Origin of the sequence: Rhizobium sp. PEPV16, assembly GCF_008919455.1 — a bacterium.
Lineage (GTDB): Bacteria > Pseudomonadota > Alphaproteobacteria > Rhizobiales > Rhizobiaceae > Rhizobium > Rhizobium leguminosarum_Q.
The window spans coordinates 4403-61510 of record NZ_VSZV01000333.1; the positions used below are offsets into that span (position 1 = coordinate 4403).

Annotated in this window: 51 protein-coding genes, 3 tRNA genes and 1 riboswitch (1 of these 55 running past the window's edge); of the genes, 36 read left to right on the forward strand and 18 right to left on the reverse strand. The window is 61.3% G+C overall.

Translation table 11 applies throughout. The features are described from left to right. Positions 1-92: 92 nt before the first annotated feature. A riboswitch (FMN riboswitch) is annotated at positions 93-246 on the forward strand. Between the two features lie 92 nt (positions 247-338). Continuing rightward, on the forward strand, positions 339-1238 hold the full coding sequence (locus tag FY112_RS23680) for a DMT family transporter (protein ID WP_094086268.1): 900 nt from the start codon (positions 339-341) through the stop codon (positions 1236-1238). Positions 1239-1321: 83 nt separating this feature from the next. Then, positions 1322-3532, forward strand: a complete 2211-nt coding sequence (locus tag FY112_RS23685) for an esterase-like activity of phytase family protein (protein WP_181018271.1) — start codon at positions 1322-1324, stop codon at positions 3530-3532. Positions 3533-3621: 89 nt separating this feature from the next. On the opposite strand, the gene FY112_RS23690 is transcribed toward FY112_RS23685, so the two are convergent. Then, entirely contained in the window at positions 3622-4608 is a 987-nt protein-coding gene (locus FY112_RS23690; protein WP_131630118.1) for an aldo/keto reductase, read from the reverse strand. Positions 4609-4844: 236 nt separating this feature from the next. Here FY112_RS23690 and FY112_RS23695 point away from each other — a divergent pair, with 236 nt between their 5' ends. Beyond that, a complete protein-coding gene (locus tag FY112_RS23695; protein ID WP_029872851.1) occupies positions 4845-5246 on the forward strand; it encodes a cupin domain-containing protein in 402 nt (133 codons plus the stop codon). Positions 5247-5355: 109 nt separating this feature from the next. On the opposite strand, the gene FY112_RS23700 is transcribed toward FY112_RS23695, so the two are convergent. Then, positions 5356-5961 carry a class I SAM-dependent methyltransferase gene (locus FY112_RS23700; RefSeq protein WP_011651366.1) on the reverse strand — a complete coding sequence of 202 codons (606 nt, stop codon included), beginning with the start codon at positions 5959-5961 and terminating at the stop codon, positions 5356-5358. A 164-nt stretch (positions 5962-6125) separates the two neighbouring features. On the opposite strand from FY112_RS23700, the gene FY112_RS23705 reads away from it, so the two are divergent. Next, entirely contained in the window at positions 6126-6479 is a 354-nt protein-coding gene (locus tag FY112_RS23705) for a hypothetical protein (protein WP_027665360.1), read from the forward strand. 132 nt (positions 6480-6611) lie between these two features. Continuing rightward, the gene (locus tag FY112_RS23710) at positions 6612-7160 is read left to right on the forward strand and encodes a glutathione peroxidase (RefSeq protein WP_065279569.1); all 549 of its coding nucleotides are present in this window, start codon (positions 6612-6614) and stop codon (positions 7158-7160) included. Positions 7161-7210: 50 nt separating this feature from the next. On the opposite strand, the gene FY112_RS23715 is transcribed toward FY112_RS23710, so the two are convergent. Beyond that, a complete protein-coding gene (locus tag FY112_RS23715) occupies positions 7211-7609 on the reverse strand; it encodes a hypothetical protein (RefSeq protein ID WP_094086267.1) in 399 nt (132 codons plus the stop codon). Between the two features lie 100 nt (positions 7610-7709). After that, positions 7710-7785, reverse strand: a tRNA-Val gene (locus FY112_RS23720). Between the two features lie 404 nt (positions 7786-8189). Between FY112_RS23720 and FY112_RS23725 the strand changes: the two genes are divergently transcribed. The 26 genes from FY112_RS23725 (at position 8190) to FY112_RS23850 (ending at position 32541) form a co-directional block, all read left to right on the forward strand. After that, positions 8190-8266: transfer RNA gene (locus tag FY112_RS23725), tRNA-Asp, on the forward strand. 84 nt (positions 8267-8350) lie between these two features. Continuing rightward, a tRNA-Asp gene (locus FY112_RS23730) sits at positions 8351-8427 on the forward strand. 246 nt (positions 8428-8673) lie between these two features. Then, positions 8674-9039 carry an NADH-quinone oxidoreductase subunit A gene (locus FY112_RS23735; protein WP_010055493.1) on the forward strand — a complete coding sequence of 122 codons (366 nt, stop codon included), beginning with the start codon at positions 8674-8676 and terminating at the stop codon, positions 9037-9039. Then, positions 9030-9614: an NADH-quinone oxidoreductase subunit B gene (locus tag FY112_RS23740; protein ID WP_003547368.1), complete on the forward strand. Its 585-nt coding sequence runs from the start codon at positions 9030-9032 to the stop codon at positions 9612-9614. Before FY112_RS23735 ends, FY112_RS23740 begins: the two co-directional genes overlap by 10 nt. An 18-nt stretch (positions 9615-9632) precedes the next feature. Continuing rightward, positions 9633-10235, forward strand: a complete 603-nt coding sequence (locus FY112_RS23745; protein ID WP_094086266.1) for an NADH-quinone oxidoreductase subunit C — start codon at positions 9633-9635, stop codon at positions 10233-10235. A 40-nt stretch (positions 10236-10275) separates the two neighbouring features. Continuing rightward, a complete protein-coding gene (locus tag FY112_RS23750; RefSeq protein ID WP_151519404.1) occupies positions 10276-10659 on the forward strand; it encodes a four helix bundle protein in 384 nt (127 codons plus the stop codon). A gap of 61 nt (positions 10660-10720) precedes the next feature. Continuing rightward, positions 10721-11911 carry an NADH-quinone oxidoreductase subunit D gene (locus FY112_RS23755; RefSeq protein WP_018069465.1) on the forward strand — a complete coding sequence of 397 codons (1191 nt, stop codon included), beginning with the start codon at positions 10721-10723 and terminating at the stop codon, positions 11909-11911. Next, complete coding sequence (locus FY112_RS23760; RefSeq protein WP_151519405.1) at positions 11911-12183, forward strand: hypothetical protein; 273 nt, start codon at positions 11911-11913, stop codon at positions 12181-12183. Before FY112_RS23755 ends, FY112_RS23760 begins: the two co-directional genes overlap by 1 nt. 16 nt (positions 12184-12199) lie before the next feature. Further along, on the forward strand, positions 12200-13366 hold the full coding sequence (locus tag FY112_RS23765; protein ID WP_131622280.1) for an NADH-quinone oxidoreductase subunit E: 1167 nt from the start codon (positions 12200-12202) through the stop codon (positions 13364-13366). Between the two features lie 10 nt (positions 13367-13376). Continuing rightward, positions 13377-14681 carry an NADH-quinone oxidoreductase subunit NuoF gene (gene nuoF, locus FY112_RS23770; protein WP_003558451.1) on the forward strand — a complete coding sequence of 435 codons (1305 nt, stop codon included), beginning with the start codon at positions 13377-13379 and terminating at the stop codon, positions 14679-14681. Positions 14682-14683: 2 nt separating this feature from the next. Then, positions 14684-15400, forward strand: coding sequence for a 5' DNA nuclease (locus tag FY112_RS23775; RefSeq protein ID WP_131644739.1), 717 nt, complete (start codon positions 14684-14686; stop codon positions 15398-15400). Positions 15401-15618: 218 nt separating this feature from the next. Continuing rightward, positions 15619-17700: an NADH-quinone oxidoreductase subunit NuoG gene (gene nuoG, locus FY112_RS23780; protein WP_151519406.1), complete on the forward strand. Its 2082-nt coding sequence runs from the start codon at positions 15619-15621 to the stop codon at positions 17698-17700. Positions 17701-17712: 12 nt separating this feature from the next. Then, positions 17713-18756 carry an NADH-quinone oxidoreductase subunit NuoH gene (gene nuoH / locus FY112_RS23785; RefSeq protein WP_017959942.1) on the forward strand — a complete coding sequence of 348 codons (1044 nt, stop codon included), beginning with the start codon at positions 17713-17715 and terminating at the stop codon, positions 18754-18756. 40 nt (positions 18757-18796) lie between these two features. Next, positions 18797-19288: an NADH-quinone oxidoreductase subunit NuoI gene (gene nuoI, locus FY112_RS23790; protein WP_017959943.1), complete on the forward strand. Its 492-nt coding sequence runs from the start codon at positions 18797-18799 to the stop codon at positions 19286-19288. A gap of 144 nt (positions 19289-19432) precedes the next feature. Continuing rightward, positions 19433-20047: an NADH-quinone oxidoreductase subunit J gene (locus tag FY112_RS23795; RefSeq protein WP_027665370.1), complete on the forward strand. Its 615-nt coding sequence runs from the start codon at positions 19433-19435 to the stop codon at positions 20045-20047. Positions 20048-20070: 23 nt separating this feature from the next. Further along, entirely contained in the window at positions 20071-20379 is a 309-nt protein-coding gene (nuoK, locus tag FY112_RS23800) for an NADH-quinone oxidoreductase subunit NuoK (RefSeq protein ID WP_003547388.1), read from the forward strand. Between the two features lie 7 nt (positions 20380-20386). Then, positions 20387-22387 (forward strand): NADH-quinone oxidoreductase subunit L, encoded by a 2001-nt coding sequence (gene nuoL, locus FY112_RS23805; protein WP_151519407.1) that lies wholly within the window; start codon positions 20387-20389, stop codon positions 22385-22387. Continuing rightward, positions 22387-23898, forward strand: a complete 1512-nt coding sequence (locus FY112_RS23810; RefSeq protein ID WP_151519408.1) for an NADH-quinone oxidoreductase subunit M — start codon at positions 22387-22389, stop codon at positions 23896-23898. Before nuoL ends, FY112_RS23810 begins: the two co-directional genes overlap by 1 nt. 18 nt (positions 23899-23916) lie before the next feature. Then, positions 23917-25362, forward strand: coding sequence for an NADH-quinone oxidoreductase subunit NuoN (gene nuoN, locus FY112_RS23815; RefSeq protein ID WP_151519409.1), 1446 nt, complete (start codon positions 23917-23919; stop codon positions 25360-25362). Further along, positions 25362-26126, forward strand: coding sequence for a biotin--[acetyl-CoA-carboxylase] ligase (locus tag FY112_RS23820; protein WP_029872842.1), 765 nt, complete (start codon positions 25362-25364; stop codon positions 26124-26126). Before nuoN ends, FY112_RS23820 begins: the two co-directional genes overlap by 1 nt. A gap of 17 nt (positions 26127-26143) precedes the next feature. Continuing rightward, positions 26144-27814: a ribonuclease J gene (locus FY112_RS23825; RefSeq protein WP_151519410.1), complete on the forward strand. Its 1671-nt coding sequence runs from the start codon at positions 26144-26146 to the stop codon at positions 27812-27814. Positions 27815-27816: 2 nt separating this feature from the next. Beyond that, entirely contained in the window at positions 27817-28221 is a 405-nt protein-coding gene (gene mce, locus FY112_RS23830) for a methylmalonyl-CoA epimerase (protein WP_025394105.1), read from the forward strand. A gap of 113 nt (positions 28222-28334) precedes the next feature. After that, positions 28335-28610, forward strand: a complete 276-nt coding sequence (locus FY112_RS23835; protein WP_003547401.1) for a DUF1467 family protein — start codon at positions 28335-28337, stop codon at positions 28608-28610. A gap of 590 nt (positions 28611-29200) precedes the next feature. Continuing rightward, positions 29201-30523: a proline--tRNA ligase gene (proS, locus tag FY112_RS23840; protein ID WP_151519411.1), complete on the forward strand. Its 1323-nt coding sequence runs from the start codon at positions 29201-29203 to the stop codon at positions 30521-30523. 15 nt (positions 30524-30538) lie between these two features. After that, entirely contained in the window at positions 30539-31843 is a 1305-nt protein-coding gene (locus FY112_RS23845) for a lipoprotein-releasing ABC transporter permease subunit (protein ID WP_151519412.1), read from the forward strand. A gap of 14 nt (positions 31844-31857) precedes the next feature. After that, positions 31858-32541: an ABC transporter ATP-binding protein gene (locus FY112_RS23850; RefSeq protein ID WP_025394108.1), complete on the forward strand. Its 684-nt coding sequence runs from the start codon at positions 31858-31860 to the stop codon at positions 32539-32541. 86 nt (positions 32542-32627) lie between these two features. Here FY112_RS23850 and FY112_RS23855 read toward each other — a convergent pair whose 3' ends face one another. Further along, positions 32628-33092 carry a DUF5680 domain-containing protein gene (locus FY112_RS23855; protein WP_151519413.1) on the reverse strand — a complete coding sequence of 155 codons (465 nt, stop codon included), beginning with the start codon at positions 33090-33092 and terminating at the stop codon, positions 32628-32630. Between the two features lie 502 nt (positions 33093-33594). On the opposite strand from FY112_RS23855, the gene dnaE reads away from it, so the two are divergent. Continuing rightward, positions 33595-37092, forward strand: a complete 3498-nt coding sequence (gene dnaE / locus FY112_RS23860) for a DNA polymerase III subunit alpha (protein WP_151519414.1) — start codon at positions 33595-33597, stop codon at positions 37090-37092. Here the strand turns inward: dnaE and FY112_RS23865 are convergent, their stop codons facing one another. Both FY112_RS23865 and FY112_RS23870 read right to left on the reverse strand, forming a co-directional pair. Continuing rightward, positions 37093-38349: a L,D-transpeptidase family protein gene (locus FY112_RS23865; RefSeq protein WP_151519415.1), complete on the reverse strand. Its 1257-nt coding sequence runs from the start codon at positions 38347-38349 to the stop codon at positions 37093-37095. Between the two features lie 193 nt (positions 38350-38542). Next, the gene (locus FY112_RS23870; RefSeq protein ID WP_017959956.1) at positions 38543-39835 is read right to left on the reverse strand and encodes a DNA polymerase IV; all 1293 of its coding nucleotides are present in this window, start codon (positions 39833-39835) and stop codon (positions 38543-38545) included. A gap of 76 nt (positions 39836-39911) precedes the next feature. Between FY112_RS23870 and FY112_RS23875 the strand changes: the two genes are divergently transcribed. Continuing rightward, the gene (locus FY112_RS23875) at positions 39912-40499 is read left to right on the forward strand and encodes a GNAT family N-acetyltransferase (RefSeq protein ID WP_043294471.1); all 588 of its coding nucleotides are present in this window, start codon (positions 39912-39914) and stop codon (positions 40497-40499) included. Here FY112_RS23875 and FY112_RS23880 read toward each other — a convergent pair. Together FY112_RS23880 and FY112_RS23885 are read right to left on the reverse strand one after the other, a co-directional pair. Further along, on the reverse strand, positions 40474-41148 hold the full coding sequence (locus FY112_RS23880; RefSeq protein ID WP_017959958.1) for a hypothetical protein: 675 nt from the start codon (positions 41146-41148) through the stop codon (positions 40474-40476). The genes FY112_RS23875 and FY112_RS23880 overlap by 26 nt on opposite strands. Positions 41149-41150: 2 nt before the next feature. After that, entirely contained in the window at positions 41151-41459 is a 309-nt protein-coding gene (locus FY112_RS23885; protein WP_017959959.1) for a DUF3572 domain-containing protein, read from the reverse strand. 132 nt (positions 41460-41591) lie between these two features. Between FY112_RS23885 and FY112_RS23890 the strand changes: the two genes are divergently transcribed. Continuing rightward, positions 41592-41963 (forward strand): response regulator, encoded by a 372-nt coding sequence (locus tag FY112_RS23890; protein WP_003547430.1) that lies wholly within the window; start codon positions 41592-41594, stop codon positions 41961-41963. 18 nt (positions 41964-41981) lie between these two features. Continuing rightward, positions 41982-43355, forward strand: a complete 1374-nt coding sequence (locus tag FY112_RS23895; RefSeq protein WP_011651390.1) for a PleD family two-component system response regulator — start codon at positions 41982-41984, stop codon at positions 43353-43355. Positions 43356-44101: 746 nt separating this feature from the next. On the opposite strand, the gene rpmG is transcribed toward FY112_RS23895, so the two are convergent. The 9 genes from rpmG to FY112_RS23940 form a co-directional block, all read right to left on the reverse strand. Then, entirely contained in the window at positions 44102-44269 is a 168-nt protein-coding gene (gene rpmG, locus FY112_RS23900; protein WP_003547442.1) for a 50S ribosomal protein L33, read from the reverse strand. Positions 44270-44361: 92 nt separating this feature from the next. Then, on the reverse strand, positions 44362-45546 hold the full coding sequence (locus tag FY112_RS23905) for an MFS transporter (protein ID WP_017959960.1): 1185 nt from the start codon (positions 45544-45546) through the stop codon (positions 44362-44364). A 253-nt stretch (positions 45547-45799) separates the two neighbouring features. Next, positions 45800-46255, reverse strand: coding sequence for a DUF983 domain-containing protein (locus FY112_RS23910; RefSeq protein ID WP_151519416.1), 456 nt, complete (start codon positions 46253-46255; stop codon positions 45800-45802). A gap of 117 nt (positions 46256-46372) precedes the next feature. Next, positions 46373-48745: a ribonuclease R gene (gene rnr, locus FY112_RS23915; protein ID WP_151519417.1), complete on the reverse strand. Its 2373-nt coding sequence runs from the start codon at positions 48743-48745 to the stop codon at positions 46373-46375. Position 48746: 1 nt separating this feature from the next. Then, positions 48747-51398: a type I DNA topoisomerase gene (gene topA, locus FY112_RS23920; protein WP_151519418.1), complete on the reverse strand. Its 2652-nt coding sequence runs from the start codon at positions 51396-51398 to the stop codon at positions 48747-48749. Between the two features lie 249 nt (positions 51399-51647). Then, entirely contained in the window at positions 51648-52790 is a 1143-nt protein-coding gene (gene dprA, locus FY112_RS23925; RefSeq protein ID WP_151519419.1) for a DNA-processing protein DprA, read from the reverse strand. Further along, on the reverse strand, positions 52790-53410 hold the full coding sequence (gene plsY / locus FY112_RS23930) for a glycerol-3-phosphate 1-O-acyltransferase PlsY (protein WP_027665391.1): 621 nt from the start codon (positions 53408-53410) through the stop codon (positions 52790-52792). Before plsY ends, dprA begins: the two co-directional genes overlap by 1 nt. A gap of 78 nt (positions 53411-53488) precedes the next feature. Continuing rightward, on the reverse strand, positions 53489-54778 hold the full coding sequence (locus FY112_RS23935) for a dihydroorotase (protein WP_151519420.1): 1290 nt from the start codon (positions 54776-54778) through the stop codon (positions 53489-53491). Then, positions 54775-55731 carry an aspartate carbamoyltransferase catalytic subunit gene (locus FY112_RS23940; protein ID WP_151519421.1) on the reverse strand — a complete coding sequence of 319 codons (957 nt, stop codon included), beginning with the start codon at positions 55729-55731 and terminating at the stop codon, positions 54775-54777. Before FY112_RS23940 ends, FY112_RS23935 begins: the two co-directional genes overlap by 4 nt. 179 nt (positions 55732-55910) lie before the next feature. Here FY112_RS23940 and FY112_RS23945 point away from each other — a divergent pair, with 179 nt between their 5' ends. Next, positions 55911-57108, forward strand: the 5' portion of a protein-coding gene (locus tag FY112_RS23945) for an acyl-CoA dehydrogenase family protein (protein ID WP_017959968.1). Its footprint extends 461 nt past the window's final position; only the first 1198 of its 1659 coding nucleotides appear in the window; its start codon is at positions 55911-55913; its stop codon lies off the right edge, out of view.

Sequence of the window (57108 nt, forward strand, 5' to 3'; positions counted from 1 at the left end):
TTAGATTCGGATTCAGATTTTAGGCCGATCCGGCCTAAAATCATCAGGATCTAGAGCACTCTTGCCGCCGCGCGGGCTTTGATCTACGACGTTTCTGTTCTCAGGGCGGGGTGAAACTCCCTACCGGCGGTAAGGGTTTCGGCTCGAGCCCGCGAGCGCCTTTCCTCGTGCCAAGCGGGGGAGGGGTCAGCAGATCCGGTGCGATTCCGGAGCCGACGGTTAAAGTCCGGATGGAAGAGAATGAGCGTCGGCCGTGCGAAGGGCAGGGGTTGCCCTGCGCCGCTTGGTCGGAGTTCATGCGTCCTGATTTATGTTGGTCCCTTTTATGGATGAAAGACATGAATCAGACTTCCCTTGCAGTCGAGCCATCCCGCGCCCTTGTCGGCGCCCTCTGGATGGTGCTTGCCGGCATTGCCTTTTCGCTTCTAAACGTCGTCACCCAATGGCTGACGATGAAGCTAGGCTTTCCCTCGGCGTCGGCAGCGTTTTGGCAATATGGCTTCGCCTTCCTGTTTTCGCTGCCGCTCCTGAAGAGGCTCGGTCTCGCAGCAATGCGCACGCGCTATCCCTGGCGCCACCTCGCGCGCGTCGCGCTTGCCGCGCTCGGCGTCGAGGCCTGGGTCGCCGGCCTGTCCGTAGTGCCGATCTGGCAGGCGATCGCACTGGTGATGACCTCGCCCTTCTTCATCATTCTGGGTGCCCGCCTTTTTCTGGGTGAGCGCGTCGGCCCGGCCCGCTGGGCAGCTACGGCGGCCGGCTTCACCGGAGCGATGATCATTCTGCAGCCATGGTCTGATGGTTTTGGCTGGGCGGCTCTCTTGCCGGTGCTTTCGGCGCTGCTGTGGGGCGCCTCGTCGCTGATCACCAAGAGCCTGACGGGCATCGAACGGCCGGAGACGATCACCGTCTGGCTGCTCGTTCTGCTGACGCCGATAAATGGCGGGTTGGCGCTTGCGGCGGGCTTTGCAGTGCCGACAGGCGCAACCCTTGCCCTGTTCCTGCTGGCGGGGCTGCTGACTGCCGTAGCGCAGTATTTCCTGACGCTCGCCTATGCTGCAGCGGATGCCGCCTACGTCCAGCCGTTCGACGATCTGAAGCTGCCGTTGAACGTGCTGGCCGGTTGGCTGTTCTTTGGCTATGCGCCGGCGGGTTACCTCTGGGTGGGAGCGGCTCTCATCCTGTCTGCTTCGCTGTTCATCATGCGAAACGAGATGCGCAGGGAGCGCAAACCAGCCTGACATGATCTGACGCAAAATGCCGCATCTGTCATGCCTCTGTCATGCCGCTCCCGCAGAAAACTCCTGTTTCGAATGTTCGACACATGGGGGATTTCATGACCATTTCATCGCGCAAGGCAGCTCTTGCTGCCGTGCTTCTTACATCCGTTGCCTTTCCGGCCGCGGCCGAGCCGGTTTTCAACCGCATCGCGTCCTTCCCGGTCGCAGAGAACCTGCCTGTTGATAAGGACAAGCTTTCGGTGAGCTCCGCCGAAATCATCACCGCGACCGACGACGGCAACACGCTGATCTATAGTGACAGCCCGCTTGGCGCGATCGGCTTTATCGACATTACAGATGCCAAGGCCCCGAAGGCCGGCGGCGCGCTGATGATGGACGGCGAGCCGACTTCGGTCACCTCGAGCGCCGGCAAGGCGCTCGTTGCCGTCAACACCTCCGAAAGCAAGGCGAAGCCCTCGGGCCGTCTGGCGATCGTCGACGTGGCGAGCAAGAAGATCGAAAGCACGTGCGATCTCGACGGTCAGCCGGATTCGATCGCCCTCAACAAGGACAAAACGCTCGGCGCCATAGCGATCGAAAACGAGCGCGACGAAGACGTCAATGACGGCAAGATCCCGCAGATGCCGGCCGGCGACCTCGTCGTCTTCCAGGTCAAGAACGGCACCGTCGATTGCGGCACCATCAAGCACGTGGCGCTGACCGGGCTTACCGGCGTCGCCCCGGAGGATCCGGAGCCGGAATTCGTCGCCTTCAACAGCCTGAACGAGATTGCCCTGACGCTGCAGGAAAACAACGAGATCGTCATCATCGACGCCAACACGGCTGAAGTGAAGACGCATTTCTCCGCCGGCAGCGTCGATCTCACCGGTATTGACACCAAGCGTGACGGTGCCCTGAAATTCTCAGGCGAAGCCAAAGGCGTGCTGCGCGAGCCCGACGCCGTGAAGTGGCTGGACGACAACCGCCTCGTCGTCGCCAATGAAGGCGACTACCAGGGCGGCTCGCGCGGCTTCACCATCTTCGACAAGACGGGCAAGCTTCTCTACGAATCGGGCGCCTCCTTCGAACGCGCCGTCGCCCATATCGGCCACTATCCGGAAAGCCGCTCGGGATCGAAGGGCGTCGAGCCGGAAGGCCTCGAAGCCGCCAAGTTCGGCGACATCAAGTATTTCTTCCTGCTCGCAGAGCGCGCCTCGGTGGTCGGCGTCTATAAGGATACCGGCGCTGATCCCGAACTCGTCCAGCTGCTGCCATCAGGCATTTCGCCGGAAGGCGCGATCGCCATTCCCGCCCGCAATCTCTTTGCGACCGCCAACGAGGTCGATCTCGGCAAGGACGGCGGCACGCGCTCGCATGTGATGATCTACGAGCGCTCGGAAGGCGAGAAGGCCTATCCGCAGATCGTCTCCGCTGAAAAGGACGGCAACCCGATCGGCTTCGCAGCCCTTTCGGGTCTCGCCGCGGTTCCCGGCAAGCCGGGCATGCTCTATGCCGTCAGCGACAGTGTTCTCGGTTCGCAGCCGACCATCTATACGATCGACGCCAGCAAGAAGCCGGCCGTCATCACCGACGCCCTCGTCGTCAAGCGTGACGGCGCCCCGGCCCAGAAGCTCGACATCGAAGGCATCGCGGCTGCCGCCGACGGCTCCTTCTGGCTCGCCTCGGAAGGCTACAGCGAGCGTCTCGTCCCGCACGCACTCTACAACGTCAACGCCAAGGGCGACATCAAGGCCGAGATCGCCCTGCCGAAGGAGCTCGTCGCCAACGAAATCCGCTACGGCTTCGAAGGCGTGACCATTGTCGGCACCGGCGACGACACCACGCTCTGGATGGCGGTCCAGCGTGAGTGGAGCGACGACGAGAAGGGCTTCGTCAAGCTCGTCTCCTACAATCCGAAGAAGAAGGAATGGGGTGCCGTTCGCTATCCGCTCGACAAGACGGAAAGCGGCTGGGTCGGCCTGTCCGAGATCTCGGCACAGGGCGACAGTGTCTACATCATCGAGCGCGACAACCTCGTCGGCGATGCCGCCAGGCTGAAGAAGCTTTACAAGGTGGCGATATCGGAGCTGAAGCCCGCCAAGCTCGGCGGCGAGCTGCCGGTCGTCAAGAAGACCCAAGCCCATGACTTCCTCGGTGAGCTGAAGTCTGCCACCAACGGCTATGTGCTGGACAAGCTCGAAGGCTTCACTTTCGACGCGTCGGGCAAGCCCTACGCGGTCACCGACAATGACGGCGTCAGCGACTCCTCCGGCGAGACCCTGTTCTTCCCGGTCGACCTGACCGCCACGAACTGAGCTTCTGATAGTTACACGACAGAAAAATGGCCGGGCGACAACCCGGCCATTTTGCCTTTCGGCCATTTGCATTTTAGAATATCGATGGCCTACCAGCGCTGGTGCACATGCGGCGCGATCAGCCGCTCATAGATCTCGCGCGTTGCCGCCATGACATCGGCTGACAGCGGCGCAAGGTCGGCGGCAGCCGCGTTGGCCCTGGCCTGCTCGGCATTGCGGGCGCCGGGGATGACGACGGTGACAGCGTCGCTCATCAGAATCCAGCGGAGCGCGAAGGCAGCCATCGTCGTGCCCTCGGGCACCAGCTTGCGCACCTCTTCCACCGCCTGCAGGCCGACCTCGAAGGGAACGCCGGCAAAGGTCTCGCCGACATCGAAGGCCTCGCCGTTGCGGTTGAAATTGCGGTGGTCGTCGCTGGCAAAATGTGTGTCCCGGGTGATCTTGCCGGAGAGAAGACCGCTGGCGAGCGGCACACGGGCGATGATCGCCACATTCCTGCGGCGCGCTTCCTGGAAGAAGAGGTGGTCGGGGCGCTGGCGGAAGATGTTGTAGATGATCTGGATGCTGACGACGCCGGGATATTCGATCGCCTTCAGCCCGTCTTCGACCTTTTCGACGCTGACGCCGTAACCCTTGATCTTGCCGGCCTTCTGCAGCGCGTTCAGGCTCTCGAAGATCTCAGGCTGGTAAAGCGCGTCGCGCGGCGGGCAGTGGAGCTGCACGAGGTCGAGGCTGTCGACGGCAAGATTCGTCAGGCTGCGGTCGATAAAGCCTTCGAGATTAGCCTTTGTGTAGCCTTCGGCGACATGCGGGTTGAGGCGGCGCCCCGCCTTGGTGGCGACCATCGGGCGGGCGCCGCCGCGCGTCTTCAGCACGTCGGCGATGATCTTTTCCGAGCGGCCGTCGCCATAGACATCGGCCGTATCGATGAATGTCATGCCGGCATCGAGTGCGGCATTCAGCGCCGCGCGTCCGTCGGCCTCGCTGATATCGCCCCAGGAGCCGCCGATCTGCCAGGCGCCGAAGCCGACATTGGTGACGGTGAAGGGCATCCGGCCGAAAGCATGGTGTTTCATGAAAAATCCTCCCTACTGCATGTCGCCCGGACGTGTACGGGAACAACGGCATGCATAAAAACAAAGAGCCAAAGCGCGTCGCATGATTCAAGCAAGATGCGACGCGCTGATGAAAGACACTGGCACTATCAGCCGTGTGACTTTGCGGCAATTGTCGATCCGGCTTTGATTGGTCGCCCCGATGAAATATCGTTCTGCTACAAGGCTTCAACCGTATGGATGGAAAAGGAAAGATCATGGAGATCAAACCCGTCGGCTCTCGCCCCTCGACAAAGCCACCGGCCGACTATTTCACCGGCGCCGTTCGCCAGGATCCGCTGATGGAAACACCGGCGCCGGCACGGGCGAGGGCGGTCTCCGTCACCTTCGAACCCGGTGCCCGCACCGCCTGGCATACGCATCCGCTCGGCCAGACTCTGATCGTGACATCAGGCAAGGGCCTCGCTCAGAGTTGGGGTGGGGACATCCGCGAGATCCGTGCCGGCGATACCGTCTGGTTCGCGCCGGGCGAAAAACATTGGCACGGTGCTGCCCCGGATACGGCGATGACGCACATCGCCATTCATGAGGCGCTGGACGGCAATCACGTCGACTGGATGGAAAAGGTCAGCGACGAGCAATATTCCGGCCAAGCGTAAAGCATGTCACGCAAAAGTGTGCAGCGGTTTTGCGGTAAAGACATGCGCGAAACCAAAGACCTAAAGCGCGTGAAGCGAATCTGAAAGATCGCGCCGCGCTTTAGACTGATCAGAGCCGCTTCAGGCAATAGGAAAAATGCGCGTGTGATTCGACCGTCAGGAACTCGAATTGCCAGCCGTAATCCTTGCAGAATTTGGTAACCGCCTCGACGACGCCGTAGACGATCGGCTTGACCGTATTGCCGGTGCAGAAATCATGCCCGGCAATACGCCCCGTCCGCTTCACCTTTTTTTCGCAGAGCAGGAGTTCCTGCCAGGTGAGCTCGAAGGAATGATCGGTATCGATATAGGCCCAGTCGAGGAAATCGTCCTCGAATTCGGCAAGCTTCTCGAGCGATGTGCCCTGCATCAGGTGCAGCCGGCCGGCCTCGATCTCGGCCGCGAAATTCGTGTGGATCGAGTCGAGCCCGGAACTGTAGCGATCCATCGACCAGGGATCGATGAGATAGAGCTGTGCCGGTCGGTTCTTTTCCAGGATCTCCGCCGTATATTCGCCAAAGGCCGCTCCCACCTCGACGCCGATGCCGCCGTTCGGAATCCGGTAGAGCAGCTCGCCCCGATCCGGCAGCAGCCGGGCGTTTTCCATATGATGGGCGCTGAGCGGGGTGCGCGGCATGCTCGCCCGGAGCGCCTGCCTTTCTTCACGTGTCTTCATCTTGATCTCGGGATTGCGGGCGACTGACGGCCCTGATGCGGTTTGACGGGAAGGTAGGAGCAGCCGGCACCGATGACAACCGCATGACAGGAATTTGCTTCTTTCGAACAAACCGCTAAGTTCCATCTGTGAACTGACGAAAAAGCCTCGGGAGGAGCGATTTCATGAGACGCATGTGGCCTGAAGAATTCAACGCCATCATCAGCGGAGCTGAGGAGGTGGTGTTGGAAACACCAGCCGAGGCCGGCGAAGCGCCGCTGCAGCGCAAGGCGCTGAAGGCGCGAATCACCATGCAGGATTACGAGCGGATCTGGCCGCTCGCCGAGATGCGCTTCCGGCTTGGCGAAAGAGATGGCAAGGCCATTACGCTGATCACCACCAACCCCCACTATCATCCCTGGCATCCGAAGGACGGCGGTAGCGTCGATTCTGTGTCGGACAGTGGCCGCCATTACAAGACGGATTATCTCGTCGTGCACTTCCTGCTCGACGACGTGAAGGAAACGTCTCCCGCCTGAGGTGCTGAGGCCCGGTGCGGCCGGAAGCCGCACCGGCGTCCTGTGGAAGCCAAGTTGATCCCGACGCTGATGACAACAGCGGCGATATCGCTAAGCTTGGCGAAACATATCCTTACAAAATTGGAGGTTCCCGTGACGGGTAATGTACTGGATATCCCGGTCAAGACTGTGGATGGTCGTCAAATGACGCTCAACGAATACAAGGGCAGGGTGATTCTGATCGTTAACGTCGCCTCGAAATGCGGGCTAACCCCGCAGTATGACGGGCTGGAAAAGCTCTATGGGGAAAAGCGCGAGCGCGGCTTCGTCATCGCCGCCTTTCCCGCCAACGACTTCAAGGGCCAGGAGCCCGGCACCGACGCCGAGATCCTCGATTTCTGCACCAGCACCTACGACGTCACCTTCCCGATCTTCTCGAAGATCTCGGTCAAGGGCGAGGCCCAGCACCCGCTTTACCGGCAGCTGACCAAGTCGGGTGTCGCGACGACGGGTGACGGACCAATGCGCGAACGCCTGAAATCCCATGGCATGACAGGCGGCGATGAGGACGATATCCTCTGGAATTTCGAAAAATTCCTGATCGGCCGCGACGGCAAAGTCGTTGCCCGATTCGCGCCCGATGTGACGGCCGACGATTCGCGGCTGGTTTCGGCGGTGGAGAAGGAATTGGCGAAGGCATGAATTGGAGGGTATGCGCGCGGCAAGGCATGCCCATCACCCCAAACACATGGTCACATCTGCGTTAGAGAAAATGAGAAGGCGCATCGGGCGCCGCTCATAAATGAAACGCGGTTTTGGAAAAACGAAAACGTATATTCATCGCCGCTTTGACCGCTGTCTTTGAAAGATGCGGGGAATCGGCTGATTGTGCTTAAGACGCCGCGCTGGCTGGTTTTCTTGATTTCCAGGCTGCAGGCTGAATTGTCTGCATCGACCGAAAAATTAATCGGCAGATCTGACGGCATTCTCAGGAGATAGGTCCTGGCTTCACGCGCCGGGGTTTCCCCCGAGGTCGTCATCGTCTGGTCCCCGGCAGACAGGAAAACCTCGAGTGCCGGCTCTTTGGCAATGCACGGCGGCGCAGCCACGCCTGCGAGAAGCAGCGTAGAGATGAAGGCAACGGTTTTCATGAGGTGTCTCCTGACAAAACACCTTGCGCAGATACTGGCCGGATTAGCGAGCTAATTCGGAAGCCTAATCTGATGAACAAGCAGCAGGAATGTTTGGAAATGGTGGGCGATGACGGACTCGAACCGCCGACATCCTCGGTGTAAACGAGGCGCTCTACCAACTGAGCTAATCGCCCATCGCAAACGAAGCCGGATCGGCCTGTCGCGTTGGTGGCCGTGATCTATGCGGATCGCGGCAAAACCGCAAGAGTGTTTGTGAAGATTTTTTGATTTTTTTGGTGGTGGTCCCGTGTCTGGCAATGCCGCTCAGGCCCGGCGCGGGTGTAAAAAAGTGAGGGGCGGGCGGCGGGCATGTCCGTTTCGAAGGCACTGTGTCGGCACCTGAGCACCGCCGCGGAAGACGGAAGTGCCGGCTTTTGTTCGTCTGGCACCCGACCCACCGAAACAATTCGCGGACTGTCATGGTTTTGTCTCCAAACCTGCTTGACACTAAAAGGCGAACCCCGTAGTTAGCCGCTCATCGAAACGGGCAGCCGTTTTGGAGAGGGTGCGAAGGCATCCGGACTGCTTGAAATGAATTGCGGGTGTAGCTCAGTTGGTTAGAGTGCCGGCCTGTCACGCCGGAGGTCGCGGGTTCGAGCCCCGTCACTCGCGCCATTTCAAGTCTTGTAAAACGCAAATGCGATTTGTCGTTTGTCCGGTTCTCTTTATCCTCGCGGCCGCAAAATGGCCGATCAATGCGCGGGTGTAGCTCAGTCGGTTAGAGTGCCGGCCTGTCACGCCGGAGGTCGCGGGTTCGAGCCCCGTCACTCGCGCCATTTCTTCCGAAAGCTATGCAGTTTCCAGTGGTCAGGCATGCAGGTTCAAACGGCTTGCACGGATTTGTCGCGACATCGTTGCATCTGCTTGATAATGTCCGCGCGACACGCGTCGAATTGCCTCTGTAAAAGTCTTGCGCCGGGGCCTCGGCTGCGCTAACCACGGCTTGTTGCAACGCACGTTCGCTTGCCGGGCATTTGCCCAAATGCGCCGCCTGGCGTCACCGGCAAGCAGGGATGAACATGATGACTGAACTGCTCAGTTCTTATATTCCGATCGCTATCTTCATTGCTATTGCGCTCGTTATCGGCCTGGCGCTGCTCATTGCGCCGTTCGCCGTGGCTTTCAAAGCGCCCGATTCGGAAAAGCTCTCGGCTTACGAATGCGGCTTCAACGCTTTCGACGACGCCCGCATGAAGTTCGACATCCGCTTCTACCTCGTGTCGATCCTCTTCATCATCTTCGACCTCGAAGTCGCCTTCCTCTTCCCCTGGGCCGTCTCCTTCGGCGCCATTGGCTGGTTCGGCTTCTGGTCCATGATGGTCTTCCTTCTCGTGCTGACCATCGGCTTTATCTATGAATGGAAGAAGGGAGCCCTGGAATGGGAGTAGCCCCTGTGAGCAATCAGCCGCTCGTCGCACAGCAGCCGAAGGGGATCATCGATCCCTCGACCGGCAAGCCGATCGGCAGCAACGACCCATTTTTCGGTGAGATCAATAACGAGCTCGCCGACAAGGGTTTTCTCGTCACCTCGACCGATGAGCTGATCAACTGGGCCCGCACGGGCTCGCTGATGTGGATGACCTTCGGTCTTGCCTGCTGCGCCGTCGAAATGATGCAGCTGTCGATGCCGCGCTACGATGTCGAGCGCTTCGGTTTTGCACCGCGCGCTTCGCCGCGCCAGTCCGACGTGATGATCGTCGCCGGCACGCTGACCAACAAGATGGCGCCGGCGCTGCGCAAGGTCTATGACCAGATGCCCGAGCCGCGTTATGTCATCTCGATGGGCTCCTGCGCCAATGGTGGCGGCTATTATCACTATTCCTATTCGGTGGTGCGCGGCTGTGACCGCATCGTGCCGATCGACATCTACGTGCCGGGCTGTCCCCCCACGGCAGAGGCGCTGCTTTACGGCGTGCTTCTGCTGCAGAAGAAGATCCGGCGTACCGGCACGATCGAACGCTAAGGGTTAAGGACAAGGCATATGAGTGAAGCCCTGACTGAGCTTGCGTCCTACCTTGGCGAAGCGCGCGGCAACCTGATCGCCGCATCGCAGATGAAGTATGGCGAGCTGACGCTGACGACGACCGGCGAAAACCTGGTCGCGCTTCTGACTTTCCTGCGCGACGACTCCAAATGCGGTTTCGTCAACCTGATCGATATTTGCGGGGTCGACTGGCCGCAGCGCGAGCTGCGTTTCGACGTCGTCTACCACCTGCTGTCGCCGAAGAAGAACCTGCGCATCCGCATCAAGGTCGCAACGGATGAAGATACGCCGGTTCCGTCCGCCTGCCCGGTCTATCCCGGCGCCGACTGGTTCGAGCGCGAGACCTGGGACATGTACGGCGTGCTCTTCACCGGCCATCCGGATCTGCGCCGCATCCTGACCGACTACGGCTTCGAAGGCCATCCGCTGCGCAAGGATTTCCCGACCACTGGTTTCGTCGAGGTTCGCTACGACGACGCGGCAAAGCGCGTCGTTTACGAGCCGGTCGAGCTGAAGCAGGAATTCCGCAACTTCGACTTTATGTCGCCTTGGGAAGGCACGGAGTATGTGCTGCCTGGGGATGAAAAGGCGAAGCAGTGAGTAGTGAATAGTCGGTAGTGAGTAGCGGGCAGATATCCGGGTGACGAACGGGAAAATCACTTCCTACCGTGACTTGAAAGTCTGGCAATTTGCTATCGAGCTGTCTGTTGTTTGTTATGAGGTGACGAGAACCTTCCCGCGGGAAGAGATTTATGGGTTGACCAGCCAGATTAGACGATCTTCTGCTTCCGTGGCCGCGAATATCGCGAAGGGCTATGGAAGAGAAAATCGAGGCTCGTTCGCCCAATTTCTCAAGATCGCTCAGGGCTCGTTGAAAGAATTGGAGACGCATTTGATCATCGCCGGACGAATTGGCTTTCTTCAAGCCTCGGCCTTGGACGAATTGCTCGACCGATGCGACGAAATTGGAAAGATGCTGGGATCGCTTATTCGAAGCGTTCAGCACCGGAAAGCTGATGAATAGTGAACGGTCGAAACTAATCACTACTCACTAGCCACTACTCACTCTAAGCGAGTTGATCGCCATGACCGAACATAACGTCCGCAACTTCAACATCAACTTCGGACCACAGCATCCGGCGGCGCACGGCGTTCTTCGTCTTGTCCTGGAGCTTGACGGCGAAATTGTGGAGCGGGTCGATCCGCATATCGGCCTTTTGCATCGCGGCACCGAGAAGCTGATCGAGACCAAGACCTATCTTCAGGCCGTGCCCTATTTCGATCGCCTCGACTACGTCGCGCCGATGAACCAGGAGCATGCCTATGCGATGGCCGTCGAAAAGCTGCTCGGCATCGAGATCCCGATTCGTGGCCAGCTGATCCGCGTTCTCTATTCGGAAATCGGCCGCATCCTTTCGCACCTCCTGAACGTCACGACGCAGGCCATGGACGTTGGCGCGCTGACGCCGCCGCTCTGGGGCTTCGAAGAGCGTGAAAAGCTGATGGTGTTCTACGAGCGCGCCAGCGGCTCGCGCATGCATGCCGCTTATATCCGTCCGGGCGGCGTCCACCAGGATCTGCCCGAACAGCTCGTGCAGGATATCGGCGCCTGGTGCGATCCGTTCCTGAAGGCGCTCGACGACATCGACAACCTGTTGACCGGCAACCGCATCTTCAAGCAGCGCAACGTCGATATCGGCGTCGTCTCGCTGGAGGAATGCTGGGCCTGGGGCTTTTCCGGCGTCATGGTGCGTGGTTCGGGTGCGGCCTGGGATCTGCGTCGCGCCCAGCCCTATGAATGTTATTCCGATCTCGAATTCGACATCCCGATCGGCAAGAATGGCGACAACTACGACCGTTATCTGATCCGTATGATCGAGATGCGCGAATCGGTCCGTATCATGAAGCAATGCGTCAACCGTCTGCTCTCTGATGCCAAGACCGGTCCTTTCTCGTCGATCGACGGCAAGGTCGTGCCGCCGAAGCGCGGCGAGATGAAGCGCTCGATGGAAGCGCTGATCCACCACTTCAAACTCTATACCGAAGGCTACCATGTGCCGGCCGGCGAGGTTTACGCCGCCGTCGAGGCGCCGAAAGGCGAATTCGGCGTCTATCTCGTCTCCGACGGCACCAATAGGCCCTATCGCTGCAAGATCCGCGCCCCCGGTTATGCCCATCTGCAGGCGATGGACTTCATGTGCCGCGGCCATCAGCTTGCCGACGTCGCGGCCGTCCTCGGCTCGCTCGACATCGTCTTCGGCGAGGTGGACCGCTGATGCAGCTTCTGCCGCTGGCCGTCGCAATCCTTCTTTCGGCATCCGGGGTTTCGGCTCAGGAGTCCGATAGCCTCGGCACGCCGCTGGGCCACAAGGAAGAGACGCCGCCGGCGCAGCAATCGTCCATGGGCGAGCTTTTGTCCAAGGGCTATCAGATCAAGGCTGCCATTTCGAACGGCAGCAAATTCGTAGTGTTTATGCAAAAAGACCAGTCGGCCTATGCCTGCGAAATGCAGTCTTTGACCGCTTCGCGGTGTGGAACCCTAAACTGACAAGGCGTGAGAAAGAATGTCCGTTCGTCGATTAGCCGAAGATCAATTCCAGCCTGCCGCATTCGCCTTCAGCGATGAGAATGCGGTCTGGGCGGACAAGACGATCCAGAAATACCCCGCCGGCCGCCAGCAATCGGCGGTCATCCCGCTGTTGATGCGGGCGCAGGAGCAGGACGGCTGGGTCACGCGCGCGGCGATCGAAAAGATCGCCGACATGCTTGATATGGCCTATATCCGCGTGCTTGAGGTCGCGACCTTCTATACGCAGTTCCAGCTGCATCCGGTCGGCACCCGCGCCCATGTCCAGGTCTGCGGCACCACGCCCTGCATGCTGCGCGGCTCGGAAGCGCTGATGTCGGTCTGCAAGAGCAAGATCCATGCCCATGCCTTCGAGCGCAATGCCGAAGGCACGCTGTCCTGGGAAGAGGTCGAATGTCTCGGGGCCTGCGTCAATGCGCCGATGGTGATGATCGGCAAGGACACTTATGAGGACCTGACGCCCGCGCGTCTCGAAGAGATCATCGACGTCTTTGCCGCCGGCAATGGCGCCAGCATCAAGCCCGGCACCCAGATCGACCGGGTGTTTTCGGCGCCTGAAGGCGGCCTGACCTCGCTGACGACCGAAGAGCCGAAGGCAAGGACGCGCGCCAAGAAGGCCGATGCCGAAACCGTGTCGGCCCCAGTCGACCGCGCTCCGGTTCCGCCCTCCGAGGCCGCCCGCCCGAAGAGCACCGATGCAGAGACCAATGCTGCCCTGAAGACGCCGGCAACGGCGCCGAAGGCAGCTGCGAAAAACGCCAAGGCGGCCGAGCAGCAGCCGATATCAGGCACTGCGGCCGCCGAACCGGCGCCGAAAGCGGCCGTAAAGGCTGAGGCTGCTCCGGCGGCAAGGCCTGCCCTGACCGACAAGAACCGTCCGTCCGGCATCGAAAAGCCCGCCGCACCGGATGATCTGAAGATGATCTCGGGTGTCGGACCGAAAATCGAGGCGACGTTGAACGAAATCGGCATCTTCACCTTCGCGCAGGTCGCGTCCTGGAAGAAGGCCGAACGCGAATGGGTCGACGGCTATCTGAATTTCCGCGGTCGCATCGAGCGCGACGACTGGGTCAAGCAGGCCAAGGCGCTCGCCAAGGGCGGGGAAGCGGAATATATCAAGGTCTTCGGCAAGAAGCCGCGGTAAGAGGTGAAGCATGTTACAAGATAAAGACCGCATCTTTACCAACATCTACGGCCTCAAGGACAAGTCCCTGAAGGGCGCGATGAGCCGCGGCCACTGGGACGGCACCAAGCAGATCCTCGAAAAGGGCCGTGACTGGATCATCAACGAGATGAAGGCGTCAGGCCTTCGCGGCCGCGGCGGCGCAGGCTTCCCGACAGGCCTCAAATGGTCCTTCATGCCGAAGGAAAGCGACGGCCGACCGCATTACCTCGTCGTCAACGCCGACGAATCGGAGCCCGGCACCTGCAAGGACCGCGACATCATGCGCCACGATCCGCATACGCTGATCGAAGGCTGCGTCGTCGCGAGCTTCGCGATGGGTGCCAATGCGGCTTATATCTATGTGCGCGGCGAATATATTCGCGAGCGCGAGGCGCTGCAGGCGGCAATCGACGAATGCTATGATTACGGCCTGCTCGGCAAGAACAACAAGCTCGGCTGGGACATGGACATCTTCGTCCATCACGGCGCCGGCGCCTATATTTGCGGCGAGGAAACCGCGCTGCTTGAAAGCCTCGAAGGCAAGAAGGGCCAGCCGCGTCTGAAGCCGCCGTTCCCGGCCAATATGGGCCTCTACGGCTGCCCGACGACGGTCAATAACGTCGAATCGATCGCTGTTGCGCCGACGATCCTGCGCCGCGGCGCCGGCTGGTTCTCGGCCATCGGCCGTCCGAACAATGTCGGCACCAAGCTGTTCATGCTCTCCGGCCACGTCAATAAGCCGTGCACGGTCGAAGAAGAAATGGGCATCACCTTCCGCGAACTGGTCGACCGCCATGCCGGCGGCATCCGCGGCGGCTGGGACAACCTGCTTGCCGTCATTCCGGGCGGGGCATCCTGCCCGATCGTTCCGGCCAAGGACATCATCGATTGCCCGATGGATTTCGACGGCCTGCGCGGCGTCGGCTCTTCCTTCGGTACGGCGGCCGCGATCGTCATGGACAAGTCCACCGACGTCATCAAGGCGATCGCCCGTATCTCCGCCTTCTTCAAGCATGAGAGCTGCGGCCAGTGCACGCCCTGCCGCGAAGGCACGGGCTGGATGTGGCGCGTGATGGAGCGCATGGCCAAGGGCAATGCTCAGAAGCGCGAAATCGACATGCTGTTCCAGGTGACGAAGCAGATCGAAGGCCACACCATCTGCGCGCTCGGCGACGCCGCCGCATGGCCGGTGCAGGGTCTGATCCGTAACTTCCGTCCCGAGATCGAAAAGCGCATCGACCAGTATACGGCGAGCGCGCTTGATCACGGCGCGGTTCTGGAGGCGGCTGAATAATCATGGCGGACAATGCATCCAAGGGTAGGAAAAACGAAGAAGCCGCCGATTTCGCGGCGGGTTTCGGCCGTCTTGCTGCCGAGATGCTGGAAAATGCCCGGGCGATGCCGGTGCATCCGCTGATGGCGCATCCAGCTGCAGCCTTTGCCGCCGCAACGGCGATCGGCTTCGGTTTCTCGACCCAGATGGCAGGCGCCTTCTTCGGGGCCTTCCAGAGTGCCCTGGAAACCACCAGCAAGGTCGCTGCCGCCCTCGATGACACGCCGCCGGACGAACTGAAGCCCGATGTCGATATCCGGCCGGAGAATATTCGCCCGGTCGTGAAGGCGTTCACCAAGCCACCGGCCGCGCAGAAGGCAGGACCGAAACTGACGGTTGTCAAGCCGGTCGGCGAGCCGACGCCAGTAAGCCAAGCGAAGCCAGTCAGCCAGGCGAAGCCAGCCCGCCAAGCGAAGGCCAGCGAGCCAAAGCCGGCCGTGAAGGCAAAACCGGTTGCGCGGGGGAAGACCGACGACCTCAAGCTGATCGCCGGCATCGGCCCGAAGCTGGAGCAGGTACTGAACGCCAAGGGCATTCGCAGCTTCGCCGAGATCGCTGCCTGGACCGACGAGGAAATCGCCCGGCTCGACGCCGAGCTCGGCTTTAACGGCCGCATCGGCCGTGACGATTGGACCGGCCAGGCGAAAGTTCTGGCAGGACGGGGCCGTAGAAAGAAATGAACTGTCCGGCCGTGTCAATCGGCCGGAAAGATGGGCAGGTCGGCGGACGGGCGGGGGCCTCAGGATGCCGGTGCGGGTTCCGGATCTGGAACGCGCGACAGAGAATTTGGGCGACATCAGATGTCGGCAGGACGAAAGATCCGGCTTGGCAACGAGAGTGCTGCAAAAATAGGTTTGTTTGCCGTCATCAGGCAAACGGGAAACAGGACTGAGCGACGATGGCAAAACTGAAGATTGACGGCAACGAGATCGAAGTTCCGGATCATTACACGCTGTTGCAGGCGTGCGAGGATGCCGGTGCCGAGGTTCCGCGCTTCTGCTTCCATGAGCGCCTGTCGGTTGCCGGCAATTGCCGCATGTGCCTTGTCGAGGTGAAGGGCGGACCGCCGAAGCCGCAGGCTTCCTGCGCCATGAGCGTGCGCGATATCCGCGGCGGCCCGAACGGCGAACTGCCTGAGGTCTTCACCAACACCCCGATGGTCAAGAAGGCCCGCGAAGGCGTGATGGAATTCCTGCTGATCAACCATCCGCTCGATTGCCCGATCTGCGACCAGGGCGGCGAATGCGACCTGCAGGACCAGGCGATGGCCTTCGGCATCGACACCTCGCGCTATCAGGAAGACAAGCGCGCCGTCGAGGACAAGTATATCGGCCCGCTCGTCAAGACGGTGATGAACCGCTGCATCCACTGCACGCGCTGCGTCCGCTTCACCACCGAGGTCGCCGGAATTTCCGAACTCGGCCTGATCGGCCGCGGCGAGGATGCCGAGATCACCACCTATCTCGAGCAGGCGATGACCTCCGAGCTGCAGGGCAACGTCGTTGACCTTTGCCCGGTCGGCGCGCTGACCTCGAAGCCCTTCGCCTTCACCGCGCGCCCGTGGGAATTGAACAAGACTGAATCGATCGACGTCATGGATGCCGTCGGTTCGGCGATCCGCGTCGACACCCGCGGCCGTGAGGTCATGCGCATCCTGCCGCGCGTCAATGAGGCGATCAACGAGGAGTGGATCTCCGACAAGAGCCGCTTCATCTGGGACGGCCTGAAGACCCAGCGCCTCGACCGGCCCTATGTCCGCCGCGACGGCCGCCTGCAGCCCGCCACCTGGGCCGAAGCCTTCGGCGCCATCAAGGCCGCCGTCGGCGCCACCTCGGGCGACAAGATCGGCGCTGTCGCCGGCGACCTCGCTTCCGTCGAGGAAATGTATGCACTCTCCGAACTGGTGAAATCGCTGGGGTCGGTCAATCTCGACTGTCGCCAGGATGGGGCGGCACTCGATCCGTCGCTCGGCCGTGCAAGCTATCTCTTCAACCCGACCATATCGGGCATCGACCAGGCCGACGCGCTGTTGATCATCGGCGCCAATCCGCGCTTCGAAGCAGCCATCCTCAACGCCCGCATCCGCAAGCGCTGGCGCCGAGGCAAGTTCCCCATCGGCGTGATCGGCGAGCCGGGTGAACTGCGCTACAGCTATGATTACCTCGGCGGCGGTCCGGACACGCTGAAGGATCTGATCGACGGTACCCACGCCTTCGCGGATGTGCTGAAGAATGCCGCCAAGCCGATGATCATCATCGGCCAGGGCGCGCTCTCGCGCACCGACGGCGCCGGCGTTCTCGCCAGTGCTGCCAAACTCGCCGGCTCGGTCGGCGCGGTTGCCGAAGGCTGGAACGGTTTTGCCGTCCTCCATACCGCAGCGTCGCGCGTCGGCGGCCTCGACCTCGGCTTCGTGCCGGGCGCCAAGGGCGTCAATGCCGCCGAGATGCTGACGGCGATGGACGTGCTCTTCCTGCTCGGTGCAGACGAACTCGACTTCACTGCCAAGAAGGCCAAGCTCACCGTCTATATCGGCTCGCATGGCGATAACGGCGCGCATCATGCCGACGTCATCCTGCCGGCGGCAGCCTATACCGAAAAGTCCGGCACCTGGGTCAACACCGAAGGCCGCGTGCAGATGGGCAACCGCGCAGGTTTTGCGCCGGGTGACGCTCGCGAGGACTGGGCGATCATTCGTGCCCTTTCCGACGTGCTCGGCAAGAAGCTTCCCTTCGATTCGCTCAGCGAATTGCGTGTCCGGCTTTATGCCGCTTTCCCGCATTTCGCCGCCATCGACGAGATCGCTGAAACCGATAGCGCCCAAATTGCCGCAGTTGCGAAAAAAGCCGGCAAGATGAACAAATCCGGGTTTGCGTCGCCGGTGAAAGACTTCTATTTGACGAACCCGATAGCGCGTGCCTCGGCTGTCATGGCGGAGTGCTCGGCATTGGCCCGCAACAACTTCAAAGTCGCGGCAGAGTAAGGGCAGGGGACTATGGATTCTTTTTTTTCAAGCTATGTCTTGCCGGCGATCATCATGGTCGGCCAGTCGCTGCTGCTTCTCGTCTGCCTGCTCGTCTTCATCGCCTACGTGCTGCTCGCCGACCGCAAGATCTGGGCGGCCGTGCAGCTGCGCCGCGGCCCAAACGTCGTCGGTCCCTTCGGCCTGTTCCAGTCCTTCGCCGATCTTTTGAAGTTCGTCTTCAAGGAGCCGATCATTCCGGCCGGCGCCAACAAGGCGGTCTTCCTGCTTGCCCCGCTGGTGACGGTGCTTCTGGCGCTGTCGACCTGGGCGGTGGTGCCGCTGGCAGACGGATGGGTGATCGCCAACATCAATGTCGGCATCCTCTATATTTTCGCGATCTCCTCGCTCGAGGTTTACGGCATCATCATGGGTGGCTGGGCTTCGAACTCGAAGTATCCGTTCCTCGGCGCGCTGCGTTCGGCGGCGCAGATGGTCTCCTATGAAGTCTCGATCGGCTTCGTCATCGTCACCGTGCTTCTCTGCGTCGGCTCGCTGAACCTGACCGATATCGTCAATGCGCAGCATACCGGCCTCGGCACCATGCTCGGCCTGCCGGCGTCGTTCCTCGACTGGCACTGGCTGTCGCTCTTCCCGATGTTCATCATCTTCTTCATTTCGGCACTCGCCGAGACGAACCGTCCGCCCTTCGACCTCCCGGAAGCCGAATCGGAACTCGTCGCCGGCTTCATGGTCGAATACGGCTCCTCGCCATACATGATGTTCATGCTCGGCGAATATGCGGCCGTCTGCCTGATGTGCGCGCTGACGACAATCCTCTTCCTCGGCGGCTGGCTGCCCCCGGTCGATATCTGGATCCTCAATTGGGTCCCAGGCATCATCTGGTTCACGCTGAAGGCCTGCCTGGTGTTCTTCATGTTCGCGATGGTCAAGGCCTTCGTTCCGCGCTACCGCTACGACCAGCTCATGCGCCTCGGCTGGAAGGTCTTCCTGCCCCTGTCGCTCGCCATGGTCGTCATCGTTGCATTCGTGCTGAAACTGATGGGTTGGGCATGATGCTGCCCGCTCTCGTTTTCGGCAAAATTGGAGGTTGAAGATGGCAAGCTTGTCCGGCTCCATCAACTCGCTGTTTCTCAAGGAATTCGTCGGCGCGTTCTTTCTGTCGATGCGCTATTTCTTCCGCCAGAAGGCGACGATCAACTATCCTTTCGAAAAGGGTCCGGTCTCCCCGCGTTTCCGCGGCGAGCATGCGTTGCGCCGTTATCCGAACGGCGAGGAACGCTGCATCGCCTGCAAGCTCTGCGAGGCGATCTGTCCTGCCCAGGCGATCACCATCGAGGCCGGTCCGCGCCGCAATGACGGCACGCGCCGCACGGTGCGCTACGACATCGACATGGTGAAGTGCATCTATTGCGGCTTCTGCCAGGAAGCCTGCCCGGTCGACGCGATCGTCGAAGGCCCGAATTTCGAATTTGCGACGGAAACCCGCGAAGAGCTCTACTTCGACAAGGCGCGGCTTCTGGATAACGGAGACCGGTGGGAGCGCGAAATCGCCCGCAACATCGCGATCGACTCGCCGTACCGCTGATTGAGATTTTGAAATGCCGCGGTGGAGCGCTGTTGCTCCTGTCGCGGTCAATATGCACAGGAGCTTTTCCGGTTAACGCCAGGGAGAGCTCCATCGGGCAGGGAAACTCCCGGCTGCCCGGGGGAAGATGAAAAAGGCACCAACATGGGTCTGCAGGCTCTATTTTTCTATCTTTTCGCCTTTGTCGCGGTGGCGTCGGCGTTCATGGTCATCTGGGCGAAGAACCCGGTTCACTCGGTTCTCTTCCTGATCCTGGTGTTCTTTAATGCGGCTGGCCTCTTCCTGCTGCTCGGTGCCGAATTCCTGGCGATGATCCTGCTTGTCGTCTATGTCGGCGCCGTCGCCGTCCTCTTCCTCTTCGTGGTGATGATGCTCGATATCGACTTCACCGAACTGAGGGCCGGCGTTCTCGAATATGCGCCGATCGGCGGGCTGATCGGGGTGATCCTCGCAGCCGAACTGATCGTCGTCGTCGGCGGCAGCGTCATCTCGCCTGAGATCGCCAAATCAGTCGCCATGCCGATCCCGGCGCTGAGCGAGCGCACCAATACGGCCGCCCTCGGCGACGTGCTCTACACCAACTACGTCTATTTCTTCCAGATCGCCGGTCTGGTGCTCCTGGTCGCCATGATCGGCGCGATCGTGCTGACGTTGAGACACCGCACCAACATCAAGCGGCAGAATATTCCCAGGCAGGTTGCCCGCACGCCCGCCACCGCCGTCGAGGTGGTTTCGGTCAAGCCCGGGCAGGGCGTCTAAAGGCAGGTCAAGGAACAAAGAACATGGTCATCGGACTTTCCCACTACCTGACGGTCAGCGCCATCCTCTTCACGCTCGGCGTCTTCGGCATCTTCCTGAACCGGAAGAACGTCATCGTCATCCTGATGTCGATCGAACTGATCCTGCTTGCGGTCAACATCAACATGGTCGCCTTCTCCTCCTTCCTGAACGACATCGTCGGCCAGGTCTTCGCGCTGTTCATCCTGACGGTCGCGGCTGCCGAAGCGGCGATCGGTCTTGCAATTCTCGTTGTCTTCTACCGCAACCGCGGCTCGATCGCGGTCGAAGACGTCAATATGATGAAGGGCTGAGTGGCTCATGTTCCTCTATAAGGCTATCGTCTTTCTTCCCTTGATCGGTGCGATCGTCGCCGGCCTTTTCGGCCGCGCCATCGGCGCCAAGGCTTCGGAATATGTCACCAGCGGCCTGATGATCATCGCCGCCATCCTGTCCTGGGTCGTCTTCTTCACCGTCGGCATGGGCCATGCCGAAGGCGGTCCGATCAAGGTCGAGGTGCTGCGCTGGATCCAGTCCGGCGGCATCGACGTCTCCTGGTCGCTGCGCGTGGATACGCTGACCTCAGTCATGCTGATCGTCGTCAACACGGTCTCGACGCTGGTGCATGTCTATTCGATCGGCTACATGCATACCGATCCGCATCGCCCGCGTTTCTTCGCCTATCTCTCGCTCTTCACCTTCGCCATGCTGATGCTGGTGACCGCTGACAACCTTGCCCAGATGTTCTTCGGCTGGGAAGGCGTCGGTCTCGCCTCCTATCTGCTGATCGGCTTCTGGTTCAAGAAGCCCTCGGCGACGGCCGCGGCGATGAAGGCCTTCATCGTCAACCGTGTCGGCGACTTCGGCTTCGTGCTCGGCATTGCTGGCGTGTTCGTGCTGTTCGGCTCGATCAACCTCGACACGATCTTCGCCAATGCCTCGAATTTCGCCCCGCATGAAGGCGGCGGCGAAGCGGGCGAGGTGATCCTCAATCTCTTCGGCATGCAGCTCGACAAGGCGCATGCGCTGACCGGCATCTGCCTGCTGCTTTTCATGGGCGCGATGGGCAAGTCGGCGCAGTTCCTGCTGCACACCTGGCTGCCTGACGCCATGGAAGGCCCGACGCCGGTCTCGGCCCTCATTCATGCCGCCACCATGGTCACCGCCGGCGTCTTCCTCGTCGCCCGCATGTCGCCGCTTTTCGAACTGTCGCCCGATGCGCTTGTGGTCGTCACCGTCATCGGCGCGATCACCGCCTTCTTCGCGGCAACCGTCGGCCTGGTGCAGAACGACATCAAGCGTGTCATCGCCTATTCCACCTGCTCGCAGCTCGGCTACATGTTCGTAGCGCTTGGGGTAGGGGCCTATGGTGCGGCGATCTTCCATCTCTTCACGCACGCCTTCTTCAAGGCGCTGCTCTTCCTCTGCGCCGGCTCGGTCATCCATGCCGTCGATGGCGAGCAGGACATGCGCTACATGGGCGGCCTGCGGCCGCACATCAAGGTAACGTTCTGGATGATGATCATCGGCACGCTGGCGATCACCGGCGTCGGCATTCCCTTCACGCCGATCGGCTTTGCCGGGTTCTTCTCCAAGGACGTGATCATCGAGGCGACCTATGCATCGCATTCGCCGGTCTCCGGCTTAGCCTTCGCGCTGCTGGTCATCGCGGCTCTCTTTACGAGCTTCTATTCCTGGCGCCTGATCTTCATGACCTTCTTCGGCAAGCCGCGTGCTTCGCACGAGGTCATGCACCACGTGCACGAGTCGCCGCAGGTCATGCTTGTGCCGCTCTATCTGCTCGCGATCGGCGCAGTGCTTGCTGGCGTGATCTTCGAGGGCCGGTTCTACGGCGAGGAATATGCTGAGTTCTGGAAGGGTGCGCTCTTTACCGGCGCCGAGAACGAACTGGTCGAAGAGTTCCACCATGTTCCGGCGCTCGTGGCTTTGAGCCCGTTCATCGCCATGGTGCTCGGCTTCGTCACCGCCTGGTACATGTATATCCGCTCGCCTGAGACGCCGCGCATTCTCGCGCAGCAGCACCGCGTGCTCTACAAGTTCCTGTTGAACAAGTGGTATTTCGACGAGCTCTACGACGTCCTCTTCGTCCGCTCAGCCAAGGCGCTCGGCCGCTTCCTGTGGAAGAAGGGTGATGTCGGCGTCATCGACACCTACGGCCCGAACGGCGTCGCCGCTCGCGTCGTCGCCGTCACCGATCGCGTGGTCCGCCTGCAGACCGGTTACCTCTATCACTACGCCTTCGCCATGCTGATCGGCATTGCGGCGCTCGTTACCTGGATGATGCTCGGGAGTTCCTTCTGATGACCGATTGGCCTATTCTTTCAACGGTCACCTTCCTGCCGCTCGTCGGCGTGGTGCTCCTGCTGCTGATGAACGGCGAGAGCGAAACCGGCCGGAAGAACGTGCTGTGGATCTCGCTGATCACCACCGTCTTCACCTTCGTCGTCTCGCTCTTCATCTGGATCGGCTTCGACAATGCCAATCCGGGCTTCCAGATGGTCGAGAAGCATAATTGGCTCGGCACCGGCATCGGCTACCACGTCGGCATCGACGGCATCTCGATGCTGTTCGTCATCCTGTCGACCTTCCTCATGCCCTTCTGTGTGCTGGCGAGCTGGCTCTCGATCGAGAAGCGCCTGAAGGAATACATGATCGCCTTCCTCATCCTTGAAACGATGATGATCGGCGTCTTCGTCTCGCTCGATATCGTGCTCTTCTACGTCTTCTTCGAGGCGGGCCTCATTCCGATGTTCCTGATCATCGGCGTCTGGGGCGGCAAGGACCGCGTTTATGCGAGCTACAAGTTCTTCCTCTATACGCTGCTCGGCTCGGTGCTGATGCTGCTCGCCATCATGGCGATGTACTGGCAGGCCGGCACGACCGATATCACCGCGCTGCTCGCCTACAAGTTCCCGCCGGTGCTGCAGACCTGGTTATGGCTTGCCTTCTTTGCCTCCTTCGCGGTGAAGATGCCGATGTGGCCGGTCCATACATGGCTTCCCGATGCCCACGTTCAGGCGCCGACGGCTGGCTCGGTGATCTTGGCCGGCGTGTTGCTGAAGCTCGGCGGCTACGGTCTCATCCGTTTCTCGCTCGGCATGTTCCCGGTCGCGTCCGATTATTTCGCGCCGCTCGTCTTCGCCATGTCCGTCATCGCCATCATCTACACTTCTCTGGTGGCGATGATGCAGGACGATATCAAGAAGTTGATCGCCTATTCCTCCGTGGCGCACATGGGCTACGTGACCATGGGCATCTTTGCTGCCAACATGCAGGGCGTTCAGGGCTCGATCTTCCAGATGCTCTCGCACGGTATCGTCTCCGGCGCGCTCTTCCTCTGCGTCGGCGTCGTCTACGACCGCACCCACACCCGCGAGATCAACGCCTATGGCGGCCTTGTCAACAACATGCCGAAATATGCCGTGGCGATGATGGTCTTCACCATGGCCAATGTCGGGCTTCCCGGCACGTCTGGCTTCGTCGGCGAATTCCTGACGCTGATCGGTGTCTTCCGAGTCAATACCTGGGTAGCGCTCTTTGCCGCCACCGGCGTCATCCTCTCGGCCGCTTACGCGCTCTGGCTTTATCGCCGGGTGATCTTCGGTGCGCTGGAAAAGGAAAAGCTGAAGGCGCTGCTCGATCTTTCGCCACGCGAGCAGTTGATCCTCTACCCGCTGGTCGCGCTGACCATCTTCTTCGGCGTTTACCCGGCTCCGGTCTTCGATGCGACGGCTGCCTCGGTGGATCTGCTGGTCAACAACTACACGGCCGCCGTGCACGCAGCGCAGAATGTTGCGCTGTCTATGAAATGATGACGGGACTTATTGGACATGACCGCTGAAACAATTCTCCTCAGTCTGCATCTTTCCGCGCCGGAGCTCATCCTCGCGGTCGGCGCCCTTGTCCTGTTGATGGTCGGCGTCTTCTCAGGCGAGCGGTCGGGCCTTCTCGTCACCGGCCTCGCCATCGTTCTGCTGCTGGCCTCCGGCCTGTGGCTGCTCTTCGTGCCGGCAGAAGGCCTTGCCTATGGCGGGGTCTACATGGCCGACGGCTTCTCGCGCTTCATGAAGCTGGTGGCGCTGATCGGTTCGCTGGTCGCCATCTTCATGTCGATCGGCCACGCCCGCGAAAATCAGCTCGACAAGTTCGAGTTCCCGGTTCTCCTGGTGCTTGCGACCCTCGGCATCCTGCTGATGATCTCGGCCAACGACCTGATCTCGCTCTATCTGGCGCTGGAACTGCAGTCGCTGGCGCTCTACGTCGTCGCCGCGATCAACCGCGACAGCCTGAAGTCGACCGAAGCGGGCCTGAAATATTTCGTCCTCGGTGCGCTTTCCTCCGGCATGCTGCTTTATGGCATGTCGCTGGTCTACGGCTTCACCGGCCACACCCACTTCTCCGAAATCGCCCAGGCGCTGTCGGTCGAGGGCGCGCGGTCGCTCGGCCTAGTCTTCGGCCTGGTCTTCATCCTTGCCGGCATCGCTTTCAAGATCTCCGCCGTTCCCTTCCATATGTGGACGCCGGATGTTTATGAAGGCGCGCCGACACCGGTCACCGCCTTCCTCGCCGCAGCACCCAAGGTCGCCGCCATGGCGATGATGACCCGCATCGTCATCACCGCTTTCCAGCCGGTTCTGGCGGACTGGCAGCAGGTCGTCGTCTTCATCTCGATCGCCTCTATGCTGCTCGGCTCGTTTGCTGCGATCGGCCAGAAGAACATCAAGCGACTGATGGCCTATTCCTCGATCGGCCACATGGGTTATGCGCTGGTCGGTCTTGCCGCCGGCAACCAGACCGGCGTCACCGGTGTCATGCTTTACATGGTTATCTACATGGTCATGACGCTCGGCACCTTTGCGATCATCATGTCGATGCGCCGCAAGGATGGCACCGTCGTCGAGAATGTCGACGATCTCGCCGGCCTCTCCACAACGAACCCGTTCATGGCCGTGGTGCTGACGGCGCTGATGTTCTCGCTTGCCGGCATCCCGCCGCTCGCCGGCTTCTTCGCGAAGTACTTCGTCTTCGTTGCCGCCATCGAGGCCAAGCTCTATGCGCTTGCCATCATTGGCGTTCTCGCCTCGGTCGTCGGCGCCTACTACTATCTGCGTGTCATCAAGCTGATGTGGTTCGATGAGGCGACCGGCGAATTCGCCCGTGTCTCCGGAGCGCTGCGTCTGGTCTTCGGTCTCTCCGGTCTCTTCGTCACCGCCTATGTCCTCATCGGCGGCCCGATCGGCGGCGCTGCAGAGCTTGCCGCCGCGACGCTCTTTTGATGGCTTCCGACGGACGGCGCCGGATATCGCTCGGCGATTTCAGGCACGAGGCTCTGTCGGAAACATCGTCTACCAACAGCGAATGCCTCGCGCGGGCTCGGGCGGGCGATGGCGGCAATCTCTGGGTGACCGCCGAGAGGCAGACGGGCGGCCGCGGCCGCCGCGGCAGGCTCTGGGTTTCCGAGCGCGGCAATCTCTACGCTTCTCTTCTTCTGATCGACCCGGCGCCGATGGAGCGCCTTGGTTCTCTGCCACTGGCGATCGCCGTTGCCGTGCACCAGGCGATCCGCAGGGTGCTGCCGCTGGGCGCCGAGCCGCTCGAGGTCAAATGGCCGAACGATATCCTCATCGGTCGAAAGAAGACCTGTGGCATTCTCGTCGAAGGTGAGGGGCTGCCGGACGGACGTTACGCGCTGATCGTCGGCATCGGCATCAATATCTCTGTCATGCCGGACAATCCGCTCTACCCCGTCACCTGCCTGCGTCAGCAGGGAAGTGCGGCATCGCCGGAGGAACTCTTCGCGCATCTCTTCGCCGCCACGGCGGAAGTGCTTGAAATATGGGACGAGGGCCGCGGCATCGGCGAGATCACGGCGCTCTGGCGCGCCATCGCCTGCGGCATCGGCGAAAAGATTACGGTCAATTTGCCGGACCGATCGATTTCCGGACAATTCGCCGGAATTGATGATAATGGCTTGTTGATGCTCGATACTGGCGCTGGCAGGATAATGCCCATTGCTGCCGGTGATGTGTTTTTTGGATAGCGGAAAAAACGAAAATTATGGCGAAACAGGACGAACTGGTATTCCTGCCTCTGGGCGGTGTCGGTGAGATTGGCATGAATCTCGCTCTCTATGGCTACGGCCCGCCCGAGCATCGCCAGTGGATCATGGTCGATTGTGGCGTCACTTTTCCGGGGCCTGACCTGCCGGGCGTCGACCTCGTATTGCCCGATATCCGCTTCCTCGCCAGCGAACGAAAGAACCTCAAGGCGATCATCATCACGCATGCGCATGAAGACCATTATGGTGCGCTCGCCGACCTCTGGCCCGGCCTCAACGTGCCGGTCTATGCCTCTGGTTTTACCGCCGGTCTGCTCGAAGCCAAGCGCAATTTCGAGAAGGCTAGGATCGGCGAAGTGCCGGTGACGCCGTTCAAGGCCGGCGATACGATCAATGTCGGCCCCTTCAGCATCGAAGGCGTCGCCGTCAACCATTCGATCCCCGAGCCGATGTCGCTGATGATCCGCACGCCGGTCGGCAATGTCATCCATACCGGCGACTGGAAGATTGACCACGAGCCTTCGCTCGGGCCGCTGACCGACGAGACACGTTTCCGCCAGCTCGGCGACGAGGGCGTGCTGGCGCTGATGTGCGATTCCACCAATGCGCTGCGCGATGGAGTTTCGCCCTCCGAGAAGGATGTGTCCGAAAGCCTGCGCAAGATCATCGAGAATGCCGAGGGCCGGGTGGCGATCACCACCTTCTCGTCGAATGTCGGGCGTATCCGCACCGTAGCCGAGGCGGCCGAGGCGGCAGGACGCGAAGTGCTGCTGCTCGGCAGTTCGCTGAAGCGCGTCGTCAACGTCGCCCAGGATATCGGCCTGATGGAAGGCGTGAAGCCCTTCATCTCCGAGGACGAATACGGCTACATCCCGCGCGACAAGGTCGTCGTCATCCTGACCGGCAGCCAGGGCGAGGCGCGGGCAGCCCTTGCCAAGCTCTCCCGCGACGAGATGCGCAATGTAGCGTTTGCGGCCGGCGATATCGTCGTCTTTTCCTCGCGCGCCATTCCCGGCAACGAGAAGGCGATCCAGGACATCAAGAACGGCCTTGTCGAGCAAGGTGTGCACATCATCACGGATACCGAGGCATTGGTTCACGTTTCCGGCCATCCGCGCCGCAACGAGTTGCAGCGGATGTATGAGTGGACGCGGCCCAAGATCGTCGTGCCGGTGCATGGCGAGGCGATACATCTGACGGCGCATAAGGAACTTGCCGAGCAATCCGGCATCGCACTGGTGCCGCGGGTGCGCAACGGCGATATCCTGCGGCTGGCGCCGGGTCCCGTCGAGGTAATCGGCGAGGCGCCGCATGGCCGGATTTATAAGGATGGCACGCTGATCGGCGATTTCGACGAGATGGGTATCGGCGAGCGCAAGAAACTCTCCTATGTCGGCCATGTCGCTGTTAACGTCGTGCTCGACGCCCGCTATGACATCGTCGGCGAACCCGACCTCATTTCGATCGGCTTGCCGACCTACGATGATGAGGGCGAGGATATGGAGGATACGCTCTTCGACGCGGCGGTCAGCGCCATCGAGAGCATTCCGCGCGCCCGCCGCAAGGATATCGACATGCTGCAGGAGGCCGTGCGCCGCGCCATCCGCTCGGCCGCGAACAACAGCTGGGGCAAGAAACCTCTTGTCACCGCCTTCGTTACCAAGGTCTGAGCATGCTCGGCCGGGTCAACCATATCGCCATCGCCGTGCCCGATCTGGCCGCGGCGACGGCGGCCTATCGCGATACGCTGGGTGCTGCCGTATCGCAGCCGCAGGCTCTGCCGGAACACGGCGTCACCGTCGTCTTCGTCGAATTGCCGAACACCAAGGTCGAATTGCTGCTGCCGCTCGGGGCTACCTCGCCGATCACAGCGTTCCTCGAAAAGAACCCGTCCGGCGGCATGCACCATATCTGCTACGAGGTGGACGATATTCTTCTCGCCCGTGACCGGCTGGTAGAGGCGGGCGCCAGGGTGCTTGGCGACGGCCAGCCGAAGACCGGCGCGCACGGCAAGCCGGTGCTCTTTCTGCACCCCAAGGATTTCTTCGGCACGCTGATCGAACTCGAACAGGCCTGAGCGCTGCTGCGGCAGAGTGACCCGCAGGCGGCTAGACGCTTCGCCCGCTTTGAGCTGGTCGCCATTCTGCCGTATAAGGACGCGATATCAGCGCGGCATCAACGGGAACAATAATGCTCCAGATCTTTCTTCAGGGATTTGCCGTCTACTTCATCATCTGGTGGATGACGCTTTTCGCCGTCCTGCCGATCGGCCTGCGCACCCAGGCGGACGACAACGACGTCGTGCTCGGCACCGTTCCAAGCGCGCCCACCCGGTTTCGCGCCGCTTTCGTCTTTTCGCTGACGACGCTGATTTCGGCTCTGGTCTACGGGCTCTGGTACGTCTGCGACACTTATTTCGGCTGGGGCTTCGACGCCCTGCCGCAACTCGGCCCCAGCTTCTATTGAGTGTAGCTTTTGCTCAAACTTTGAGCAGATGTAAACCTATTGAACGCGAACTCCGTCATACCGGCGTCATACTGTTGCGGCAAAGAACTCTCGTAACGGAATGACGACCATCCCCTAACGGGAGCCGGCCGGGTTTTTGAATGGGATGGAGGCCGAAAAGCCAAAAAAAAACAAGGCTAAAAGCCTTGTTTTAAGTATCGCGTGATCTGTAACCGTTGCCGGGGCTGCGACGAGCGCGCCTAAGATCTGATCCTCCCAAGACTTGACCGCGAATTCGGCAAGAATTTAACTTCCTGCCTGTTTTGTAAGCTAAAACTAGCTCAAACATTGGGCTTTGTCATCAGCTTTTTTTGCATTTTTGCTACACTCTAGCAAAATTTTTCTGTTGACAAGATTTTCGTTCAAGTCCTTATAAACACGCGCTTTTTCATGCCCTTTCATTTTGCGGGTGCGAACATGCGCTTCCGGGAGGTTGCCGACATCCGTTGCGGGTTTCCTTCCTGCCGCGAAGCGGCTATGAACGCTCCCGACATTAACAATGGTCTTTCGATTCCGCCTGCTGCGGGATCTCAACTGCTTCGGAATCCGCCATGCGTCTGTCCCGCTATTTCTTGCCCATCCTCAAGGAAAACCCCAAGGAGGCGGAAATCGTCTCCCACCGGCTGATGCTGCGCGCCGGCATGATCCGCCAGCAGTCGCAGGGCATCTATTCCTGGCTGCCGCTCGGCAAGCGCGTGCTCGACAAGGTCAACGCCATTATCCGCGACGAGCAGAACCGCGCCGGCGCCATCGAGCTGTCGATGCCGACCCTGCAATCGGCCGAGCTCTGGCAGGAAAGCGGCCGCTACGACGCTTACGGCAAGGAGATGCTGCGCATCAAGGACCGTCAGGATCGGCCGATGCTCTATGGCCCGACCAACGAAGAGATGGTGACGGATATTTTCCGCTCCTCCGTCAAGTCCTACAAGGACCTGCCCCTCAATCTCTATCATATCCAGCTGAAGTTCCGTGACGAGATCCGTCCTCGCTTCGGCACCATGCGCTCGCGCGAATTCATGATGAAGGATGCCTATTCCTTCGATCTGACCCGCGAAGCGGCGGAGCATTCCTATAACAAGATGTTCGCCGCCTATCTGAGGACCTTCGACCGGCTCGGCCTGCGCGCCATACCGATGCGCGCCGACACCGGCCCGATCGGCGGCAAGCTCAGCCATGAATTCATCATCCTTGCCGATACCGGCGAATCCGAAGTCTTCTGCCACAAGGATTTCGTCGATTTCGATATTCCTGGCGAACACACCGATTTCGACAGTGTCGAAGGCCTGCAGGCGATCTTCGACAAATGGACCTCGCTCTATGCTGCGACCTCGGAAATGCACGACGAGGCGGCTTTCAACGCCGTTTCGGAAGGCGACCGCCTGTCGGCGCGCGGCATCGAGGTCGGCCACATCTTCTATTTCGGCACGAAATATTCCGAGCCGATGGGCGCGAAAGTGCAGGGACCGGACGGCAAGGAACACTTCGTTCACATGGGTTCCTACGGTATCGGCCCGACACGCCTTGTTCCCGCCATCATCGAAGCATCGCATGATGATAACGGAATCATCTGGCCGGCATCGGTCGCACCCTTCGATATCGTTGTGATCAACATGAAGGCGGGTGATCAGGCCTGTGACGATACCTGCGAGCTGATCTATGCCGCACTGACCAAGGCCGGCAAGGATGTGCTCTATGACGATACCGACGACCGGGCCGGCACGAAATTCGCGACCGCCGACTTGATCGGTGTACCCGTCCAGATCATCGCCGGCCCGCGCGCGGTCGCAAACGGCGAAGTGGAAGTGAAGGACCGCAAGACCGGCGCCCGCGAAACGATGACCATCGAAGCGGCGATCAATCGGTTCGTGGCTTAAGGTAACGGAGGCGAAATGGCAGAGGCAGCAGTGGACCGGAGTTCGAAATCCGGCTTGGGTCCGGCTGGCAAGCCATTTTCCACCTTTGAACGCCTCGTGGCGTGGCGTTATCTGCGCGCCCGCCGCAAGGAAGCCTTCATATCGGTCATCGCCGGCTTCTCCTTCGTCGGCATCATGCTCGGCGTCGCGACGCTGATCATCGTCATGGCCGTGATGAACGGCTTTCGCACCGAGCTCGTCTCGCGCATCCTCGGCATCAACGGCCACATGATCGTCCAGCCGGTCGACGGCCCCTTCACCGATTATCCTGCCCTCAGCAGCAAGCTCGCCGCCGTACCCGGCGTCAAGATGGCGCTACCCCTGGTAGAAGGCCAGGTGCTCGCCTCCGCCCAGGCCGGCGGTAGCACCGGCGCTCTCGTGCGCGGCGCCCGCGCCGAGGACCTGACCAAGCTCAAGACGGTCTCCGACAACATCAAATCAGGCGACATGGTGGGTTATGCTTCCGGCGACGGCGTGCTGATCGGGAGCCGCATGGCCGATCAGCTTGGTCTGCGCGTCGGCGATCTCATTACGCTGACGTCACCGGATGGCGACATTACGCCAATGGGCGTCAGCCCTCGCATCAAATCCTACAAGATCTCCGGCCTCTTCGAAATCGGCATGTCGGAATATGACTCCTCGATCATCTTCATGCCGCTCGAGGAAGCGCAGCTCTATTTCAATGCCGAGGGGCTGGTGCAGTCGATCGAGCTCTTCGTCGATAACCCCGACGATATCGACGATCTGCGGCCCAAGGTGGAGGAAGCGGCCGGCCGCCAGATCGCCATCACCGACTGGCGCCAGCGCAATCAGACCTTCTTCTCGGCGCTGCAGGTCGAGCGTAACGTCATGTTCATGATCCTGACGCTGATCGTGCTCGTCGCGGCGCTGAACATCATCTCCGGCCTGATCATGCTGGTGAAGGACAAGGGCAGCGATATCGCCATCCTGCGCACCATGGGCGCCAGCGCCGGTGCGATCATGCGCATCTTTTTCATGACCGGGGCGGCGATCGGCATCGTCGGCACCATTGCCGGTGTGCTGCTCGGCGTCCTCGTCTGCGTCAACATCGAATCCGTCCGCCAGTTCTTCTCCTGGATCTCCGGCACCGTGCTCTTCAATCCGCAGGTCTATTTCCTCAGCCAGCTGCCGGCCGAGATGGATCTGAGCGAAACGATCTCGATCGTCGTCATGGCGCTGACGCTCTCCTTCATCGCGACCATCTTCCCGGCCTGGCGTGCCTCCAGGCTCGATCCGGTGCAGGCCCTGCGCTACGAATAAGGAATGCCGCCTTCATGAAACGTAACGTCGTTCTCCAGCTTACCGGCGTCGAGCGCCACTACGGGCAGGGCGGTACGCTGCTCTCGATCCTGAAGGGTGCGGATTTTTCGATATCGAAAGGGGAGATTGTCGCTCTCGTCGCCCCTTCCGGAACCGGCAAGTCGACACTGCTGCATGTCGCCGGCCTGCTGGAGCATCCGGACGGCGGTGAGGTCAACATCAACGGCCATGCCTGTGACGGCCTGAGCGACGAGAAACGCACCGCCATCCGCCGCAGCGAAATCGGCTTCGTCTACCAGTTTCACCACCTGCTGCCTGAATTCTCGGCGCTCGAAAATATCATGATGCCGCAGCTGATCGCCGGGCTTTCCTGGAAGGAGGCCGGAGAGCGGGCCGGCCAGCTTCTCGATTATATGCGCATCGGCCATCGCGGCTCGCATCGCCCCGGCGAGCTTTCCGGCGGCGAGCAGCAGCGCGTCGCAATTGCCCGCGCCGTCGCCAATGCGCCGACCCTGCTTCTTGCCGACGAGCCGACCGGCAATCTCGACCCCGAAACGGCAAGCTACGTCTTCGACGCGCTGGAAGCGCTGGTGCGCCAGTCCGGCCTTGCTGCCCTCATCGCCACCCATAATCACGAACTCGCCCGCCGCATGGATCGACGCGTGACGATCTCCGACGGCAAGATCGTCGATTTTTGACGCATGTCGCCCAGAAGTGTGCAGCGGTTTTGGGATAAAGCGCATCGCGTGAATCCAGACCGGCACGATGCGCTTTAAGGCTGCGATCAGGGGATGACCAGCCCGCCGCGATAGTCGAGCATATAGGCCTTTTGGCCGTCGACCACGATGCATTCGTGGCCGCTGAACCGCTCGCAGCCGCCTTCGCTGCTGTCGATATAGCGGCCGAACGGATGGTCGAATTCCATCCCGCCAAGAAACCGGCCCTCGCGATACATCGCCGAAAGTGCAGCCTTGATCACCGTTCCCGCTGCTGCGCCGTCGATGAGATCAGGTGCAATGACGCAGCCGAAATAATTCATCGCCCAGACGGGCTCGTCGGCAAGCCACACCACTTCCTGTCCGGCGAAATCGGTCCCGCCGAAATAGCTGTCGAGATAGCGCCAGTCGCCGCGTTCGTAACCGATATCGTGGGCACCCGGCCGGCAGGGTACGCGCGCCACGCCGCCGCCGACATAGGTCGCAGCCTTCGCCTCCACGACGAATTCGTTCAGCATCGCAATATCGACCATGTCATTCTCCTCTCGGCCCGATGCTGGCAAATATGCTGCGGCATGTAAAGAACAAAAAGAGAACATATGCCGGAAAAAAAGAGTCGCCCTGAGGAGGTCTGCCGCCTGAGCACCATGACCGATCTGCGGCGGATCGGGAAAGGGCAAGGCTGGTGCCGATCACGTCGAGCGCCGGCCCTTTGGCCGATTCGTCGCCTATTCCTGGGATTTCCAAATACAAGAAAGGAGGAAAAGATTCCTGTTGACAACGGAACATACATGGAACAAATTGAAAACATAACGAGTAAAGGAGAGCCCGATGACTGACATGATCCGTGATATCGCAGCATTCACCTCCATCGCAATGTTCGTTGCAAGCTTCTCGCTCATCGTCATGGCGCTCTAAAGTTTTCAGGGGATCGCATGGCAGTCATGCGCTCAGGACGCGGGACTTCTGCTGGACATCATCGCCCTCAATGCCGACAATGCGTCCGATTCATTCGGGTGATTGGGAAGGCATGTCATGGCGGATACGGCAAAGGGTTCAACGGGTGAGGCAACCGGCGGCACGCCGGGTTTCATCCACCTGAGGGTCCATTCCGCCTATTCGCTTCTCGAGGGCGCCCTGCCGCTGAAGAAGATCCTCTACAAAGCGACCGGCGACAGCCAGCCGGCGATTGCGATTACCGACACCAACAATCTGTTCGTTGCCCTCGAATTCTCTCAGAAGGCGATGGAAGACGGTCTGCAGCCGATCATCGGCTGCCAGGTCTCGATCGACATGGAAGACGGGCTGGAAACGGAAAAGCGCGGCGGCCAGCAGGCCCTGGTCAAGCTGCCGTCGATCGTTCTTCTCGCCGCGACGGATGCCGGTTACGAACGGCTGGTCGATCTCGTCAGCCGGGCCTATCTCGGCGGCGAAAGCAACCAAGCCGTTCATATCAGTGCTTCCTGGCTGGAGGAGGCGGGCACGGAAGGGCTGATCGCATTGAGCGGTGCCTTGACCGGGCCGGTCGACGTGGCGATCAAGGAAGGCCATCCCGCTCAGGCGGAAGCCCGGCTGCTCACGCTGAAGCACCTCTTCGGCGACAGGCTTTATGTCGAGCTGCAGCGCCACGGCACCTACGACAAGCGGCACGAGCAGAAGATTATCGGGCTCGCCTACGCCCACGACCTGCCGCTGGTTGCGACCAACGAGGCCTTCTTTCCCACACGCGACGATTACGACGCCCATGATGCGCTGATGGCGGTCGCGCACAACGCCATCGTCTCCGACGACAGCCGCTTTCGCCTGACGCCGGATCACTATCTGAAGAGCCGGGCCGAGATGGTCAAGCTTTTCGCCGACCTGCCGGAAGCACTGGAAAATACGATCGAGATTGCCACGCGCTGCTCCTTCGCGCTGAAGACGCGAAAGCCGATCCTGCCACGCTTCACCGGTGCGACCGACGATGCCGAGGAGGCCGAACGCGCCGAGGCGAGCGAGCTGCGCCGCCAGGCGGTCGAAGGACTGGACATGCGGCTTGCAACGCTCGGCATGTCGCCGGGTTACGAGGAAAAGGATTATCGCGAACGGCTGGATTTCGAACTTAGCGTCATCGAGCGCATGCGTTTCCCCGGCTACTTCCTGATCGTTGCCGACTTCATCAAATGGGCCAAGCAGCATGACATTCCGGTCGGTCCCGGCCGCGGTTCGGGCGCCGGTTCGCTGGTCGCCTATGCATTGACGATCACCGACGTCGATCCCTTGCGTTTTTCGCTGCTCTTCGAGCGCTTCCTCAATCCGGAACGCGTCTCGATGCCCGACTTCGACATCGATTTCTGCCAGGACCGCCGCGAAGAGGTGATCCGCTACGTCCAGGCCAAGTATGGTCGCGAGCAGGTGGCGCAGATCATCACCTTCGGTTCGCTGCAAGCGCGCGCCGCCCTTCGCGACGTCGGCCGCGTGCTGGAAATGCCCTATGGCCAGGTCGACAAGATCTGCAAACTCGTGCCGAACAATCCCGCCAATCCGACGCCGCTGTCCAAGGCGATCGAGGAGGAGCCGAAGTTGCAGGAGGAGGCGGCGAAAGAACCGGTGGTCGCGCGCCTGCTCGACATCGCCCAGAAGATCGAGGGGCTTTACCGCCACGCCTCGACTCACGCCGCCGGTATCGTCATCGGCGACAGGCCGCTTTCTAAGCTGGTGCCGATGTATCGCGATCCGCGTTCGGACATGCCGGTCACCCAGTTCAACATGAAATGGGTGGAGCAGGCGGGCCTCGTCAAGTTCGACTTCCTTGGCCTGAAGACGCTGACCGTGCTGAAGGTCGCGGTCGATTTCGTCGCCAAGCTCGGCGTCAAGGTCGATCTCGCAGCCATTCCTCTCGACGATAAGAAGACCTACGAGATGCTGTCGCGCGGCGAGACGGTCGGCGTGTTCCAGGTGGAAAGTGCCGGCATGCGCAAGGCGTTGATCGGCATGAAGCCGGACTGCATCGAGGACATCATCGCGCTGGTGGCGCTCTACCGTCCCGGCCCGATGGAGAACATCCCGACCTACAATGCCCGCAAGCACGGCGACGAAGAGCTGGAATCGATCCATCCGATGATCGACCACCTGCTCAAGGAAACACAAGGCGTCATCGTCTATCAGGAACAGGTGATGCAGATCGCCCAGGTGCTGTCTGGCTATTCGCTGGGCGAAGCCGACCTTCTGCGCCGCGCCATGGGTAAGAAGATCAAGGCCGAGATGGACCAGCAGCGCGAACGTTTCGTCGTTGGCGCTGTCAAGAATGGTGTATCGAAGCCGCAGGCCGACAATATCTTCGAACTGCTGGCGAAGTTCGCCAATTACGGCTTCAACAAGTCGCATGCCGCCGCCTATGCCATCGTCTCCTACCAGACGGCCTACATGAAGGCGCATTATCCGGTCGAATTCCTCGCCGCCTCGATGACGCTCGATATGTCCAACACGGAAAAGGTCAATGATTTCCGCCAGGATGCCAAGCGCCTCGGCATCGAGGTGATCGCACCCTCGGTGCAGACCTCCTTCCGCCATTTCGAGACCGGCGACAACCGCATCTATTACGCGCTCGCCGCCCTCAAGGGCGTCGGCGAATCCGCCGTCGACCATATCGTCGAGGTGCGTGGCGACAAACCCTTCGCCAGTATCGAGGATTTCTGCCTGCGCATCGATCCGCGCCAGGTCAATCGTCGCGTGCTTGAAAGCCTGATCTATGCCGGCGCCTTCGATTGTTTCGACATGGACCGCGCCCAGCTGGCAGCCGGCCTCGACCGAGTTCTCGGTTATGCCCAACGCGCCCAGGAGAACAAGCTGAGCGGCCAGTCGGACATTTTCGGCAGTACGCTGACGTCGGGGCCCGAGAAGATCTCCCTGCCGCCGTTCTCCCCCTGGCTCCCCTCCGAGCGACTGCTCAAGGAATTCCAGGTGCTGGGCTTTTATCTGACAGCCCACCCGCTCGATTCCTACAACAACATCCTGCAGAAGATGCGGGTGCAGACCTTTGCCGAATTTTCCGCCGCCATCAAACAGGGCGCGGCCAATGCGCGCCTTGCTGGTACCGTCATCTCGAAGCAGGAGCGCAAGACTCGCACCGGCAACAAGATGGGCATCATCGTCTTTTCGGATTCTTCAGGCCAGTTCGAAGCGGTGCTGTTTTCGGAAATGCTGAACCAATATCGCGATGTGCTCGAGTCGGGAAAATCTTTCGTGCTGACCGCGACGGGCGAGGAGCGGCCGGAGGGCATCGGCCTGCGCATCCAGACGATCCAGTCGCTGGAGGAAAAGTCGCTGCAGATGCAGAAGGCGCTGCGCGTCTATGTCCGCGATTCCGGACCGCTGAGGATGGTCGCCGGCCATCTGAACGCCAAGGGTGACGGCCTCGTCTCCTTCATCGTCATCAAGGAGGATGGCAAACGCGAGGTGGAAGTGGCGCTGTCGGAGAAATACCGCATCACGCCGGAGATTGCCGCCGCCCTTCGCGCCGCCCCCGGCGTCGTAGACGTCGAGCTTGTCTGATCATCCGCGGGTGATGGTGATGAAATCCGTGCCTTCGCCGGTCTCCCGGCCGAGGCCGGTATCGGAGATCGTCAGCGTCGAGCCCGGCGCGATGAGGGCGTCGATCTTGCGGCGGGTCTCGTCGGGGATGGTAATCCGGCTGAGCGAACGGGCGATCGGTTTGCCTGTGATGATCGAGCTTTCCTGATTGGTGATGCCGAGCCGCTTCATCGTTTCGCGGGAGAGATTGTTCTCAAGCGTGATGCTGAGCCAGTCCGCCGTGCCGGCCTTTGCATCCACGGCATGCAACGTGAAGAAATGCGTGCCAAGCGCCAGTCCCGGATCGGCGATCGTCACCGGCGCTTCGAAGAGGGGCTTGAAAGCCTGCCGCACCATGATGACGCCGTTCGGCGGCTCGCCCCTGCCAGCCGCGGCATAGACTTCCCTGAGAAGCGTGTCGGAGACCAGGCTCCTGTCGGCGGCGAATTCGGTCGGCCGCAATGTCCTGAAAGCCTTGATCGCCTGCACGGTCGACGGACCGAGCAAGCCGTCCGGATTGCCGGCGGAAAAGCCGAGCTGGTTTAGCAGGGTCTGGATGCCGATCACCGTCTCGCGCAGTGTCCGTCGCGTAACGAGCATGCTGATCGGCTCGGACGGCGGCTCGGGTTCGGGCGCTGCAATCGGCGGCACGGCCGGCATCGGCATCGCAGCCGTGTCGTTCATCGCCACCTGTACCGGCTCCCCGAGGCCGTCGGGCATGGAGGGCCGCAACTCGACATCCGAAAGCAGCGGCATCGCCGCCGGTGCATCCGGATGGAAAAGCGTCGGATGGTCGATCGGTTCCGGCGCCAGTTCACCGTCGCTGATAATGACGGGGACACCGCGGTCGGTCATCCCATAGAGCATTTTTGCGAAGGTGCCGGGCATGCGCACGCAGCCATGCGAGGCCGGATAACGCGGCACCGAATTGGATTCGTGCAGCGCGATGCCGGACCAGGTCAGCCGTTGCATGAACGGCATGGGGGCGTTGGAATAGAGATTGGATTCGTGGTATTTCTGCTTTTCCAGCACCGAAAATATGCCGCTCGGCGTCGTGTGGCCGTCCTTGCCGGTCGAGACCTTCGAGGTCGCGACGACCTCGGTGCCATCATAGACCGCAAGCGACTGCTTGTCCTTCGAGACGATGATCTGCAGCGTGCGCGCATCCGCGGCAAGAGCGGGGTGTACGAGTGCGGTGGCCGACAGCAAGCCGAGGCCGAAGACGAGACGCGAGAACATGATACCCAACCATACGCAATACTTGCCCGGCACATTATGGGACGAAGTTTAACGAAGATTTTATAGGCTGGATCACCCGCAGGTTTCACGCGTTAGAGCGCCGCTCGTCTTCAGACGCGCTAAGGACGCTCTATCACTTTGAATCTGCGCATAATCCTTTCCGAAAATCGATTCCGATTTTCGGGGTTATGCGCTAGTGATCGCGCTTGCCGTTGCCGAAGGTGTAGCCGGTCTCGACCGTCTTATTGCCGAACTTGTCGCGCAGCTTGTCCATCGCCGCTTCGGCAGCCGCTCGCCGCCCTGATTGCTGGTCGATGAGATCGGGCGGATCGGCGCGGCCGGCATCGCCGAGATCGGTGACGCCGATGCCGAGCAGGCGGAACTTCGTACCGTCAGTCTCTTTTTCGAGAAGCTCGAGCCCGGTGCGGAAGATCCTGTCGGCAAGCTGGGTCGGGTCTTCGAGCTTGCGGTTGCGGGTGCGCGATTTGAAATCGGCGGTCTTCATCTTCAAGACCACGGTCTGGCCGGCAATGCCGTTTTTCTTCAGCCGCCAGGAGACCTTCTCGGAGAGGTTGCGCAGGATCGGCACCAGATCGTCATAACGCGAGATGTCATCGAAGAAAGTTGTCTCGGACGAAACGCTCTTGGCCGCATCATTGAGATGCACTTCGCGGTCGTCGACGCCGCGCGACAGCCGTGCGAGCCGCTGGCCGATGCTGCCGTAGCGGCGCATCAGGTCGTTTTCCTCCATCTGCTGCAACTGGCTGATGGTGCGGATGCCGTCCGCTTCCAGCGTCGCCGCAAAGGCCTTGCCGACGCCCCAGATCGTGGTGACGGGACGCGGTGCCAGGAACTCGACCGCTTCCTCTCGGCCGATGACCGAAAAGCCGCGCGGCTTCTGCAGATCGGAGGCGACCTTGGCGAGAAATTTGCAATAGGAAAGCCCGACCGAAACGGTGATGCCGATCTCTCTTTCGATGCGACGGGCAAATTTGGCCAGCGTGCGCGCCGGCGGATCGTGATGCAGCCTCTCGGTGCCGCCGAGCTCCAGGAAGGCCTCATCGATCGATAGCGGCTGCACCAGCGGCGTCAGATCCTGCATCATGGCGCGCACCTGCCGTCCGACCCGGACATATTTCTCCATGTCGGGGCGGATGACGATCGCTTGAGGGCATGCCTCCAGCGCCTTGAACATCGGCATGGCCGAACGCACGCCGTGAATACGGGCGATATAGCAGGCGGTGGAAACCACGCCGCGTTTGCCGCCGCCGATAATGACAGGCTTGTCGGCAAGCTCGGGATTGTCGCGTTTCTCGACGGCTGCGTAAAAGGCGTCGCAATCGATATGGGCGAGCGTCAGCGCGTAGAGTTCGCGATGGCGCACGAGGCGCGGGCTGCCGCAGGAAACGCAACGGCGCGCCTCGCCCTTCTGCTCAGCAAGGCAGTCGCGACAGAAGCCGGGTGTCTTGTCAGGCGCAGGCGTCATGATGAGAACAAAGATTGAACGGCCGGAGATTACGCCTTAAGCTTCCGAGTCTCAAGAGAGGCCGGGAGCTTTGCCTTTGGATAACGATCTTCGTTTCGAGCCGGTAACGCCAGAACGCTGGGACGATTTCGAAGTCGTGTTCGGGCCGCAGGGTGGCTTCTATAACTGCTGGTGCGTCGCGTTGCGCCTGCCGCATGCGGTGAGGACCAAGATGGCTGCCGACGAACGCAAGGCGCATATGCGGGAGCGGATCAAGGCGGGTCCGCCGCCTGGCATCCTCTGTTATGCCGACGGCGCGCCGGTCGCCTGGGTGCAGGTCGGGCCGCGCCACGACGTGCCGCAGTTCAATTCGCCGCGCACCGTCTCGCGGCCGCTCGATGAGGGCGATGCGCATGATCCATCCGTCTGGGCCGTCAGTTGCTTCTTCCTGCTGCCCAAACTGCGCGGCAAGGGAATGAGCCACCGTCTGCTCGCCGGCGCGATCGACCATGCGCGGTGCCAGGGAGCGCGGCTGCTCGAAGCCTGTCCGATCGATCATGTGAAGCAGTCGAAATCCGTGACGCTCTGCATCGGCTCGACGGCGATCTTCGATGCCGCCGGTTTCGAGACGATAGCTTGGCGCAAGGACGGCCGTCCGCTCATGCGGCTGGAACTGCGTGCGTGAAGGTGCCGGAAAGAAAATGCGCCTCGATCAGTTCGGCCGCATGCATCCAGTCGGTGGCGCGGGTGATGTCGTCAGCGGCGGGCGGTGCGAAACGATGGACAGGCGAGTTCGGCATCAGATGAATCAGCAGGCAATCAGCGACGTGATCCCTGACGGAATGCAGATTGCGCGCCATATCATCGATGAAGACGACGGGAAGGGAGCGGCTGGCATGCAGTGCGTGAACGATCGGCCCTTTGGGCTGCTCGGTGGCAAGCAGCGGAAAGAGCAGGCCCATCCTGTCGAGCAGGCGACGGCGCTGGTTCTGGAACCGCGGCTGCATGGCTGTCAGGAAAAGGACATCGGCCTCTTCCGAAAGCCGTTCGAGCGTTTCGACGACGCGGTCGAGCGGCGTCTGCCACAGCTCTTGCGCCTCGAAGAATTCCTCGATCAGCCGGCTGACCTCTTGATCCTCGATCTCCACGCCGTCGGCTTGCGAGACGATGTTGCCGTGCAGCCGGAACGATCGCGGCAGAAACGCGTGGCCCTGGCTCTGAAGGAAAAGCTGGAAGGGATCGATGAACTGAAGCACGACGTCGTCGACGTCGCAGACGATCAACGGCCGTTCGCCGAGGCGGATATGCGAGATGTCGAGTTCCCCGGCGGTCACGATCAGTATTCTCCGGAATCGAGGCCCGGCGAAGAGAAATGCCGCCAGGCCGCCGTCACTGTCTCCGGGCTGATCCCGCTCGCCGCGCAGAAGGCCATCGCCGTCGGTTCGTGGTTCATCAGGAAATCCATCAAGCCGGCGAGGAATCCGGGATCGTCGACGGCGTTGCGCACCTGGCCGGGCGCCACCCCTGTCAGGGCGAGGAAGCGGCCGAACATGTCGGGATCATCGGCAAGCCAGCCGAGCACGGCGATCGCTGTCTCGTGCGGGTCGGCGGCCTGTTGTTTCGAAGTCTTGAAGTTGCTTTGCATTTCGCTGGGTAAGTTACCTTTTCTTCAACCAAATACCGGTAGCGTGCGCTATCGGTTTCACGCAGCTTTTGTCCGCATGTGCCTTTGTCATGGGACGAACCGCTGCGCGAACGGACGTAGGGACAGCTTGTCATGCCCAAACAGGTGATGATTGTAGAAGATAACGAGCTTAACATGAAGCTCTTTCGCGACCTCATCGAGGCGTCCGGTTATACGACGATCCAGACTAGAAACGGTATGGAGGCGCTCGATCTGGCGCGCAAGCATCGCCCCGATCTCATCCTGATGGATATTCAGCTTCCCGAAGTCTCCGGCCTCGAAGTCACGAAATGGCTGAAGGAAGACGACGAGCTGCACGTGATTCCCGTCATCGCCGTTACGGCTTTCGCGATGAAGGGCGACGAGGAGCGGATCCGCCAGGGCGGCTGCGAGGCCTATGTTTCCAAGCCGATCTCGGTTCCGAAATTCATCGAGACGATCAAGACCTATCTGGGCGATGCCTGACGCATCGGAAAGACGCTGATGACTGCGCGAATACTGGTGGTTGACGATATTCCGGCCAACGTGAAGCTGCTCGAAGCGCGGCTGCTTGCGGAGTATTTCGACGTGATGACCGCAGCCGACGGTTACACGGCACTGGCGATCTGCGAGCGCAACCAGGTCGATCTCATCCTGCTCGACATCATGATGCCCGGCATAGACGGTTTTGAGGTCTGCGAGCGGCTGAAGGCCAGCCAGAAGACCGCCCATATTCCAGTCGTCATGGTCACCGCGCTCGACCAGCCGACCGATCGCGTACGCGGCCTGAAGGCCGGCGCTGACGATTTTCTCACCAAGCCGGTCAACGATCTGCAGCTGATTTCCCGGGTGAAGAGCCTGCTGCGGCTGAAGACGTTGAGCGATGAGTTGCGTATCCGCGCCGACACCGCCCATACGATGGGCATCGATGACCTCACACGGGCAGGCGAGGGCCGCGCCGACGAGACCGCTCAGGTCCTGCTCGTCGACGGCCGCGCCAATTCGCAGGAGCGCATCATCAAGGCGCTGAAGCCCGTCGCCGACGTGCTTGCCCTCTCCGATCCGCAGGCCGCCCTCTTCGAGGCGGCCGAAAGCGCGTTCGATCTCGTCATCGTCAACGCCAACTTCGACGACTACGATCCGCTTCGCCTCTGCTCGCAGCTGCGCTCGTTGGAGCGCACCCGCTTCTTGCCGATCCTGATCATCACCGAGCAGGGCGCTGACGAAATGGTCGTGCGCGCGCTCGATCTCGGCGTCAACGACTACATCATCCGTCCGGTCGATCCCAACGAACTGGTTGCCCGCAGCCTGACGCAGATCCGCCGCAAGCGCTATAACGACCGCCTGCGCGCCAGCGTCAAGCAGACGATCGAGCTTGCCGTGACCGATCCGCTGACCGGCCTTTATAACCGGCGCTATCTCGACAATCACCTGAACGTGCTCTTCAACCGTTCGATGGCGCGGGGCCGGCCGCTTTCGGTGCTGATCACCGATATCGACCGCTTCAAGCATGTGAACGACACCTACGGCCATGACGGCGGCGACGAGGTGCTGCGGGAATTTTCAAATCGCGTCCGGTCGACCATCCGCGGTGCCGATCTCGCCTGCCGCTACGGCGGAGAGGAATTCGTTGTCGTAATGCCCGACACCTCGCCGGAAATTGCCGCCGCCGTCGCCGAGCGCCTGCGTGCGGCGATCGAAAACGCTCCCTTCATGCTGAAACACGCCGGAGAAGCACTGAACGTCACTGCTTCCTTCGGCATCGCCTCGCGCATTACGTCGGTGCTGACCCCGGACCAGCTGATGAAACAGGCGGATCTGGCCCTTTACGAGGCCAAGAATACCGGCCGCAACCGTGTGGTCGCCGCAGCCGCCTGACGAATCACTTGCCGCCATACGCGCCATTTGCGGGTTTTCCACTGCGGTAAGCGAACTGTTACCGATTTTTAATCTTCGCCTGTGCACTGCGGGGCGAAAAAATTGCGGCCCAATAGCCCAAAAATGGATTTGCCGCGTTACCGCGGATGTGTTGCCGCGCGATAGTCTTGAGAGCGTCAGGCCGTAGCTCAATATGAAATGAAGACTATAAAAAACGCCTAGCGCTGACAGGGTCAAATAGATTGCGGCGGCGTCACCTCACGTAAGGGGAGGGGTGGCGTATGTTATTAAGTTATATTGTCGAATTTCTTGGAAAGAGCAGGTGCTACGCTTCGATCCAAAGCAGAGGCGACAAATCTTTGTATGTCCCAAATCTGGACTTTTAACCATAGAATCAAGATGAGAAAATTCATCATTAAGAATTTGTTGATTTTCTTTCATTTTTGCGCAAATTATCGCTCATAAGAGAAGCGCTCCCGCTGAGGAGTTGTCGATACCCCATGATGCTCAGGTCCGCCGCATCTCCTGGGTCGTGGGGTCGGTCGGCTAGTAGGCAAGTTATAGCGGTTCCTCGTGCCGTTTTGCATGCTGGCCGACCCCCTTTCACGAAAACGCCGCCACTTCCCGAAGATGGAAGGGCGGCGTTTTGTCTGTTTGCGCTATCATCGTGAAAACCACAAAGCCGGACAATAAAAAACGCGCAACCCGAAGGCGCGCGCTTTTTTGAAATCCCTCAGGCCAAGTGATTACTTGATCTTGGTTTCCTTGAACTCGACATGCTTTTTCGCAACCGGGTCGTACTTCGTCTTCGTCATCTTGTCCGTCATCGTGCGGCTGTTCTTCGTCGTGACGTAGAAGAAACCGGTGTCGGCCGTCGACAGCAGCTTGATCTTGATTGTTGTAGCCTTGGCCATGGTCGTCCTGCCTTTAAGAAAATGAAAGCCGTGGAAGCCGGATGGGCTCCACGGCAAATTCTGGCGCGAAACTACGAATCCCGCCCGAAAAGTCAAGCCCGTTTTCGAATGAACATCAGTCTGATGCCGGAAAGTAGCGCGTAAAGACCGAAGAAAGCGGCAATCGCCCAGGCAAAACCGTTATTTCCAGCGACATCGATCGCTGCGCCGATCGCCTGCGGCCCGGCCACGGTTCCCATCGCATAACAGAAGACAAAGGCGGCATTGGCCGCTGCAAGATCGGAGCCCGTCAACCGCGAGCCGAGATGGCTGAGGCCGACCGTATAGAGGCCTGAGACGCAGCCGCCCCAGAAAAGCAGGAGGCCGGCCATCAGCAGCCAGTTGTTGAGCAACAGTGGCAACATCATCGAGCCGATGAAGCCCATCAGCGCCATGCCGGCCAGAAGCGGCCGCTTGTCGGCGATGCGGTCGGAAAGCAGGCCGAGTGGGATCTGAAAGATGACGTTGCCGACGCCCATCATGGTGAGCAGCAGTGCGGCCTGCGATTCGGTGAAATGGGCGCGCACGGCAAAGATCGGGAAAAGCGACAGCCCGCCCGCTTCGACAGCGCCGAAGATGAACACCGCTGCCGTCGCCGTCGGCACCAGGAAAACGTAGCGCATGAAATGCAGCTCCGGCTTTTCCTCGAGCACCGGGCTTTCGTCGCGAGCGATGAAGATCGGGATGGCGGCAAGCAGGATGGCGCCGGCGCCGATCAGGAAGGGGAAGATGCCGTCGCTGCCGAGGATCGAAAACAGCAGCGGTCCGGCCGCAAAGCCAAGCGAAAGCACCGTCGCATAGATGCCGAGCACGAAGCCGCGCTTGGACGGCGGCGAAGCGGCGTTGATCCAGAATTCGGAGAGGATGAACAGCGTCGTCGTCGCGCCATGGAAGGCGAAACGCAGCGGAAACCACATCCAGAAATCCTGGGCGTAATAGAAGCCGAGCGCGCTCAGTGCCGAAATTAGTACGGCCCAGATCATTGTCGGCGCCACGCCATACTTATGGGCGAGCTTGGTGGTGATCGGTGCGGCGGCCATCGCGGCGACCCCGGCCATCGCCGTGTTGAGCCCGATCAGGGTGGACGAGATGCCGCGTTTTTCGAGGATGATGCTGAGGAGGGGCAGACCGAGGCCGATTGCTATGCCAACGGCTGATATGGACGAGATGGCTGCCACCAGAGAAGGCCAATGGATTTCTTCGACATCGCCCGATGTGCCGGTTCTCGGCTGAGACATTTATCCATCCTTAGAGAGGTGCGCGAACGAATCGGCCGATCCCGTCAGATAGATAGACACGGACGTGCCAAATCCAGGTGACGGATGCCGCTTCGCAGTATTTCCGATGTGAGTGACCATCTGCGGAATGTAAAGCCCGTTCGGGCAAGAAATGCTTACCATGTCAGGTCTTGAGGATCGTCGGCTCCCGCATTTGGTGGTGGTCGGTGGAGGGCTGGCACTACACGTTAAATATGTCTGGAAGGTGAAGGCGCTAATTCGGCCGGCCCGGGATGTCGTAATCGTCCGGACCGTCCCTCTCGCCACCGAAGCCGTGCATGCGCAGCGCCCATTGCAGGCCGATGACCCCGCCCTTGATCGGCTGGATCGAGGCAAGCGCCGTGATGACGGTGATCGGCGCCCAGATGGCCAGATGGACCCAGACCGGCAGCACGAAAGTCAGGTCGGTCAGCATGTAGCCGCCGACCACGACGTGGCCGAGGACGAGAATGACGATATAGGGCGGCAGGTCGTCTGCGCGTTGGTGATGCATCGCCTCGCCACAAGCGGCGCAATGATCGACCGGCTTCAGGAAGGCGCGAAAGAGCTTGCCGTTGCCGCAGGCCGGGCAGCGGTTCATCAGCCCGCGCATGATGGAGCGCCCAAGCGGACGCTCGACCTCGGGCGTATCGCCGTAGCGGGCGGCAGCCAGATCGGTCGGTGTACTCATCGCATGTTCCTCTTCGGATCTAAAACACGTCGCGCGAAACTCTGCAGCGGTTTCGCGACACGCGTGAAAACAAGGACCTATAGCGCGGGGAGCCAATCTGAAAGATTGCGACGCACTTTAGTGCCGTCCGCGCGGCGGCCTCGTTCCGGGTTTCTTGCGAACCTGGCCCCTGTCGCGGCGCCCCGCCTTGTGGAAGGAACGCATCGCCGCCGGCATTTCGCGGCCCTCGCTGATCATCTCGAAACGCAGTGCACCGGCAAGCGGGATCGCTTCGGCAAGTTTCACGGTGACGCTGTCGCCCAGGCGATAGCCAAGCCCGGTCTTTTCACCGGAGAGTGCCTGATGCGCCTCGTCATAGATGAAATAGTCGCTGCCGAGCGTAGATATAGGGACGAAACCGTCGGCGCCATAGTCTGGCAGGGCGATAAAAAGCCCCGATTTCGTTACGCCCGAAACCCGCCCGGCAAATTCCTCGCCGACGCGGCCGCTGAGGTGGTGCGCGATCAGCCGGTCGACGGTTTCGCGCTCGGCTGCCATGGCCCGGCGCTCGAAGGTCGAGATTTCGGCAGCGATATCGTCGAGCGCTGCCTCTTCTTCGGGCGTGATACCGCCTTCGCCGAAGCCGAGCGAGCCGACGAGGGCGCGATGCACGATGAGGTCGGCATAACGGCGGATCGGCGAGGTGAAGTGGGCGTATTTCATCAGGTTGAGGCCGAAATGACCGATATTCTCCGGGCCGTAGATCGCCTGGCTCTGCGAACGCAGCACCATCTCGCTCACCATGGTCTGATGCGGCGTGCCGTCCGCCTTCGCCAGGATGCCGTTGAAGTTGTTGGCGCGCATGTTGCCGCCCTTGGCAAGCGAGATGCCGAGCGTGGCCAGGAACTCGCGCAGGATCTCCTGCTTGGCAAGCGTCGGGCCGTCATGGATACGGTAGATCAGCGGCTGACGCTTCTTTTCGAGCGTCTCGGCGGCGCAGACGTTCGCCTGGATCATCATCTCTTCGATCAGCTTATGCGCATCGAGCCGTGGCGGCACGACGATCCGGTCGACCGTGCCGTCGGGCTTCAGCAGGATCTTGCGCTCCGGCATATCGAGTTCCAGCGGCTGGCGCCGGTCGCGCCCGCGCTTCATCACCTCATAGGCGTGCCAGAGCGGCTTCAGGATCGACTCGAGCATCGGTCCGGTCTGATCGTCCGGTTTCCCGTCGATGGCTGCCTGCGCCTGCTGGTAGGAGAGCTTGGCGGCACTCTTCATCATGATGCGGTGGAAAGTGTGGCCGATCTTGCGGCCTTCCCCGGAAAAGCTCATGCGCACGGCAAGCGCCGGGCGGTCGACGCCTTCTTTCAGCGAGCAGAGATCGTTTGAGATGCGCTCCGGCAGCATCGGCACGACACGATCAGGGAAATAGACCGAGTTGCCGCGCTTCAGCGCCTCGCGGTCGAGCGGCGAATTGGGTCGGACATACCAGGAGACGTCGGCGATCGCGACGGTGACGAGGACGCCGCCGGGATTGTCGGGCGAGGGATCGGGCTCGGCATAGACGGCGTCGTCATGGTCCTTGGCATCGGCCGGGTCGATGGTGATCAGCGGCACGTCGCGCCAATCCTCGCGATGCGACATGCTGGCGGGCCTTGCGGCCTCCGCCTCGGTGATGACGGCCGGCGGGAAGACATGCGGGATGCCGTGCGCGTGGATGGCGATCATCGAGATCGCCTTCTCCGAACCGACGGAACCGACGACGGAAAGCACCTTGGCGCGCGGCAGGCCGAAACGGCCGAGACGGGCGATTTCGACTTCGACCAGGTCGCCGTCCGTGGCGCCGCCGGTGAAGTCGGGATCGATCACCATCTCCTCGCCGCGCCGCTCGATCGGCAGCAGCCGGCCGCCGCCGCCGGGTGCTGTGCGGAAAACGCCCATCGAGGCGCCGCGGCGCTTGTCGATCACCTTGATGATCCGCGCCGTATAGGCCGGCCCGCCGCGATCGACGGCCGGGAAGATCTTCGCCAGGATGCGGTCGCCGAGCCCGGCGACGGGCGCCTTGCCCTTGCCTTGGCGGCCTGCGGGCGATTGCTGGCGAATGGCGACGGCGGGCGCTACGCCCTGGTCCTCCGGCCACTCCGCCGGCCGGCCGATTAGATCGCCGTCCTTGTCGCGCGTGGTGATATCGAGAACGGTGACAGGCGGCAGCGCACCGGGACGGATCAGCGACTTGCGGGTCTTCTGCAGCATGCCTTCCTGCTCGAGCTCCTGCAGCATCTGCTTGAGCTCGACGCGGCTATCGCCTTTCAGGCCGAAAGCCTTGGCGAGTTCACGCTTGGACGCTTTCTGCGGATGATCGGCGATGAAGCGCAGGATCACCTCACGCGAGGGCAGGGCGCCGTGGACGATGTTCAGCGGCTCGACGGCGGGAGCATCCTTGCCGGCATGGCCGATCTTACCCGGGCGCTTGCCCGCTCGGTTCGTTCTCTCCCGCGGTATTCTGCTCACGTCAGCCCTTTTTCGATTTCGCCGGCGCCTTCGCCTTTGCCTTCGGCTTGGCGGCCGTCTTGGTGGTCTTGGCTTCGGCCGCAGCCGCCTTCGGCTTGGCTTTCGCCCTGGTCGTTTTGCCGACTGGCGCCTTGCCGGCCTTTTCGGCGATCAGCGCAAGCGCCTCCTCGACGGTGATCGCCTGCGGATCCTTGCCCTTCGGCAGTGTCGCATTGACCTTGCCCCAGTTGACGTAAGGGCCGTACTTGCCGTCGCGAACGGTGATGGCGCCGCCATCGGGATGATCGCCGAGCGTCTTCAGCGCCGCCGGCGTGCCGCGCGCACCCCGGCCCGGGGCCTGTTTCGCCTTTTCGGCGATAACAGTCACGGCGCGGTTGAGGCCGACCGAGAACACGTCCTCGACGGTTTCCAGATTGGCATAGGAGCCGTCGTGCAGGAGAAACGGCCCATACCGGCCGATGCCGGACGAGATCATCTTGCCCGATTCGGGATGTTTGCCGATATCGCGCGGCAGCGAGATCAGCGCCATCGCCTTTTCATAATCGATGTCCTCGGGCTTCCAGCCCTTCGGCAGCGAAGCGCGTTTGGCTTCCTTGCCGTCGCCGCGCTGGATATAGGGGCCGAAGCGGCCGGAACGCAGCGTCAGCTCCTCGCCGGTCGTCGGATCGGTGCCGAGGTTCTTCGGCTCGTTGAGCGCAGTACCGTCTGCTTCTCCGCCGTTTTCGGAGGAGAGCTGGCGGGTGTAGTTGCAGTCCGGATAGTTCGAGCAGCCGACGAAGGCGCCGTATTTGCCGAGCTTCAGCGACAGGTTGCCGGTGCCGCAGACCTGACAGATACGTGGGTCGCTGCCGTCCTCCCGTTTCGGGAAGACGAGCGGTGCCAGCGCCTCGTTCAGCGAATCGAGCACGTTGGTGACGCGCAGTTCCTTGGTGTCCTCGATCTGGGCGAAGAAATCCTTCCAGAAATCGCGCAGCACCTGCTTCCAGTTCAACTCGCCGGCGGAAATCCGGTCAAGCTTCTCTTCGAGATCGGCGGTGAAGTCGTATTCGACATATTTGGTGAAGAAGCTCTCGAGGAAAGCGGTCACCAGCCGGCCCTTAGCCTGCGGGATCAGCTTGCGCTTGTCGATCGTCACATAGTCGCGGTCGCGTAGCGTTGCCAGCGTCGCGGCATAGGTGGAGGGGCGGCCGATGCCGAGCTCTTCCATCTTCTTGATCAGCGAGGCTTCCGAATAGCGCGGCGGCGGTTCGGTGAAATGCTGCGTCGAATTGATCTTCTGCTTGGCGAGCGCCTCGCGCGCATTGATCTCCGGCAGGCGGCCATCCTCGTCGCCGTCGTCGCTCTGCTCGCCATCTTCCTTCTGGTCGGTATAGGCGGCGATGAAACCATCGAAGCGGATGACCGAACCGACGGCGCGAAGCCCGGCCTTCTCGCCCTTGTTGTCGGCGGTGATTTCAGCTGTCGTGCGCTCGATCTCGGCCGACGCCATCTGGCTGGCGATGCCGCGCTTCCAGATCAGCTCGTAGAGCCGGATCTGGTCGGCATCGAGGAATTTGCGGACACGGTCGGGCGAGCGGTCGAAATCGGTCGGACGGATCGCCTCGTGCGCCTCTTGGGCGTTCTTCGCCTTGGTCGAGTAGAAGCGCGGCTTTTCCGGCATATAGCGTTCGCCGAACTGGTCGACGATGGCACTGCGCGCCGCGTCGATCGCCTCGGGCGCCATCTGCACGCCGTCGGTTCGCATATAGGTGATGAGACCGACCGTCTCGCCGCCGATATCGACGCCCTCATAGAGCTTCTGGGCAACCTGCATGGTGCGCGAGGCCGAGAAGCCGAGGTTGGAAGAGGCGGCTTGTTGCAGCGTCGAGGTCGTAAACGGCGGTCCCGGGTTGCGCTTGACCGGTTTCGCCTCGACCGTGTCGACAATATAGCTCGCACCTTCGAGCAACGCCTTCAGCCGGCCGGCATCTTCGCCGTTGCCGATTGCCCGCGGCTGCAGCCGTTTGCCGTTCGCCGAAACCAGTCTTGCCTCGAACTCGTCGCCGCGCGGCGTCTTCAGAAGCGCCGAGATGTTCCAGTATTCTTCCGAAATGAAGCGCTCGATCTCGGATTCGCGGTCGCAGACCAGGCGAAGCGCCACCGACTGAACGCGTCCGGCCGAACGTGCGCCGGGCAGCTTGCGCCACAGCACCGGCGAAAGATTGAAGCCGACGAGATAGTCGAGCGCGCGGCGCGCGAGATAGGCGTCGACCAGCGGCACGTCGATGTCGCGCGGATCGGCCATCGCGTCGAGCACCGCCTTCTTGGTGATCGCATTGAAGACGACGCGCTTGACCGGTTTACCGTTCAGCACGCGCTTCTTGTTCAGCATGTCGAGAACGTGCCAGGAAATCGCTTCGCCTTCTCGATCCGGGTCGGTCGCGAGAAACAGGCCATCGGCGGATTTCACCGCGTCGGCGATGTCCTTCATCCGCTTGGCGGAGGCGCTATCGACCTCCCAAAGCATTTCGAAATCCTGATCAGGAAGAACTGAGCCGTCCTTGGCAGGCAGATCGCGCACATGGCCGAAGGAGGCGAGCACTTTGTATCCCGGACCCAGATACTTATTGATCGTCTTGGCCTTGGCAGGCGATTCCACCACTACAACATTCATGATGATTCTCTAAAAAGGAAACGACGCCAGCGTTGAAGCCAGCGCGACACACACCGCAACATGGATATCGGCCCTCCGACATGGACAGGGAAATCGCCGCGGTCAAGGGGTTTGCTACAATTTTACCTCTTGTGTCTTCTGCAGCCGAAGGGAGAGTATCGATGGAATACAATTATAGATAGTCTATCGAAGGTTTTCGACTCACGGTTCGGCAATTCGCAAAGCCGCCGCCTGATGTCGTACCCAGGTTCAATCGGAAAGCGAGACGAGACCGCCCTGATGCCGGTGCAGCCTGCCTGATATATCGAGTTCCAGAAGGATGAGATAGACCGCGGATGCCGCGAGGCCGGAATGGCGGATGACGTCGTCGATCTCGACCGGCGTCGGCCCGAGCGCATCGATGATGCGGTTTCGATCGGAATCGTCTGGTGGCACCGACATTGCCTTGCCGTCAGGTTCCGGTTCCTCCGCCATCGATGATGGGAACAGGTCGAATTGCGCAAGCGGCGCCAGGGCCTCGATGACATCGGCGGGTGCGGTGACGATCGAAGCGCCGTCCTTCAGCAGGCCGTTGGTGCCATGGCAGCGCGGATCGAGCGGCGAGCCGGGCACGGCAAACACCAGGCGGCCGAACTCACCGGCAAGCCGCGCCGTGATCAGCGAGCCCGAACGTGTCGCCGCTTCGATGACGACGAGGCCGAGCCCGATGCCGGCGATCAGCCGGTTGCGGCGCGGGAAATCGCGGGCGCGGGGCTCCCAGCCGAAGGGCATTTCGCTCACCGCCAGGCCGTTGCCGCCCGTTATCTCGTCAAGCAGGCCGATATTCTCCGGCGGGTAGGGCTGGTCGAGACCGCCGGCAAGTGCTGCGATCGTGCCTGTGTCGAGGCTTGCCCGGTGGGCTGACGTGTCGATGCCGCGCGCCAGGCCTGAGACCACGGTGTAACCCGCCCGGCCGCAGTCGCGCGCCACCATCGCCGCAAATTTCGCGCCTGCGATCGAGGCATTGCGCGAGCCGACTATGCCGACGGCCGGTCGTTTGGCGGCGGCAAGCGCGCCTTTGACGGCCAGAAGCGGCGGCGCACCGTCGATCTGCTTCAGCGCTTGCGGATAGTCCGGCTCACCGATGCCGACGAAGCGGGCGCCGAAGCGACGCGCCGCCTCCAGTTCCCGATGCGCCTCGGCCTCGCTGGCGATGCGGATTGCCCGTGTGGCGCCGCCGCGCGCCGAAAGCTCCGGCAGTGCGGCAAGTGCTGCCTCGGCCGAACCGAAATGATTGATGAGGTCACGAAAGGTGGCAGGGCCGATATTGTCGGAACGGATGAGGCGCAGCCAGGCAATTCTTTGCCGCTCGGTCAGCACGACGCCTTTTGGTCCGGCGCTTAGCGCATCCATTATCCCTTTGCCCCGATCTTGCTTTCCGTCCCGCCCATCAGGCGCGAAATATTCGCTCTATGCTTCCAGTAGGAGATGAGGGTCATGATCGCCATGACAGCTGCAACCTTTTCGTTGCCCAATATCCACAGTGCAACTGGAATGACAAGCATGGCAACCAGCGCCGACAGTGAGGAGTAGCGGGTGGTGAAGGCGACCGCCAGCCAGACGGCGGCGAAGAGCACGACCATGATCGGGGCAACGCCGAGCAGCGTGCCGATATAGGTGGCGACACCCTTGCCGCCCTTGAAGCCGATCCACACCGGGAAAAGATGGCCGATAAAGGCGAAGAAGCCGGCGATGATCGCGGCTTCCTCACCGAGGAAATAGCCGACGACCCAGGCTGCCGCCGATGCCTTCAGCGCATCGAGCAGCAGCGTCGCCGCGGCGAGCGTCCGGTTTCCTGTTCTCAGCACATTGGTCGCGCCGATATTGCCGGAGCCGATGCTGCGCACGTCGCCGAGGCCGGCGGCGCGCGTGAGGATCAGGCCGAACGGGATCGAGCCGAAGAGATAGCCGATAATGGCGGCGGCAAGCGCGATCGGCAGCGTGATCTGCCATGACATGAGATTGGATAACATATGCCCCCTCAGCCTCTCCGTGGCCTATCCTCGAGTCAGCCTTCTCCCGCTGGGGGATGGACGGCGATCGTGTCGGTTCTAAATTGCGTGGACAAGCTTTCCCGAGACGTATGTCGCGACCGCCCGCCCACTGAAGCGCGCATCCTCGAACGGCGTATTCTTCGAGCGGGAGAGAAGCATGTCTTTGGCGACAAGCCAAGGCTCATCGAGATCGATCAGCGCGATATCGGCCGCAGCGCCCGGCTTCAGCGTGCCGGCATTCAGGCCGAAAATTTGAGCGGGTCGGGTCGACATGGCGTCGATCAGCCGCATCAGGCTCACCTGGCCGCCATGGTGAAGCCTGAGCGCTGCAGCCAGCATGGTTTCGAGGCCGATCGCGCCGTCCTCGGCCTCGCCGAAGGGCAGGCGCTTCGTATCGACGTCCTGAGGGTCGTGCGAGGAGACGATGATATCGATCGCACCGCTCGCAACGGCGTCGGCCATCGCCACCCGGTCGTCTTCCGGGCGCAGCGGCGGATAAAGCTTGAAGAAGGTGCGGTATTCGCCGATGTCGTTTTCGTTGAGCGCCAGATTGTTGATCGAGATGCCGCAGGTCACCTTGGCGCCGCGGCTGCGGGCACGCTCGATCGCCTCGACCGATTCCGGCACCGAGATCATCGCGGCGTGATAACGGCCGCGCGTCAGCTCAGCGATCCGGAGATCGCGTTCGAGCGGGATGAGCTCGGCTTCTTTTGGAATACCGGAAAGCCCGAGCCAGCTGGCGAAAAGCCCTTCATGCATGACGCCGTTGGCGCCGAGATATTTGTCGCGCGTCTCGCAGGAGATGACGGCGCCGAATTCGCGCGCATAGGTCATGATCCGGCGCAGCACCTGTGTGTCGTGGACGCTGGAATGGGCATCGGTGAAGGCAACGGCGCCGGCCTGCATCAAGAGGCCGATCTCCGTCATCTCCTCGCCGGCAAGGCCCTTGGTGATGGCGGCTGCCGGATAGACGTTGACGGCGGCCGTATCCCGCGCCGTCTTCTTGACGAATTCGACGAGCGCGATGTCGTCGATGATGGGATCGGTGTCCGGCATCATGATGATCGAGGTGACGCCGCCGGCGGCTGCCGCCCGGCTTGCCGAGGCGATCGTCTCGCGGTGTTCGCCGCCGGGTTCGCCGACATGGACGCGCGCATCGACGAGGCCGGGCGTCGCGACAAGGCCCGTGCAGTCGCGGATGACGGCTCCATCAGGTGCGCCCTGGTTCTGCGCCTTGTGGCCGGCCGCGAGAATCACGCCGTTTTCGGCAATGATCGTCCCGATTTCGTCGAGATTGCGCGATGGATCGATGATACGGACGTTCTTGAGGACGATCGGGTTGCTCATGCCATCATTCCATCGCTTCGGGGACCCTGGTTCTGCGAGATGAGCAGCGTCTCCATCACGGCCATGCGCACGGCGACTCCCATTTCCACCTGTTCGGCGATCACGCTCTGCGGCCCGTCCGCCACTTCCGAAGCGATCTCGACGCCGCGGTTCATCGGGCCGGGATGCATCACCAGTGCATCCTCCTTGGCCGCCTTCAGCGTTTCGGCGTCGAGCCCGTAGAAGTGATAGTATTCGCGCACCGAAGGCACGAAGGCGCCGGACATGCGCTCGCGCTGCAGCCGCAGCATCATCACCACGTCGGCGTCCTTCAGCCCTTCCTTCATCGAATGGAAGACCTCGACGCCCATCTCGGCGATGCCGGCCGGCAGGAGGGTCGCGGGCGCGACGACACGCACGCGGGCGCCCATCGCGTTGAGCAGCAGGATATTGGAGCGCGCCACCCGCGAATGCAGCACGTCGCCGCAGATTGCTACGATGATGCGCGAAAGCTTGCCCTTGGCGCGGCGGATCGTCAGCGCGTCGAGCAGCGCCTGGGTCGGATGTTCGTGCTGCCCGTCGCCGGCATTGACGACCGAGCAGGAGACCTTCTGGGCGAGAAGGGCGGCCGCACCGGCGCTCGAATGGCGGATCACCAGCACATCGGGGCGCATCGCATTCAGCGTCATCGCCGTGTCGATCAGCGTTTCGCCTTTCTTGACCGAGGAATTGCCGACCGACATATTCATGACGTCGGCGCCGAGCCGCTTGCCGGCAAGCTCGAAGGAGGCCTGCGTGCGGGTCGATGCCTCGAAGAAGAGGTTGATCTGCGTCAGCCCGCGTAGCGTCGACGTCTTCTTCTCTCTCTGGCGGCTGATCTTGACGGCCTCGTCCGCCTTGTCGAGAAGATAGGTGATATCCTGCTCGGTGAGGCCTTTGATGCCGATGAGGTGGCGGTGGGGGAAAAAGACCATGACCCTGCCTCTTGCTGTCTCTGGCGGGTCTATAAAGAGTGCTGCCCGCCGGGGCAAGCGTGCGCTGTGGGCAAAGGCTTATGTCCCCATGCATTTTCGCCCGAATTCCGATAGAGCAGAATGAACCGAATCATAACTTCCGGTTTTCCTTTGCCGGGTTCTTACACTAGAAGCGAATTATGACCTCCGCCAACCGGACTGACGACAAACTCGCAGAACTCAACCAGCCGAGCCTGTGGTCCGGCATCAATGCCTATCGATCCGATCCGCTGATCGTCGACCTGACGGCGGCCCTGCCGCGCGGCATCCGCGAAGACCTGGAAAACATGGGCCGCTACGTCACCTCGCCGGAGGCGCAGGAGATGGCGCGCATGGCGAACCAGGGCGCCCCGCAGCTGCGCACCCACGGTCCGCGCGGTGAACGCGTCGACGTCGTCGAGTTTCACCCCGCCTGGCATGCGCTGATGCGCCGCTCCATGTCGGTCGGCCTGCATTCCTCCGTCTGGGATCCCCAGGCCGATACCGAGGCCAAGGACGAGGCCCATAAGGTTCGCGCTGCGCGGTTTTATCTGACATCGCAGCTGGAATCTGGCCATCTCTGCCCGCTGACGATGACGAGCGCCTCCGTTGCGGCACTCTCGGCCTCGCCCGCGGTCCAGAAGGACTGGGCGCCCAAAATTCTCTCGCGCAAATATGATTCGTCGAACAAGCCCGCCATGCAGAAATCCGCCGTGACCATCGGCATGGGCATGACGGAAAAGCAGGGCGGTACGGATGTGCGCGCCAACAGGAGCGCTGCCGAAAAGGTCAGCGAGGGCATCTATCGGCTGTCCGGCCACAAGTGGTTCATGTCGGCGCCGATGAGCGATGCCTTCATTATGCTGGCGCAGACGAAGGAGGGCATGGGCTGCTTTCTGGTGCCGCGCCTTCTGGAGGATGGTTCCGCCAACGGCCTGCAATTCCAGCGGTTGAAGGACAAAGTCGGCAACCGCTCCAACGCCTCTTCCGAGGTCGAATTTACAGACACGTTCGGTTTCCTGCTCGGTGGTCCGGATGCCGGCATCCGGACCATCCTCGACATGGTGACGCTGACCCGGCTCGACTGCGCGCTGGCCTCGTCAGGCATGATGCGCGCCTCGCTCGCCGAAGCCGTGCACCACACCCGCGGCCGCAGCGTCTTCGGCAAGATGCTCGTCAACCAGCCGATCATGACGCGCGTGCTCGCCGACATGGCGCTCGATGTCGCCGCCGCGACGGCACTGTCCTTCCGTCTAGCCGACGCCTTCGACAAGGCGCGCGGCAATGCTGAGGAAGCGGCCTATGCCCGCGTCATGACGCCGGTCGCCAAATACTGGTGCTGCAAGATCGCGCCCGCGC

What these genes read in the sequence shown, in the direction of transcription:
- FY112_RS23820 (WP_029872842.1), top strand. Translation starts at nt 25,362, where the DNA reads ATGGCTTCCGACGGACGGCGCCGGATATCGCTCGGCGATTTCAGGCAC.
- FY112_RS23895 (WP_011651390.1), top strand. Translation starts at nt 41,982, where the DNA reads ATGACTGCGCGAATACTGGTGGTTGACGATATTCCGGCCAACGTGAAG.
- FY112_RS23700 (WP_011651366.1), bottom strand. Translation starts at nt 5,961, where the DNA reads ATGAAGACACGTGAAGAAAGGCAGGCGCTCCGGGCGAGCATGCCGCGC.
- rpmG (WP_003547442.1), bottom strand. Translation starts at nt 44,269, where the DNA reads ATGGCCAAGGCTACAACAATCAAGATCAAGCTGCTGTCGACGGCCGAC.
- FY112_RS23870 (WP_017959956.1), bottom strand. Translation starts at nt 39,835, where the DNA reads ATGACGCCTGCGCCTGACAAGACACCCGGCTTCTGTCGCGACTGCCTT.
- nuoH (WP_017959942.1), top strand. Translation starts at nt 17,713, where the DNA reads ATGGATTCTTTTTTTTCAAGCTATGTCTTGCCGGCGATCATCATGGTC.
- plsY (WP_027665391.1), bottom strand. Translation starts at nt 53,410, where the DNA reads ATGTTATCCAATCTCATGTCATGGCAGATCACGCTGCCGATCGCGCTT.
- proS (WP_151519411.1), top strand. Translation starts at nt 29,201, where the DNA reads ATGCGTCTGTCCCGCTATTTCTTGCCCATCCTCAAGGAAAACCCCAAG.
- topA (WP_151519418.1), bottom strand. Translation starts at nt 51,398, where the DNA reads ATGAATGTTGTAGTGGTGGAATCGCCTGCCAAGGCCAAGACGATCAAT.
- nuoI (WP_017959943.1), top strand. Translation starts at nt 18,797, where the DNA reads ATGGCAAGCTTGTCCGGCTCCATCAACTCGCTGTTTCTCAAGGAATTC.
- FY112_RS23760 (WP_151519405.1), top strand. Translation starts at nt 11,911, where the DNA reads ATGCAGCTTCTGCCGCTGGCCGTCGCAATCCTTCTTTCGGCATCCGGG.
- FY112_RS23795 (WP_027665370.1), top strand. Translation starts at nt 19,433, where the DNA reads ATGGGTCTGCAGGCTCTATTTTTCTATCTTTTCGCCTTTGTCGCGGTG.
- FY112_RS23685 (WP_181018271.1), top strand. Translation starts at nt 1,322, where the DNA reads ATGGGGGATTTCATGACCATTTCATCGCGCAAGGCAGCTCTTGCTGCC.
- dnaE (WP_151519414.1), top strand. Translation starts at nt 33,595, where the DNA reads ATGGCGGATACGGCAAAGGGTTCAACGGGTGAGGCAACCGGCGGCACG.
- FY112_RS23695 (WP_029872851.1), top strand. Translation starts at nt 4,845, where the DNA reads ATGGAGATCAAACCCGTCGGCTCTCGCCCCTCGACAAAGCCACCGGCC.
- FY112_RS23690 (WP_131630118.1), bottom strand. Translation starts at nt 4,608, where the DNA reads ATGAAACACCATGCTTTCGGCCGGATGCCCTTCACCGTCACCAATGTC.
- FY112_RS23835 (WP_003547401.1), top strand. Translation starts at nt 28,335, where the DNA reads ATGCTCCAGATCTTTCTTCAGGGATTTGCCGTCTACTTCATCATCTGG.
- nuoL (WP_151519407.1), top strand. Translation starts at nt 20,387, where the DNA reads ATGTTCCTCTATAAGGCTATCGTCTTTCTTCCCTTGATCGGTGCGATC.
- FY112_RS23845 (WP_151519412.1), top strand. Translation starts at nt 30,539, where the DNA reads ATGGCAGAGGCAGCAGTGGACCGGAGTTCGAAATCCGGCTTGGGTCCG.
- FY112_RS23855 (WP_151519413.1), bottom strand. Translation starts at nt 33,092, where the DNA reads ATGGTCGATATTGCGATGCTGAACGAATTCGTCGTGGAGGCGAAGGCT.
- FY112_RS23810 (WP_151519408.1), top strand. Translation starts at nt 22,387, where the DNA reads ATGACCGATTGGCCTATTCTTTCAACGGTCACCTTCCTGCCGCTCGTC.
- nuoF (WP_003558451.1), top strand. Translation starts at nt 13,377, where the DNA reads ATGTTACAAGATAAAGACCGCATCTTTACCAACATCTACGGCCTCAAG.
- FY112_RS23765 (WP_131622280.1), top strand. Translation starts at nt 12,200, where the DNA reads ATGTCCGTTCGTCGATTAGCCGAAGATCAATTCCAGCCTGCCGCATTC.
- FY112_RS23885 (WP_017959959.1), bottom strand. Translation starts at nt 41,459, where the DNA reads ATGCAAAGCAACTTCAAGACTTCGAAACAACAGGCCGCCGACCCGCAC.
- FY112_RS23905 (WP_017959960.1), bottom strand. Translation starts at nt 45,546, where the DNA reads ATGTCTCAGCCGAGAACCGGCACATCGGGCGATGTCGAAGAAATCCAT.
- FY112_RS23890 (WP_003547430.1), top strand. Translation starts at nt 41,592, where the DNA reads ATGCCCAAACAGGTGATGATTGTAGAAGATAACGAGCTTAACATGAAG.
- nuoN (WP_151519409.1), top strand. Translation starts at nt 23,917, where the DNA reads ATGACCGCTGAAACAATTCTCCTCAGTCTGCATCTTTCCGCGCCGGAG.
- FY112_RS23910 (WP_151519416.1), bottom strand. Translation starts at nt 46,255, where the DNA reads ATGAGTACACCGACCGATCTGGCTGCCGCCCGCTACGGCGATACGCCC.
- FY112_RS23740 (WP_003547368.1), top strand. Translation starts at nt 9,030, where the DNA reads ATGGGAGTAGCCCCTGTGAGCAATCAGCCGCTCGTCGCACAGCAGCCG.
- FY112_RS23940 (WP_151519421.1), bottom strand. Translation starts at nt 55,731, where the DNA reads ATGGTCTTTTTCCCCCACCGCCACCTCATCGGCATCAAAGGCCTCACC.
- FY112_RS23755 (WP_018069465.1), top strand. Translation starts at nt 10,721, where the DNA reads ATGACCGAACATAACGTCCGCAACTTCAACATCAACTTCGGACCACAG.
- FY112_RS23865 (WP_151519415.1), bottom strand. Translation starts at nt 38,349, where the DNA reads ATGTTCTCGCGTCTCGTCTTCGGCCTCGGCTTGCTGTCGGCCACCGCA.
- FY112_RS23705 (WP_027665360.1), top strand. Translation starts at nt 6,126, where the DNA reads ATGAGACGCATGTGGCCTGAAGAATTCAACGCCATCATCAGCGGAGCT.
- FY112_RS23850 (WP_025394108.1), top strand. Translation starts at nt 31,858, where the DNA reads ATGAAACGTAACGTCGTTCTCCAGCTTACCGGCGTCGAGCGCCACTAC.
- FY112_RS23735 (WP_010055493.1), top strand. Translation starts at nt 8,674, where the DNA reads ATGACTGAACTGCTCAGTTCTTATATTCCGATCGCTATCTTCATTGCT.
- FY112_RS23745 (WP_094086266.1), top strand. Translation starts at nt 9,633, where the DNA reads ATGAGTGAAGCCCTGACTGAGCTTGCGTCCTACCTTGGCGAAGCGCGC.
- FY112_RS23935 (WP_151519420.1), bottom strand. Translation starts at nt 54,778, where the DNA reads ATGAGCAACCCGATCGTCCTCAAGAACGTCCGTATCATCGATCCATCG.
- dprA (WP_151519419.1), bottom strand. Translation starts at nt 52,790, where the DNA reads ATGGATGCGCTAAGCGCCGGACCAAAAGGCGTCGTGCTGACCGAGCGG.
- FY112_RS23715 (WP_094086267.1), bottom strand. Translation starts at nt 7,609, where the DNA reads ATGAAAACCGTTGCCTTCATCTCTACGCTGCTTCTCGCAGGCGTGGCT.
- nuoK (WP_003547388.1), top strand. Translation starts at nt 20,071, where the DNA reads ATGGTCATCGGACTTTCCCACTACCTGACGGTCAGCGCCATCCTCTTC.
- FY112_RS23825 (WP_151519410.1), top strand. Translation starts at nt 26,144, where the DNA reads ATGGCGAAACAGGACGAACTGGTATTCCTGCCTCTGGGCGGTGTCGGT.
- FY112_RS23775 (WP_131644739.1), top strand. Translation starts at nt 14,684, where the DNA reads ATGGCGGACAATGCATCCAAGGGTAGGAAAAACGAAGAAGCCGCCGAT.
- FY112_RS23680 (WP_094086268.1), top strand. Translation starts at nt 339, where the DNA reads ATGAATCAGACTTCCCTTGCAGTCGAGCCATCCCGCGCCCTTGTCGGC.
- mce (WP_025394105.1), top strand. Translation starts at nt 27,817, where the DNA reads ATGCTCGGCCGGGTCAACCATATCGCCATCGCCGTGCCCGATCTGGCC.
- nuoG (WP_151519406.1), top strand. Translation starts at nt 15,619, where the DNA reads ATGGCAAAACTGAAGATTGACGGCAACGAGATCGAAGTTCCGGATCAT.